At 59.2% G+C, this 55,719-nt stretch carries 57 protein-coding genes, 1 tRNA gene and 2 pseudogenes (2 of these 60 only partly in view); 45 read left to right on the forward strand and 15 right to left on the reverse strand.

The features are described from left to right. Nucleotides 1-108: the final stretch of a transporter substrate-binding domain-containing protein gene (locus tag AC1Q6I_RS10835; RefSeq protein WP_069076234.1), read on the forward strand. Its footprint begins 3,510 nt before the window's first position; 108 of the gene's 3,618 nt are visible here — the last part of the coding sequence; its start codon lies off the left edge, out of view; it ends in the stop codon at nt 106-108. A 137-nt stretch (nt 109-245) separates the two neighbouring features. Next, nucleotides 246-668 carry an ANTAR domain-containing protein gene (locus AC1Q6I_RS10840; RefSeq protein ID WP_024074528.1) on the forward strand — a complete coding sequence of 141 codons (423 nt, stop codon included), beginning with the start codon at nt 246-248 and terminating at the stop codon, nt 666-668. Here the strand turns inward: AC1Q6I_RS10840 and dkgB are convergent. Continuing rightward, nucleotides 665-1,483: a 2,5-didehydrogluconate reductase DkgB gene (dkgB, locus tag AC1Q6I_RS10845; RefSeq protein WP_024074529.1), complete on the reverse strand. Its 819-nt coding sequence runs from the start codon at nt 1,481-1,483 to the stop codon at nt 665-667. The two genes, AC1Q6I_RS10840 and dkgB, sit on opposite strands and share 4 nt — an antisense overlap. A 256-nt stretch (nt 1,484-1,739) precedes the next feature. On the opposite strand from dkgB, the gene AC1Q6I_RS10850 reads away from it, so the two are divergent. The 6 genes from AC1Q6I_RS10850 (at nt 1,740) to AC1Q6I_RS10875 (ending at nt 9,064) form a co-directional block, all read left to right on the forward strand. Then, complete coding sequence (locus tag AC1Q6I_RS10850; RefSeq protein WP_024074530.1) at nt 1,740-2,378, forward strand: TetR family transcriptional regulator C-terminal domain-containing protein; 639 nt, start codon at nt 1,740-1,742, stop codon at nt 2,376-2,378. 146 nt (nt 2,379-2,524) lie between these two features. After that, nucleotides 2,525-3,316 carry an enoyl-CoA hydratase/isomerase family protein gene (locus AC1Q6I_RS10855; RefSeq protein WP_102623955.1) on the forward strand — a complete coding sequence of 264 codons (792 nt, stop codon included), beginning with the start codon at nt 2,525-2,527 and terminating at the stop codon, nt 3,314-3,316. A 26-nt stretch (nt 3,317-3,342) separates the two neighbouring features. Continuing rightward, a complete protein-coding gene (locus AC1Q6I_RS10860; RefSeq protein ID WP_069076231.1) occupies nt 3,343-4,503 on the forward strand; it encodes an acyl-CoA dehydrogenase family protein in 1,161 nt (386 codons plus the stop codon). A gap of 18 nt (nt 4,504-4,521) precedes the next feature. After that, the gene (locus AC1Q6I_RS10865) at nt 4,522-6,630 is read left to right on the forward strand and encodes an acetate--CoA ligase family protein (RefSeq protein ID WP_102623954.1); all 2,109 of its coding nucleotides are present in this window, start codon (nt 4,522-4,524) and stop codon (nt 6,628-6,630) included. Beyond that, a complete protein-coding gene (locus AC1Q6I_RS10870; RefSeq protein ID WP_102623953.1) occupies nt 6,620-8,227 on the forward strand; it encodes a 5-guanidino-2-oxopentanoate decarboxylase in 1,608 nt (535 codons plus the stop codon). Before AC1Q6I_RS10865 ends, AC1Q6I_RS10870 begins: the two co-directional genes overlap by 11 nt. A gap of 135 nt (nt 8,228-8,362) precedes the next feature. Next, nucleotides 8,363-9,064 (forward strand): NAD(P)H-dependent oxidoreductase, encoded by a 702-nt coding sequence (locus AC1Q6I_RS10875; RefSeq protein ID WP_102623952.1) that lies wholly within the window; start codon nt 8,363-8,365, stop codon nt 9,062-9,064. Between the two features lie 51 nt (nt 9,065-9,115). Here the strand turns inward: AC1Q6I_RS10875 and AC1Q6I_RS10880 are convergent, their stop codons facing one another. Next, complete coding sequence (locus AC1Q6I_RS10880) at nt 9,116-10,207, reverse strand: 3-deoxy-7-phosphoheptulonate synthase (RefSeq protein ID WP_102623951.1); 1,092 nt, start codon at nt 10,205-10,207, stop codon at nt 9,116-9,118. Nucleotides 10,208-10,828: 621 nt separating this feature from the next. On the opposite strand from AC1Q6I_RS10880, the gene AC1Q6I_RS10885 reads away from it, so the two are divergent. Next, entirely contained in the window at nt 10,829-11,575 is a 747-nt protein-coding gene (locus tag AC1Q6I_RS10885) for a carbon-nitrogen hydrolase family protein (protein WP_069076226.1), read from the forward strand. 19 nt (nt 11,576-11,594) lie between these two features. Next, nucleotides 11,595-12,035, forward strand: a complete 441-nt coding sequence (locus AC1Q6I_RS10890; protein ID WP_024074539.1) for a GNAT family N-acetyltransferase — start codon at nt 11,595-11,597, stop codon at nt 12,033-12,035. A gap of 35 nt (nt 12,036-12,070) precedes the next feature. On the opposite strand, the gene AC1Q6I_RS10895 is transcribed toward AC1Q6I_RS10890, so the two are convergent. Beyond that, nucleotides 12,071-12,310, reverse strand: coding sequence for a DNA-binding protein (locus AC1Q6I_RS10895; RefSeq protein WP_024074540.1), 240 nt, complete (start codon nt 12,308-12,310; stop codon nt 12,071-12,073). Between the two features lie 83 nt (nt 12,311-12,393). On the opposite strand from AC1Q6I_RS10895, the gene AC1Q6I_RS10900 reads away from it, so the two are divergent. The 6 genes from AC1Q6I_RS10900 to AC1Q6I_RS10925 all read left to right on the forward strand — a co-directional run bounded on the left by AC1Q6I_RS10900 (nt 12,394) and on the right by AC1Q6I_RS10925 (nt 18,139). Further along, nucleotides 12,394-12,750, forward strand: coding sequence for a helix-turn-helix domain-containing protein (locus AC1Q6I_RS10900; RefSeq protein ID WP_024074541.1), 357 nt, complete (start codon nt 12,394-12,396; stop codon nt 12,748-12,750). Nucleotides 12,751-12,909: 159 nt separating this feature from the next. Then, nucleotides 12,910-13,551: a response regulator transcription factor GacA gene (gacA, locus tag AC1Q6I_RS10905; protein WP_003190387.1), complete on the forward strand. Its 642-nt coding sequence runs from the start codon at nt 12,910-12,912 to the stop codon at nt 13,549-13,551. Nucleotide 13,552: 1 nt separating this feature from the next. Then, nucleotides 13,553-15,376, forward strand: a complete 1,824-nt coding sequence (gene uvrC / locus AC1Q6I_RS10910; protein ID WP_024074542.1) for an excinuclease ABC subunit UvrC — start codon at nt 13,553-13,555, stop codon at nt 15,374-15,376. A gap of 32 nt (nt 15,377-15,408) precedes the next feature. After that, nucleotides 15,409-15,969, forward strand: a complete 561-nt coding sequence (gene pgsA / locus AC1Q6I_RS10915) for a CDP-diacylglycerol--glycerol-3-phosphate 3-phosphatidyltransferase (RefSeq protein WP_012723427.1) — start codon at nt 15,409-15,411, stop codon at nt 15,967-15,969. Nucleotides 15,970-16,032: 63 nt separating this feature from the next. Beyond that, nucleotides 16,033-16,108, forward strand: a tRNA-Gly gene (locus tag AC1Q6I_RS10920). Between the two features lie 225 nt (nt 16,109-16,333). Next, a complete protein-coding gene (locus AC1Q6I_RS10925) occupies nt 16,334-18,139 on the forward strand; it encodes a tyrosine-type recombinase/integrase (protein WP_102623950.1) in 1,806 nt (601 codons plus the stop codon). Between the two features lie 136 nt (nt 18,140-18,275). Here AC1Q6I_RS10925 and AC1Q6I_RS10930 read toward each other — a convergent pair. Both AC1Q6I_RS10930 and AC1Q6I_RS10935 read right to left on the reverse strand, forming a co-directional pair. Beyond that, nucleotides 18,276-18,796, reverse strand: a pseudogene (locus AC1Q6I_RS10930) (translesion DNA synthesis-associated protein ImuA). A 186-nt stretch (nt 18,797-18,982) separates the two neighbouring features. Continuing rightward, nucleotides 18,983-19,606, reverse strand: a complete 624-nt coding sequence (locus tag AC1Q6I_RS10935; RefSeq protein WP_102623949.1) for a LysR family substrate-binding domain-containing protein — start codon at nt 19,604-19,606, stop codon at nt 18,983-18,985. Nucleotides 19,607-19,790: 184 nt separating this feature from the next. On the opposite strand from AC1Q6I_RS10935, the gene AC1Q6I_RS10940 reads away from it, so the two are divergent. Further along, nucleotides 19,791-20,039 (forward strand): helix-turn-helix domain-containing protein, encoded by a 249-nt coding sequence (locus AC1Q6I_RS10940; protein ID WP_492618398.1) that lies wholly within the window; start codon nt 19,791-19,793, stop codon nt 20,037-20,039. A gap of 102 nt (nt 20,040-20,141) precedes the next feature. After that, a complete protein-coding gene (locus AC1Q6I_RS10945; protein ID WP_102623947.1) occupies nt 20,142-20,336 on the forward strand; it encodes a DUF7740 domain-containing protein in 195 nt (64 codons plus the stop codon). Nucleotides 20,337-20,521: 185 nt separating this feature from the next. Here AC1Q6I_RS10945 and mobH read toward each other — a convergent pair whose 3' ends face one another. Together mobH and AC1Q6I_RS10955 are read right to left on the reverse strand one after the other, a co-directional pair. Beyond that, a complete protein-coding gene (gene mobH / locus AC1Q6I_RS10950) occupies nt 20,522-22,297 on the reverse strand; it encodes a MobH family relaxase (protein ID WP_102623946.1) in 1,776 nt (591 codons plus the stop codon). 364 nt (nt 22,298-22,661) lie between these two features. Continuing rightward, nucleotides 22,662-23,129: a hypothetical protein gene (locus AC1Q6I_RS10955; protein WP_102623945.1), complete on the reverse strand. Its 468-nt coding sequence runs from the start codon at nt 23,127-23,129 to the stop codon at nt 22,662-22,664. Between the two features lie 473 nt (nt 23,130-23,602). On the opposite strand from AC1Q6I_RS10955, the gene AC1Q6I_RS10960 reads away from it, so the two are divergent. The 3 genes from AC1Q6I_RS10960 (at nt 23,603) to AC1Q6I_RS10970 (ending at nt 24,846) form a co-directional block, all read left to right on the forward strand. Continuing rightward, a complete protein-coding gene (locus AC1Q6I_RS10960; RefSeq protein ID WP_256581242.1) occupies nt 23,603-23,935 on the forward strand; it encodes a type II toxin-antitoxin system Phd/YefM family antitoxin in 333 nt (110 codons plus the stop codon). Further along, nucleotides 23,935-24,348 carry a putative toxin-antitoxin system toxin component, PIN family gene (locus AC1Q6I_RS10965; protein ID WP_102623943.1) on the forward strand — a complete coding sequence of 138 codons (414 nt, stop codon included), beginning with the start codon at nt 23,935-23,937 and terminating at the stop codon, nt 24,346-24,348. The genes AC1Q6I_RS10960 and AC1Q6I_RS10965 overlap by 1 nt, the downstream gene beginning before the upstream one ends. Before the next feature lie 114 nt (nt 24,349-24,462). Beyond that, on the forward strand, nt 24,463-24,846 hold the full coding sequence (locus tag AC1Q6I_RS10970; RefSeq protein ID WP_102623942.1) for a DUF3742 family protein: 384 nt from the start codon (nt 24,463-24,465) through the stop codon (nt 24,844-24,846). A gap of 28 nt (nt 24,847-24,874) precedes the next feature. Here the strand turns inward: AC1Q6I_RS10970 and AC1Q6I_RS10975 are convergent, their stop codons facing one another. From AC1Q6I_RS10975 to AC1Q6I_RS11000, 6 genes are all read right to left on the reverse strand, one after another. After that, the gene (locus AC1Q6I_RS10975) at nt 24,875-26,392 is read right to left on the reverse strand and encodes a conjugal transfer protein TraG N-terminal domain-containing protein (protein WP_102623941.1); all 1,518 of its coding nucleotides are present in this window, start codon (nt 26,390-26,392) and stop codon (nt 24,875-24,877) included. Next, on the reverse strand, nt 26,389-26,736 hold the full coding sequence (locus tag AC1Q6I_RS10980; RefSeq protein ID WP_102623940.1) for a hypothetical protein: 348 nt from the start codon (nt 26,734-26,736) through the stop codon (nt 26,389-26,391). The genes AC1Q6I_RS10975 and AC1Q6I_RS10980 overlap by 4 nt, the downstream gene beginning before the upstream one ends. Further along, on the reverse strand, nt 26,733-28,136 hold the full coding sequence (locus tag AC1Q6I_RS10985) for an integrating conjugative element protein (RefSeq protein ID WP_102623939.1): 1,404 nt from the start codon (nt 28,134-28,136) through the stop codon (nt 26,733-26,735). The genes AC1Q6I_RS10980 and AC1Q6I_RS10985 overlap by 4 nt, the downstream gene beginning before the upstream one ends. Before the next feature lie 8 nt (nt 28,137-28,144). After that, nucleotides 28,145-29,080 (reverse strand): TIGR03756 family integrating conjugative element protein, encoded by a 936-nt coding sequence (locus AC1Q6I_RS10990; protein ID WP_102623938.1) that lies wholly within the window; start codon nt 29,078-29,080, stop codon nt 28,145-28,147. Next, a complete protein-coding gene (locus AC1Q6I_RS10995; RefSeq protein WP_102623937.1) occupies nt 29,077-29,490 on the reverse strand; it encodes a TIGR03757 family integrating conjugative element protein in 414 nt (137 codons plus the stop codon). Before AC1Q6I_RS10995 ends, AC1Q6I_RS10990 begins: the two co-directional genes overlap by 4 nt. Nucleotides 29,491-29,716: 226 nt before the next feature. Next, a complete protein-coding gene (locus AC1Q6I_RS11000; RefSeq protein WP_102623936.1) occupies nt 29,717-30,217 on the reverse strand; it encodes a JAB domain-containing protein in 501 nt (166 codons plus the stop codon). Between the two features lie 514 nt (nt 30,218-30,731). Here AC1Q6I_RS11000 and AC1Q6I_RS11005 point away from each other — a divergent pair. From AC1Q6I_RS11005 to AC1Q6I_RS11055, 11 genes are all read left to right on the forward strand, one after another. Further along, entirely contained in the window at nt 30,732-31,571 is an 840-nt protein-coding gene (locus tag AC1Q6I_RS11005) for an IclR family transcriptional regulator domain-containing protein (protein WP_173903810.1), read from the forward strand. A gap of 115 nt (nt 31,572-31,686) precedes the next feature. After that, a complete protein-coding gene (locus tag AC1Q6I_RS11010) occupies nt 31,687-32,550 on the forward strand; it encodes a CoA transferase subunit A (RefSeq protein WP_102623934.1) in 864 nt (287 codons plus the stop codon). Then, nucleotides 32,550-33,332, forward strand: a complete 783-nt coding sequence (locus tag AC1Q6I_RS11015) for a CoA-transferase subunit beta (RefSeq protein WP_102623933.1) — start codon at nt 32,550-32,552, stop codon at nt 33,330-33,332. Before AC1Q6I_RS11010 ends, AC1Q6I_RS11015 begins: the two co-directional genes overlap by 1 nt. Then, nucleotides 33,329-34,534, forward strand: a complete 1,206-nt coding sequence (gene pcaF, locus AC1Q6I_RS11020) for a 3-oxoadipyl-CoA thiolase (protein ID WP_102623932.1) — start codon at nt 33,329-33,331, stop codon at nt 34,532-34,534. Before AC1Q6I_RS11015 ends, pcaF begins: the two co-directional genes overlap by 4 nt. Before the next feature lie 72 nt (nt 34,535-34,606). Beyond that, nucleotides 34,607-35,401 carry a 3-oxoadipate enol-lactonase gene (gene pcaD / locus AC1Q6I_RS11025; protein WP_102623931.1) on the forward strand — a complete coding sequence of 265 codons (795 nt, stop codon included), beginning with the start codon at nt 34,607-34,609 and terminating at the stop codon, nt 35,399-35,401. 141 nt (nt 35,402-35,542) lie between these two features. Then, entirely contained in the window at nt 35,543-36,475 is a 933-nt protein-coding gene (gene pcaQ / locus AC1Q6I_RS11030) for a pca operon transcription factor PcaQ (RefSeq protein WP_102623930.1), read from the forward strand. Nucleotides 36,476-36,593: 118 nt separating this feature from the next. Beyond that, on the forward strand, nt 36,594-37,313 hold the full coding sequence (gene pcaH, locus AC1Q6I_RS11035; protein ID WP_102623929.1) for a protocatechuate 3,4-dioxygenase subunit beta: 720 nt from the start codon (nt 36,594-36,596) through the stop codon (nt 37,311-37,313). A 12-nt stretch (nt 37,314-37,325) separates the two neighbouring features. Then, nucleotides 37,326-37,931, forward strand: coding sequence for a protocatechuate 3,4-dioxygenase subunit alpha (gene pcaG / locus AC1Q6I_RS11040; protein ID WP_102623928.1), 606 nt, complete (start codon nt 37,326-37,328; stop codon nt 37,929-37,931). Nucleotides 37,932-37,985: 54 nt separating this feature from the next. After that, the gene (locus AC1Q6I_RS11045) at nt 37,986-39,338 is read left to right on the forward strand and encodes a 3-carboxy-cis,cis-muconate cycloisomerase (protein ID WP_102623927.1); all 1,353 of its coding nucleotides are present in this window, start codon (nt 37,986-37,988) and stop codon (nt 39,336-39,338) included. A 69-nt stretch (nt 39,339-39,407) separates the two neighbouring features. Next, entirely contained in the window at nt 39,408-39,806 is a 399-nt protein-coding gene (gene pcaC, locus AC1Q6I_RS11050) for a 4-carboxymuconolactone decarboxylase (protein ID WP_102623966.1), read from the forward strand. Then, entirely contained in the window at nt 39,803-40,357 is a 555-nt protein-coding gene (locus AC1Q6I_RS11055; protein ID WP_207238104.1) for a Dabb family protein, read from the forward strand. The genes pcaC and AC1Q6I_RS11055 overlap by 4 nt, the downstream gene beginning before the upstream one ends. Before the next feature lie 346 nt (nt 40,358-40,703). Here AC1Q6I_RS11055 and AC1Q6I_RS11060 read toward each other — a convergent pair whose 3' ends face one another. Next, nucleotides 40,704-41,324 (reverse strand): TetR/AcrR family transcriptional regulator, encoded by a 621-nt coding sequence (locus AC1Q6I_RS11060; protein WP_158244423.1) that lies wholly within the window; start codon nt 41,322-41,324, stop codon nt 40,704-40,706. Nucleotides 41,325-41,337: 13 nt separating this feature from the next. After that, on the reverse strand, nt 41,338-42,294 hold the full coding sequence (locus tag AC1Q6I_RS11065) for a LysR family transcriptional regulator (protein WP_102623925.1): 957 nt from the start codon (nt 42,292-42,294) through the stop codon (nt 41,338-41,340). Nucleotides 42,295-42,549: 255 nt separating this feature from the next. Between AC1Q6I_RS11065 and purU the strand changes: the two genes are divergently transcribed. From purU to AC1Q6I_RS11130, 13 genes and pseudogenes are all read left to right on the forward strand, one after another. Further along, nucleotides 42,550-43,413 carry a formyltetrahydrofolate deformylase gene (gene purU, locus AC1Q6I_RS11070; RefSeq protein WP_207238108.1) on the forward strand — a complete coding sequence of 288 codons (864 nt, stop codon included), beginning with the start codon at nt 42,550-42,552 and terminating at the stop codon, nt 43,411-43,413. 33 nt (nt 43,414-43,446) lie between these two features. After that, complete coding sequence (locus tag AC1Q6I_RS11075; protein WP_102623924.1) at nt 43,447-44,724, forward strand: aminomethyltransferase family protein; 1,278 nt, start codon at nt 43,447-43,449, stop codon at nt 44,722-44,724. 12 nt (nt 44,725-44,736) lie between these two features. After that, on the forward strand, nt 44,737-45,612 hold the full coding sequence (gene folD / locus AC1Q6I_RS11080; protein ID WP_102623923.1) for a bifunctional methylenetetrahydrofolate dehydrogenase/methenyltetrahydrofolate cyclohydrolase FolD: 876 nt from the start codon (nt 44,737-44,739) through the stop codon (nt 45,610-45,612). 52 nt (nt 45,613-45,664) lie between these two features. Continuing rightward, a pseudogene (locus AC1Q6I_RS11085) lies at nt 45,665-45,784 on the forward strand (SDR family NAD(P)-dependent oxidoreductase); the annotation flags it as partial. Nucleotides 45,785-45,854: 70 nt separating this feature from the next. Next, complete coding sequence (locus tag AC1Q6I_RS11090) at nt 45,855-46,925, forward strand: aminopeptidase (protein ID WP_173903809.1); 1,071 nt, start codon at nt 45,855-45,857, stop codon at nt 46,923-46,925. A gap of 72 nt (nt 46,926-46,997) precedes the next feature. Further along, the gene (locus AC1Q6I_RS11095) at nt 46,998-48,425 is read left to right on the forward strand and encodes an aldehyde dehydrogenase family protein (protein ID WP_102623922.1); all 1,428 of its coding nucleotides are present in this window, start codon (nt 46,998-47,000) and stop codon (nt 48,423-48,425) included. A gap of 44 nt (nt 48,426-48,469) precedes the next feature. Next, nucleotides 48,470-50,110 (forward strand): GMC family oxidoreductase, encoded by a 1,641-nt coding sequence (locus AC1Q6I_RS11100; protein ID WP_102623921.1) that lies wholly within the window; start codon nt 48,470-48,472, stop codon nt 50,108-50,110. A gap of 98 nt (nt 50,111-50,208) precedes the next feature. Further along, nucleotides 50,209-51,387: a cytochrome P450 gene (locus AC1Q6I_RS11105; RefSeq protein ID WP_102623920.1), complete on the forward strand. Its 1,179-nt coding sequence runs from the start codon at nt 50,209-50,211 to the stop codon at nt 51,385-51,387. A 37-nt stretch (nt 51,388-51,424) separates the two neighbouring features. Continuing rightward, nucleotides 51,425-52,252 carry an SDR family NAD(P)-dependent oxidoreductase gene (locus tag AC1Q6I_RS11110; RefSeq protein ID WP_102623919.1) on the forward strand — a complete coding sequence of 276 codons (828 nt, stop codon included), beginning with the start codon at nt 51,425-51,427 and terminating at the stop codon, nt 52,250-52,252. Between the two features lie 92 nt (nt 52,253-52,344). Then, a complete protein-coding gene (locus tag AC1Q6I_RS11115) occupies nt 52,345-53,271 on the forward strand; it encodes an MBL fold metallo-hydrolase (RefSeq protein WP_102623918.1) in 927 nt (308 codons plus the stop codon). A gap of 121 nt (nt 53,272-53,392) precedes the next feature. Next, nucleotides 53,393-54,202: an SDR family NAD(P)-dependent oxidoreductase gene (locus AC1Q6I_RS11120; protein WP_102623917.1), complete on the forward strand. Its 810-nt coding sequence runs from the start codon at nt 53,393-53,395 to the stop codon at nt 54,200-54,202. 44 nt (nt 54,203-54,246) lie between these two features. Next, on the forward strand, nt 54,247-55,413 hold the full coding sequence (locus AC1Q6I_RS11125; protein ID WP_102623916.1) for a serine hydrolase domain-containing protein: 1,167 nt from the start codon (nt 54,247-54,249) through the stop codon (nt 55,411-55,413). A gap of 99 nt (nt 55,414-55,512) precedes the next feature. After that, nucleotides 55,513-55,719, forward strand: partial view of a cytochrome P450 gene (locus AC1Q6I_RS11130; protein ID WP_102623915.1) — the 5' end (the start) only. Its footprint extends 1,029 nt past the window's final position; only the first 207 of its 1,236 coding nucleotides appear in the window; the start codon lies at nt 55,513-55,515; its stop codon lies off the right edge, out of view.

The following is a 55,719-nucleotide window of genomic DNA, read 5'->3' on the forward strand; positions in this document are numbered from 1 at the left end:
GTGTGTGAGCAGCGCGATCACACTGCACTGGAGGCGGCGACGCAAGCGGTCGGGGAAGCGATCGGTGATTTGCATCAGCATCTGAGCCGTTATTGCAATCAGCCTTGACTGGGGTTGAGTGCCACTCGGTGGGTTTGGGAGAAATCCTACGTGAAGAGGGAATATGCCTGATTTTGTCTTCGGGATATGTCTGGAAAATGGGCGGCGCTCACTGACGAGCACTGACTGACTGCCAGGGGTTCGCCATGCCGAATAAAGCACTGACTATCCTTATTGCCGATGAACAGCACCTGCAACGCCTATACATCGAAAAAATGCTCAATCAGCTGGGGTACCACCGGATCGTTCCGGTGCAGACCTTCGAAGAAGTCAAGATTCTCACCGCCATTCCGGCCGAGCCCTTTGATGTGCTGATCATCAATGCGGGGCTGGCGGCCCATGCCAGCGAGCCGCAACCCCAGGTACGCCATGTGCTGGTCTACGACCACCAGGACCTGGGCCAACCGACCGGCGCCACACCGGCGGTGCTGGTTCGCCTGCCCGGCGTGCCGGACCCCATCAACCTTGAACATTTCATGGACATCATTGATCCACCCGAGGCCACTACGGGCCTTCGGGTATTGCCGTGGCTGCGGGAGTTGTCCCGCGTGCCGGTGGCTGGGGTCTAGTCCCACTTCGGTGCGATGCCCTTGGGGCTGGTCAGGCGATGGCCGCGCTCCAGCCCAGCAATCTGTGCCATGTCGGCATCGCTCAAGGTCAGCTCCAGGGCCTTGAGGTTGCTCTCCAGATTGGCGCGCTTGGTCGACGATGGGATCACTGCATAGCCGCTCTGCATGGCCCACGCCAGGGTTACTTGCGCCGGGGTCGCATGGTGGCGTTCGGCGATCTGCTGGATCACCGGGTCTTTCAGCACCTCGCCGTAGGCCAGGGTCATGTAGGAGGTGAGCGGGATACCCTGGGCTGTCGCGAACGCCACCACCTTGCGGTTTTGCAGGTAGGGGTGCAGTTCAATTTGATTGGTGGCGATGTTGTCGGCGCCGACCGCCGCGATGGCCTGCTTCATCAAGTCGATGGTGAAGTTGGAAATCCCGATCTGGCGCGTCAGGCCCAGGCGCTTGGCTTCCAGCAACTGGCCCATGAATTCGGCGACGGGTACCTGGTCTTCCGGCGATGGCCAGTGGATCAATGTCAGGTCCAGATAATCGGTCTTGAGCTTGCGCAGGCTCTCCTGGAGGCTCGGGATCAACTGGCCTTCGGCGAAATTGGCGATCCAGATCTTGCTGGTGAGGAACAGCTCTTCACGGGGGATGCCGCTGTTGGCGATCGCCTGGCCGACGTCGGCTTCGTTTTCGTAGATTTGCGCGGTGTCGATGGCGCGATAGCCCAGTTCAAGGCCGGTGCTGACCGAGTCGATCACCACCTGGCCTTGCAGGCGGAAGGTGCCGAGGCCGAAGGCGGGTACGGTGTGCGTGGGGATAGACATCAGTGACTCCTGAAGGGGGTAAACAATGGCGCCGAGTATCCGCCCGTCGTTCCTTCGGAAAAACCGTTGAATCCGAAAAGGAGTCTTGACTGCAAGTCACGAATGCAGCATTTCCGGTTGATGGGTGGGCAAGGGCGTGAGCCGTGGCCCTGGGCGACAAGCGTGGGCGGCGTTGCTGCGCACGCTGGATCGGCTGTCGCCGGGCTACCGCGACTGATGTAGAGTCGTGCGGCCGACTCAACCGAAGGATACCCCCATGACCCAGGAAACCCGTTTCTCCCGGATGGACCCGGAGTTGCGCAAGGCCCATCTGGTCCAGGCCACGCTCACCTGTCTCAAGCGCGATGGTTTCCAGGGCGCTTCGATCCGCAAGATCAGCGCCGAGGCCGGGGTATCGGTGGGGCTGATCAGCCATCACTACTCCGGCAAGGATGAGTTGGTGGCCGAGGCCTACCGCACCGTCACCGGCCAGGTCATGGACCTGCTGCGCGAGACCATGGCCAAGGCCCCGTCCAGCCCCCGTGAGCGGTTGTCGGCGTTGTTCCGTGGCTCGTTTTCCGCCGAGCTGCTCGACCCGCAATTGCTCGACGCCTGGCTGGTGTTCTGGGGCGCGGTCAAGACTGCGCCGGCCATCAACCTGGCCCACGAACATTCCTATGCCGAGTACCGCACCATCATGCGTTCAGCCCTGGCCGACATGGCCCGGGAGGAGGGGTGGGAGCCGTTCGACGCCGACCTTGCGGCCATCGGCCTGAGTGCCTTGCTTGACGGGCTGTGGCTGGAGTCGGGGCTCAACCCCGGCACCTTCACGCCGGAGCAGGGCATCCAGATCTGTGAAGCCTGGGTCGACGGCCTGCAAGGCGCCGGTCGCCAGCGCTACCTGCTCAAACCCTGAGTTTTCGCGCCGCCTGGATGCAATGTCCGGGTGGGTATTGGCCTTTGGAAAATTTTACAGTCTGCCAATTGCAACCTTGCTGAACACTCGTTTAGTATCGCCCCATGTCGCACCCCTCAAGCCAATTAAAATAATTCGAGGAAGCCATGACTGCCGACGCGCCCGTGCTCACCCAAGTGCAAGCCGGCATTGCCTGGATCACCCTTAATCGGGGTCCCCAGCGCAATGCATTGAATATCCCTACGCTCAAATACCTGCAGGCCTTGCTCGACGGCTTCCACCGCGACCCGGCTGTGCGCGCGGTGGTATTGACCGGCAGCGGTCGCAGCTTCTGCGCCGGCGCCGACCTCGCCGAATGGGCCGAGGCAGATGCTCGTGGTGCCCTGGAAACCTACGGTTGGACCGAAACCGCTCACGCCCTGATGACCCGCCTGCACACCCTCGACAAACCTACGATTGCCGCGATCAACGGCACCGCCGTCGGCGCCGGCATGGACCTGACCCTGTGTTGCGACCTGCGCATCGCCGGCCAAGCGGCGCGCTTCAAGGCCGGTTACACCAGCATGGCCTACTCCCCGGACGCCGGTGCCAGCTGGCACTTGCCGCGCCTGATTGGCAGCGAACAAGCCAAGCGGCTGCTGTTCCTTGACGAGCTGTGGAGCGCCGATCGCGCCCTGGCGGCAGGGCTGGTGGGCGAAGTGGTCGCTGACGATCAACTGCACGCCCGCACCCTCGATCTGGCGACGCGCCTGGCCAACGGCCCGACCCTCGCCTTCGCCCTGACCAAGACGTTGATCCGTGAGGGCGCCCACCGCAGCCTGCCCGAGCAACTCCAGGCAGAACGCGCGGCAGGCCTGTTGTGTGGGCGCAGTGTCGATGGTGCCGAAGCCTTGCGCGCCTCCCTGGAAAAACGCCCGGCGAACTTCTGCGGCCAATAACAACAAGACCCCGAACAGGTAGCGCCATGAATTTCCAACTCAGCCAAGAACAAGACATGTTGGTGGACGCGGTACGCAGTTTTGTTGCCAGGGAGTTATTGCCTCACGAGGAGGCGGTAGACCGTGCCGACGCGGTTCCCCCGGAACTCGCCGCGCAGATTCGCGACACCGCCATCGCCGCGGGTTTCTACGCGTTCAACATGCCGGAAGAGGTGGGGGGCGGTGGCCTGGATTACCTGTCCCAGGCGTTGATCGAGCGGGAGTTGTCCAAGGTCTCGTGGGCGCTGCATGTGTTTGTCGCGCGCCCGTCCAAGATCCTGATGGCTTGCACCGGCGCGCAGATTGGCGACTACCTGTTGCCATGCGTGCAAGGCAAGAAAATCGACTGCTTTGCCCTGACCGAACCGGGTGCCGGCTCGGATGCCAACGCCATCAAGACCCGCGCCGTGCGCAGTGGCGATGACTTCGTGATCAATGGCAGCAAGCACTTCATCAGCCATGCCGGCCATGCCGACTTCGCCATTGTGTTTGCCGTCACCGACACTTATGAACACAACGGTCGCCAGCGCAATGCGGTGACTTCGTTCCTGGTGGACCGGGGTACCCCAGGCATGACCATTCGCCGGGGCCCCAAGTGCGTGAGCAACCGTGGTTACCACACCTATGAAATGTTCTTCGACGACTGCCGGGTCCCGGCCTCCAAGGTGCTTGGCGACGTGGGCAAAGGCTGGGACGTGGCCAACGCCTGGCTCACCGCCGGCCGCGTAATGGTCGCCGCCAATTGCGTCGGCCAGGCCCAGCGCGCGCTGGATGTATCCCTGCAATGGGCGGCGGACCGCAAACAGTTTGGCCAGCCCATCGGCACCTATCAGGGGGTGAGTTTCAAGTTGGCCGACATGGCCACACAGATTCGCGCCGCCGAATTGCTGACCCTGCACACCGCCTGGAAGATGGATCAGGGCAGCATGACCGACGGCGAGGCCGGCATGGCCAAGCTGTTTGCCAGCGAAACCCTGGGTAAGGTCGCTGACGAAGCTGTGCAGATTTTCGGTGGCATGGGCTTGATGGATGAAGGCCCGGTGGAGCGTATCTGGCGCAACGCGCGGATCGAACGGATCTGGGAAGGCACTTCGGAAATCCAGCGCCATATCATCGCCCGCGAACTGTTGCGGCCCCTGTTGCGTTGATCGGCGCGGAGAACGCTCATGTCCCAGGCTATTCGCGACAATCTCAAGCGCCTGCTGGCGCCCCGGCACCTGGCGTTCGTCGGCGGGCGCAGCATGGCGCGTGCCCTCAAGCGTTGTGCCGAGGGTGGCTTTACCGGGCCGATGTGGCTGGTCAATCCGCAGCATGACCACCTCGAGGGTATTCCCTGTGTGCGCCGCGTCGCCGACCTGCCGTGCGGCCCGGACGCGGTATTTATCGCCACCCACCGTGAGCTGACGTTGACCTGCGTCGCCGAGCTGGCGGCTATCGGCACGGGCGGCGCCATCTGCTATGCCTCTGGCTTTGCCGAAACCGGTGCCAGTGGCGCGGCGTTACAGCAGCAGTTGCTGGCGGCGGCGGGGCAGATGGCCTTGCTGGGGCCCAACTGCTACGGCCTGCTCGACTACCTGCACCGCTCGGCGCTGTGGCCGGTGGCCCATGGCGGCAAGGCCGTCGAGAAGGGCGTGGCGGTGCTGACCCAGAGCGGCAACTTCGCCTATAACCTGTCGATGAGCGATCGCTCGTTACCGGTGGCCTATATGGCTTCGGTGGGTAACCAGGCGCAGCTGGGCGTTGCCGAACTGATGGATGTGTTGCTCGATGAACCACGCGTTACTGCCATCGGCCTGCACCTGGAAGGTTTGAAGAATGTGCCGGGGTTTGCCCGCGCCGCGCATAAGGCGCTGGAGAAGGGTATTCCGATTATCGCGTTGAAAACCGGCGTGTCGCAGATCGGTGCCGAGCTGGCGTTGAGCCATACCAGTTCGTTGTCCGGCTCCGATGTGTTGTACGACAGCCTGTTTGCGCGGCTGGGCGTGATCCGGGTCAGTGGCCCGGTGAGTTTTGTCGAGACGTTGAAGGCGGCAGCGTGCGGCAATCTACCGGGCGGCCATCGCCTGATTGCGCTGGCCTGTTCCGGGGGCGATGCCGGGCTGATCGCAGACTATGCCGAGCGCAACCGCCTGGCCTTGCCCAAACTGGATGAAAACCAGCGCGGTGAACTGGCGCAGGTGTTGCCCAGCTACGCCAACCTGGTCAACCCATTGGACTTCACCACTGCCATCTGGGGCGACAGCACGGCACTCAACAGCATGCTCGACACAGTCCTGCGTACCGACGCCGATGCTGCGATGCTGGTACTGGACTACCCGGCTGAATTCACCGGTGAGCGCCAGGAATGCGACCTGTTGCTCGAGCTGTTCTGCAATGCGCTCAGTCGGCACGGCAAGATCGGTTTCGTCACTTCGGCTTTTCCCGAATTGCTGCCGCCCCATGCCCGTGAGCGTTTGCATGCCCAAGGCATTGCTGCGTTGCAAGGTGTGGAGGACGCACTCGCAGCCTGGGGACGGATCGCTGGGTATCAACATCAGCGACGCATCTTGCTGGCGCGGGGCGAATCCCGCCTCGCTCCGCTGTGCCCCCTCCCTTTGCAAGGCCAGGGCCTGGCGCTGGATGAGTGGGCGTCCAAGCAAGCCTTGCGGGTTTTCGGCTTGAACACCCCGGCCGCGGTGTTGAGTACACCGGGGCGGGCACTGGCCGATGCGAGCGTGTTGGGCTACCCGCTGGTGCTCAAAGCGGTCAGCGCTCAGTTACCGCATAAAACCGAAGCCGGGGCCGTGGCGCTTAACCTGCAAAACGGCGGGGCCCTGGCGACTGCGCTTGAGCAGATGCGCGCGCACATTGCCGCGTACGCACCGGGTGTGGTCTTCGATCAATTGTTGCTGGAATCCATGGCGCCGCCGCCGTTGGCCGAGTTGATCGTCGGCATCAAGCGCGAGAATGACTTCGGCCTGGCCCTGGTGATTGGCGCCGGGGGCGTCCTGGTGGAATTGCTCAAAGACAGCCGCAGCCTGCTGCTGCCCACCACGGATGATGCGATCCGCCATGCTGTGCTCAGCTTGCGCAGCGCTGTCTTGCTGCAAGGCTTTCGCGGGCGCGAGGTGGCGGATATGGACGCGTTGGTCGCCGCCATCCGTGCAGTGGCCGACTACGCATGCGCCAACGCCGGGCAATTGCTGGAACTGGATGTAAACCCATTACTGGTCAATGCCCAGGGCGCCACGGCGGTCGATGCGTTGATTCGTTTAGGAGATGAGCATGCACGATAAAACGATGACCGGCGGCCAAGCCCTGGTGCGATTGCTGGCCCACTATGCGGTCGACACGGTGTTCGGCATTCCCGGCGTGCACACCCTGGAGCTGTATCGCGGGTTGCCTGGCAGCGGCATTCGCCACGTGTTGGCTCGCCACGAACAGGGCGCAGGCTTTATGGCCGACGGTTATGCGCGGGTCAGCGGCAAGCCGGGGGTGTGCTTTGTGATCACCGGGCCCGGCGTGACCAATGCGGCAACGGCCATCGGCCAGGCTTACGCGGACTCGATCCCGATGCTGGTGATTTCCAGCGTCAACCACACCGCCAGCCTGGGCAAGGGCTGGGGCAGCTTGCATGAGACCCAGGACCAGCGGGCGATCACCGCGCCGATCACTGCGTTTTCAGCGGTGGCCTTGAGTGCCGAGGACTTGCCCGAATTGATCGCCCGTGCCTATGCGGTGTTCGACAGTGAGCGGCCACGGCCGGTGCATATCTCGGTACCACTGGATGTGTTGGCGGCGCCCATTCAAAGGGACTGGAGCCATGAGGTGGTGTGGCGTCCCGGGCGCGGCCTGCCTGCGGCGCACTGCCTGGATCAGGCGGCGGCGAAACTCTCGGCGGCCAGGCGCCCGATGATCATTGCCGGCGGTGGCGCGCTGGCGGCCGGTGCGGTGTTGCGGCGCTTGAGCACAGTGCTGGCGGCACCGTTTTTCACCAGTGTCGCGGGTAAAGGCCTGTTGCCGATCGATGACCCGTTGAATGCCGGTGCGACCCTTTGCGTGGCGCCGGGCTGGCAACTGATCAGCGAGGCGGATGTGGTGCTGGCAGTCGGCACCGAGATGGCCGACACCGATTATTGGTGCGAGCGTTTGCCGCTCAAGGGCGAGCTGCTGCGGGTGGATATCGACCCGCGCAAATTCAATGATGTCTACCCCTGTGCGGTGGCGCTTAACGGCGACGCCGAGCAGACCTTACGGGCCTTGCTGGAACGCCTGCCGTCTGCACCGCGCGACGCTGACGCGGCGGCAGCACACGTCGCGACGTTGCGGCAGGCAATAGCGCGGGGGCACGGTCCATTGCAGTCGATCCACCAGGCCATTTTCGAGCGTATCCACGCCGAGTTGCCCGTCAACGCCTTCATCAGCAGCGACATGACCCAACTGGCCTATACCGGCAACTATGCCTTCCAAAGCCGCGCGCCGCGCAGCTGGCTGCACCCCACTGGCTACGGCACGCTGGGCTATGGCCTGCCGGCGGGCATCGGTGCCAAGTTCGCCGCGCCGCAACGCCCGGGGTTGGTGCTGGTGGGCGACGGCGGTTTTCTCTACACCGCCCAGGAACTGGCGACCGCCGTCGAGGAACTGGACAGCCCGCTGGTGGTACTGCTGTGGAACAACGACGCCCTTGGCCAGATCCGCGACGACATGCTGAGCCTGGAGATCGAACCTATCGGCGTGCTGCCGCGCAATCCGAATTTCGCGCTGCTCGGCCAGGCATTCGGCTGCACGGTGAACCAGCCACAGAACCTGGATGAACTGCAAACGGACTTGCGCAATGGCTTCAAGCGCAATGGCGTGACCTTGATCGAGCTGAAACATGCCTGTGCCTGTTGACCGTCAGAGGAGCAAGACCATGGGCGAACACCACATGACTCAAGCCATGCACCTACGGGACATCCTTACACCCAGCGTTGTGGCCGAGCGGTTTGACTGGCCCAACGGGCGGCGCCTATTGCTTGAGGAACTGACATGAAAGTTTTGATTGTGCATGCCCATCCGGAGCCGCAGTCGTTTACCGCCGCGCTGCGCGACCAGGCCATCGCCACGCTGCAAGGACTGGGGCATGCGGTGCAGGTCAGCGATTTGTATGCCATGAACTGGAACCCGGTGGCATCGGCGTCGGATTTTTCCACCCGAGAGAATCCCGACTACCTGGTGTACGCCCTGGAGCAGCGCCTGGGGGTGAAAAAGCAGTCGATAGCGGCGGATATCCAGGGTGAGCTGGATAAGTTGCTGTGGGCTGATCTGTTGATCCTTAATTTTCCGATCTTCTGGTTCTCGGCACCGGCGATGCTCAAGGGGTGGATCGACCGGGTGTTGGTGTCGGGGGTGTGTTACGGCGGTAAGCGCTTTTACGATCAGGGTGGGCTGGCGGGCAAGCGGGCGCTGGTCACGGTAACCTTGGGTGGGCGCGAGCATATGTTCGGCGAGGGGGCGATCCATGGTCCGTTGGAGGATATGTTGCGCCCGATTCTGCGCGGGACGCTGGCGTATGTGGGGTTTGAGGTGCTGGCGCCGTTTGTGGCATGGCATGTGCCGTATATCAGCACCCAAGCGCGGCAGGATTTTCTGATGGGGTACGAGCAGCGGCTGCAAGGGCTGGCGGATGAGCAGCCCCTGGTGTTCCCGAAACTTGAGCAGTTCGACGAAGCGCTGCACCCCCTGTCCTGAACCGAACATCCCTTCAATGGGGGAGGGGGCCTGTCCCCTCCCAGATGCCCGTCAGTGGGCTGCGCGGTGTTCCCGCAAACGCTCTGCCGCATTGCGCAGCAACTGCTCGGTGCTATCCCACCCCAGGCAACCATCGGTCACCGACACGCCATAGTTCATCGATGTGCTCAACGGCTGGCAGCCTTCGAACAGATGACTTTCCAGCATCATGCCGATCAGCGCGGTGTCCCCTTGCAGGCGTTGCTCCAGCACATCATTGAACACCGCCGGCTGACGCAGCGGGTCTTTGCCGCTGTTGGCATGGCTGCAATCGACCATGATCCGCGCGGCCACCTTGGCCTTGGCCAGGTCGAGTTTCACCTGGGCCACACTCTGCGCGTCGTAATTCGGCCCACGGTGACCGCCGCGCAGCACCAGATGGGTGTCGGGGTTGCCCGAGGTCTGGATGATCGCCGGGTGGCCCTGGCTGTCGACGCCGAAGTGTCGATGCGGGTGGGAGGCCGAGCGCATCGCGTCACAGGCAATCGCGACGCCGCCGTCGGTACCGTTCTTGAAGCCCACGGGCAGGCCCAGGCCGCTGGCCATTTCGCGGTGGATCTGCGATTCGGTGGTGCGCGCGCCAATGGCGACCCAACTGAGCAGGTCGTCGAAGTAGCCGGCGGCCATGGGTTGCAGCAGCTCGGTGGCAACCGGCAGGCCCAGGCGCAGCATTTCGCGCATCAGCTCGCGGGACAGGGTCAGGCCAGCGGCCATGTCGTCGCTGCCATCCAGGTGGGGATCGTAGGCCAGGCCTTTCCAGCCGATAGTGGTGCGCGGTTTTTCGACGTAGGCGCGGATCACCAGCAGCATCTGGTCGCTGACATCCAGGGCCAGCCTCTTCAGGTTGCGCGCGTATTCCATGGCCGATTTCGGGTCGTGGATCGAGCAGGGGCCGACAATCACCAGCAAGCGAGAGTCGTCGCCATCGAGGATGGCACGCACGGCTTGGCGATGGGCGTGGATCTGCTGGTCGAGGAACGGGCTGAGGGGCAACTGGTGCTTGAGCTCAAGCGCGCTGGGCAAGCGCTGGGTCAGGGCTTCATTGGCGCTGGTCAAGGCGCTGTTCAGGGCAGAGAGGGGCAGAGCGGCGACGGAGGAGTTCATATTCAAGGCTTCCTGGGCAAGCGGCGGGCTGTTCCCGCACGCTTGGCCCTACTGGGGTGTTCGACAATTGGCCGTATTGGCTACGTGAGTTGGCTTGCCACCAATAGGTGACCGATCGGAGGCGGCAGGCTGTCCCGAGCGGAGCTTGCTAAATCGCCATGCAGTGGAAGTGTCGTAGCGGTAATAAGTGGCGTAGTTCATGACGTGATTCCTTTAAGTGTTCTTGATCAATCAAAAAAAGTGGCGGCCTGAAAAAACAAAACCCCCGGTCGGGGAGCCGACCGGGGGTTAGATTTCTCTGGTAGGCGACCCCTTGAGTAGTGGGCGCCGATTTCAGGTATCAGGCGCGCCAGTGGCTAAACCAATACCCAAAATAAAAGCTGACCAGTGCGCTCAAACCGTTAACGCGGGTAGCCACGACCGAGCGCGGGGCGCTGGAAGCAGGGCAAACCTGGGTTTGGGTGAGTTGCAACATGGTATGTCTCCAAATGATGGGGGGAGCTTACTAGAGGCTTGCGGTTGGATTCAATCAGTAATTTCTATTACGTGGAGGTACTTACGACTATGGGGGGAGTGCCGATATGCTGGTCGCACTTCGATAATGATTGCGGGGACGCGACCATGACTGCCTTGACCCTTGCAGCAGCCCAAACAACTTCCATCGCGGGCGATGTGCCGGCCAATCTTCAGCGGCACCTGGCGTTCATGCGGGCGGCAGCCGGCCATGGCGTGCAATTGCTGGTGTTCCCAGAGCTGTCATTGACCGGGTATGAACCGTCCCTGGCGGATGAATTGGCCATAGCGACTGAAGACGCACGGCTGGCGCCCCTGCGGGAAATGGCGCGAGAGCTGCGGTTGACGGCGGTGGTGGGCATGCCGATCCGATTGGCTCCAGGCACGGGCGTGTTGATCGGTGCCCTGGTGCTGGGGGCGGATGGCTCCTTGGGGGTCTACACCAAGCAGCATCTGCATCCCGGCGAAGAGGTGGCATTCATTGCGGGACAGGGCGGTGCAGCGTTGGCGTGGGGAGACGATCGGATTGCGCTGGCGGTGTGCGCAGATTTCTCCCACTCCAGTCATCCGCGCAATGCCGCGCAATCGGGAGCAAACGTGTATGCCGCCGGCGTGTTGATCAGCGAGGCTGGCTATGCTGCCGATACCACTCTGTTGCAGGGGTACGCGGCTGAGCACCGTATGCTGGTAGTGATGGCCAACCATGGGGGCCCAACGGGCGGCTGGACCTCTGCCGGGCAAAGTGCCATCTGGGCTGCCGATGGCCTGGTTGCTGCGGCGTCCGGCACTGGCGAAGCACTGGTCATTGCGCGTCGCGAGGCTGGGCGCTGGACCGGACGGCAGGTGGCGATCTGAAAAGGGAGGGCGTGACGGTATGACATTCCACTTGCGCGAGGCGACGGATCAGGACCGGCTGTTTGCACGTACGCTCACCCGTGAAGCGATGAATCGTTACTACGAGCAATTCGGTTTCATCTGGTCCAATGAAGGCTTCGATACAGCCTGGGCGGGACGAGAAAGCTGGTTGATCTGTCGCGACGATGCCGTGATAGGTTTTATCAGCCTGAGCCGGGACGATGAGGCGCTGTTCATCCGCGAGTTACACCTGGTCGAGGCGTTTCGCGGGCAAGGCGCGGGCAGTTGGGTGTTGGAGCAGATGGTCCTCAAGACTCGCGCGTTGGGTTTGAGGCTGCTGCGTCTGACGGTGTTCAAGACCAATCCTGCCAGGTTGCTTTATCTCCGGCACGGATTGAATGTCGTCCGGGATGAAGAGTGCTTCTGGCAAATGGAGCGTCTTTGTCAGACTCTCGACTAAAACAGGCACTGCACTTGAATTAGCGCATACTGGCTTCAGGAAACTACTTCTCTATCGCTGTGCTGGACTTCAGGTTCATCCAGGATAATCCCTTCTTTCATGCCCAGCAGCACTGCCACCTTGTGGGCCTCTCCACGCCGTCCCTTTTTGCGCCCAGCGAGCACTTGATACGTGGTTGCCGGGTCCACGCCGTGTTCCCGGGCGAATGCTTGAACTGATTTACCTTGGTGTTCAAGCCAAGCCTTGGCTTGTGCAGCGGTGCGGATTCCGGGCATAGTTCAAAACCGTTCAAATTTGTTTAACCAAGGGATGAACGTATCACCTCTTGGGGTGTGCCAATTTAGGATCATACATCCAAATGAGTGGAATCGGTTCGCGTTTAAGGCAAGAAAGAGAGCGGCTTGGCCTGTCGCAAAAAGTTTTTGGTGAGATAGGAGGCGTAGAGGCCAACGCCCAAGGCAAGTATGAAAACGGAGGGCGCGCACCGAAAGCGGATTACTTGTCGCGCGTGGCAGCGAGAGGTGTGGACATCCTGTACGTGTTGACGGGCACTCCTACTCCGACGCAACTGGATAACCTGAGTCATCTCGAAGAAAAAGTCCTGGGCAACTACCGGGCAATGTTCAAGGAGGACCAGGATGCGATCCGGCGCTTGACCTCAACCTTGGCCGAGCTTTCATCGATAGTGAACGATAAACTCAAGCCGCTGCCCTAGGGTTCCTGACCTTTTGCCCAGGAAACAACGCTGTTCCTCACCCGAGGAACAGGCGCAGCGCGTTTAAACTCTATATATATGACACTTGCAACTAGGTCTGTGCCTTGGTTTTTGCTAAGGTGCTCGGCAACCTATAAGACCATATCGCGAGGTGTCTGCTTGATTAGGGTGCTAGTAGTCGATGACCATGATCTCGTTCGTACAGGCATTACACGAATGCTGGCTGACATCGATGGCCTGCAAGTAGTCGGCCAGGCTGAATCGGGGGAGGAGTCCCTGATCAAGGCTCGGGAATTGAAGCCCGATGTGGTGTTGATGGACGTGAAGATGCCTGGGATTGGCGGTCTTGGCGCCACCACCAAGTTGTTGCGCAGTCACCCGGACATCAAGGTTGTAGTGGTGACCGTATGTGAGGAAGACCCGTTTCCGACCCGCCTCTTGCAGGCAGGGGCGGCGGGTTACCTGACCAAGGGTGCGGGCCTGGCAGAGATGGTGCAAGCCATTCGCCTGGTGTTTGCAGGCCAGCGTTATATCAGCCCACAGATTGCCCAGCAGTTGGCCATCAAATCTTTCCAGCCCACCAGCGACTCGCCATTCGATGCGCTGTCGGAGCGGGAAATCCAGATCGCCTTGATGATTGTCGGTTGCCAGAAAGTACAGACAATCTCCGACAAGCTGTGCTTGTCGCCCAAGACCGTCAATACCTACCGCTATCGGATTTTCGAGAAGCTCGCCATCAGCAGTGATGTTGAATTGACCCTGCTCGCGGTCCGCCACGGCATGGTGGACGCCAGCGCCTGACATGACCACACCGTTTGATCCAAGTGCCTTCCTCTCAACCTGCAGTGGTCGCCCCGGCGTGTACCGCATGTTCGACAGCGAGGCACGCCTGCTCTATGTCGGCAAAGCCAAGAACCTGAAAAACCGCCTGGCGAGCTACTTTCGCAAGAGCGGCCTGGCGCCCAAGACGGCCGCCCTGGTGGCGCGCATCGCCCAGGTCGAGACGACCATCACGGCCAATGAAACCGAAGCGCTGCTGCTGGAACAGACGCTGATCAAGGAGTGGCGGCCGCCTTACAACATCCTGCTGCGCGACGATAAATCCTACCCCTACGTGTTTTTATCCGACGGTAACTTCCCACGCTTGAGCATTCATCGTGGCGCGAAGAAGCAGAAGGGCAAGTACTTCGGCCCTTACCCCAGCGCCGGCGCCATCCGCGAAAGCCTGAGCCTGCTGCAGAAGACCTTTTTCGTGCGCCAGTGCGAAGACAGCTTCTACAAGAACCGTACGCGGCCGTGCCTGCAATACCAGATCAAACGCTGCAAGGCGCCCTGTGTGGGTCTGGTGGAGCCGGCGGAGTACGCCGAAGATGTACGTCACTCGGTGATGTTCCTCGAAGGTCGCAGCAATGCCCTGACCGATGAACTGTCCGGTGCCATGGAGCAGGCAGCCAGCACCCTGGATTTCGAGCGCGCTGCCGAGCTGCGTGACCAGATCTCCCTGTTGCGCCGTGTGCAGGACCAGCAAAGCATGGAGGGCGGCACCGGCGACGTCGACGTGGTCGCGGCTTTCGTCAACCCGGGCGGCGCCTGTGTGCACCTGATCAGCGTGCGTGGCGGGCGGGTGCTGGGCAGCAAGAACTTCTTCCCGCAGACCGGTATCGACGAGGAGGTGGCCGAAGTCATGGCCGCCTTCCTTGGCCAGTACTACGTCAGCAGCCCCGAGCGCGACTTGCCGTCCGAATTGATCGTCAACGTGGTGCATGAAGATTTCCCCACATTGATCGAGGCGATCCACGAACTGCGTGGTCGCGAGCTGGACATCAGCCACCGCGTGCGCGGCACCCGTGCCCGCTGGCAGCAACTGGCCGTGACCAATGCCGAGCAGGCCCTGGGGGCACGTCTGGCCAATCGACAGCACGTGGCCGCACGCTTCGAGGCCCTGGCCGAAGTCCTCAACCTGGACGAGCCACCCCAGCGCCTGGAGTGCTATGACATCAGCCACTCCAGCGGCGAGGCGACGGTGGCCTCGTGCGTGGTATTCGGGCCGGAGGGGCCGATCAAGTCCGATTATCGGCGCTATAACATCGAAGGCGTCACCGCTGGCGACGACTACGCCGCGATGCACCAGGCCCTCACGCGCCGCTTCAGCAAGTTGAAGGACGGGGAGGGCAAACTGCCCGATATCCTGCTGGTCGATGGCGGCAAGGGCCAGTTGTCCATGGCCCGTGACGTGCTTAACGAACTGGCGGTGCCTGACCTGATCCTGCTCGGCGTGGCCAAGGGGACCACGCGCAAGGCTGGTTTCGAGACGTTGTACTTGAATGATGCCGCCCATGAGTTCACCTTGAAGGGCGACTCCCCCGCGCTGCACCTGATCCAACAGATCCGCGACGAGGCGCATCGTTTCGCCATTACCGGCCATCGTGCCCGTCGCGGTAAAACCCGGCGAACTTCAACGCTGGAAGGGGTTGCCGGGGTTGGCCCGACACGCCGACGCGATCTGCTTAAACATTTTGGTGGCTTGCAGGAGCTATCCCGTGCCAGCATTGACGAAATTGCCAAAGCTCCCGGTATCAGTAAAAAGCTCGCTGAGTTGATTTATGCCAATCTGCACAGCGAATAGAATGCCTTCTCACCTCGTAGCCAGTTGTGCCGATGAATATCCCTAATCTGATCACCGTTCTACGCGTTCTCCTTATTCCGATTTTCATTCTGTTGTTCTATTTGCCGTACGAGTGGAGCTATATGGCCTCCAGTTCGGTATTTGCTTTTGCTGCCGCAACCGACTGGCTTGATGGCTACCTGGCTCGCCGCCTGGAACAGAGCACGCCGTTCGGCGCATTCCTCGACCCGGTGGCCGACAAATTGATGGTCGCCGTGGCCTTGGTCCTTCTGGTGCAGGAGCACGGTAACCTGTGGTTGACCTTGCCGGCTGCCGTAATCATCGGGCGCGAGATCGTTGTCTCGGCCCTGCGCGAATGGATGGCCGAAATTGGTGCCCGTGCCCATGTGGCTGTTTCGAACATGGGCAAATGGAAAACCGCCGCGCAGATGCTTGCACTGGTGATCCTGCTGGCCAACCCGTCGGATTTCACCTTCTGGGTGCTGCTGGGCTATGCCTTGCTCCTGATCGCCGCTGGCCTGACGTTGTGGTCCATGCTCCAGTATTTACGCGCTGCCTGGCCGCATCTGCGTACCACCGTTGAAAAGAAATAAAACTTTTTTGAATCAAGGGGTTGACGGGTGGTGAGGATTCTATAGAATGCGCATCACCAAGACGCGGGAATAGCTCAGTTGGTAGAGCACGACCTTGCCAAGGTCGGGGTCGCGAGTTCGAGTCTCGTTTCCCGCTCCAAATTATGATCTATAGACGTCCACTGAAGTCTGTAAGTCATTGAAAAGAGGGCCGCAAGGCCCTTTTTTCGTTCCAGTGAAATCCACTGAAAACCACCCCCAGCCAGGACTTTTAAGTCCATTTTTAAGTCCATCTTTACGGGGTATGTGGTTTCCGGATTGTTACTGGAGGAGTGATTCCGGCGAGACAAGCATCTAGCCCTGACTCTAGTTCAGGAACTAGACCATGGCACTTACAGACCTCGCTGTCCGGCAGGCTCGGACAACTGGCAAAGACTATACTCTCGCCGATTTCGATGGCCTTTCCCTGGCGATTTCCGCCACGGGGGGCAAGTCTTGGCACTTCAGGTACTACTGGGTTGCCCAGCAGAAGCGGATGTCCATGGGCACCTATCCGGAGGTCAGTCTCCGGGAGGCGCGAGCGCTGCGCGATGAGGCCCGCGCTCTGTTGGCGAAAGGCATCAATCCGAAGATCGACCGAAAGCAGAAATTCCGGGCGGCGTGCTTGGCGGCGGAGTACAGCTTCAAGGCGGTATATCTGCAGTGGCTTGCTCACCGCAGGCTGGAACTCAAGGAAGGGCGACAGAGCACGCTCTCGCAGATCCAGCGCATCTTCGACAAGAACGTGTTGCCCACCCTGGGTTCCATGTCGATCTACAACGTCCGACGCGCTGATCTGCTGGAGGTGATTGCCCGGATCGAGCGGCGTAAGGCATTTACGACTGCCGAGAAGTTGCGCACTTGGTTCAGGCAGTTGTTCCGCTATGCCCTGGTGAAGGTCGAAGGGTTGGAGGGCAACCCTGCATCAGATCTGGATGTGGTGGCTGTGCCCGTGCCCCCCGTTGTCAACAACCCGTTCCTGCGGCTGGAAGAGTTGCCCGACCTGCTGTGCAAGCTGCGTTGTTATGAGGGAAAGGTCACCACGCAGTTGGGCGTCCGCCTGCTGTTGCTGACCGGGGTGCGCACCGGCGAATTGCGTCAGGCGACTCCGGGTCAGTTCGATCTTGAGCGCGGCCTGTGGATCATTCCGGCCGAGGTGGTCAAGCAACTGCAGGACAGCGCGCGCAAGCGCGGAAAGCGACTGCAGGACATTCCGCCCTACATCGTGCCTTTATCTGTTCAGGCGATCGAGATCGTTCGCTACCTGCTGGGTCAGGTCAAACCCGCACAGCGCTATCTGCTGGCTCACCGCAGTGATCTGAAGAAGCGCATCAGCGAAAACACGCTGAATGCAGCGCTCAAGCGTATGGGCTACGAGGGGCTACTCACCGGTCACGGGATTCGCGCCACGATTTCCACTGCCCTCAACGAAATTGGTTACCTCAAGACTTGGGTGGATGCTCAGCTCTCGCACGCAGACCCTGACAAAGTAAGCGCCACCTATAACCACGCCCTTTACGTGGAGCCTCGTCGGAAGATGGTTCAGGACTGGGCTGATCGGCTCGATTTGCTGGAGCAGGGTGACGTGAGTGCCGCGAGCGCGCATTTGTCCATTCGTATTGACGGTATGCCGGTGCTGGCTGGTGACGGCGCGGCCGTGGATTCGATGGCATCTAATGCGGAGCCTATCGTAGTGTCATCGGTGATCAGTACATCGGCCAAACGCCTGTCGGCGGTGCCGGCTGTTCCTGGGCTAGTGGCGTCTGCGGAGGTTGTGGTTTCGGACTTCCAGCGCGAGCGAATGGAAATGCTCGAACTCTATGAGGCACCCCACAACCTGCCGGTAGTGCAGTTCGCCAGGCTGGCAGGCAAATCCCGTGACCAGATCAATCGGGAGATCAAGGCCGGCAAGCTGCTGACGTTGAATATGGGCAACCGAGGCCAGCGGATTCCCGATTGGCAGCTTGATCCGGTCAAGCAGGCGTTGGTTCGTGCTGTCCTGCCGCAGGTAGAGGATGTAGATTCGTGGCAGCTATATCGGGTGCTGTTGCAGCCACGCGAGAGTCTGGAAGGTCGTTCCGTCATCGAAGCGGTCGTTTCCGGCAATCTCGATGAAATGATCCAATTGGTCAGTGTCGATACTGGCAACTGACAGATCTCCCACTGAAGACGTTGCATAGGTCGCTAGGTACGTAGCGAGAGGCGAGGGCTCGCGCCTCGCCTACCTTGTTTGTTTGCCCGCGGCCGCATGGCAATGCCATTGGGTGCGGGCCCAGAGCATGTCCACCTCAGTGCCATGCCGCTGCCGGGATCGACCGCGCCGGAGCCAGGCCGCCGCAGCACTTGAGCACACGCAGTTGCGTTGGTTGGGCGTCGACCGCCAGGCGCAGAGCCGCCGGTGAGGGGGCAGAGCCTCGCGTAGTGGGCGATAGGCGAAGGCCAGGGTTTGGCCGGTTTCGGCGGCGACCTGCAGGCGGCGGAGGGCCCTGTTATGGCCAGCACAGCACCGCGCCGCAACTGCCCGAGCGCAGGCATTGTTCGGCGGCGTACAGCATGTCGCGACCTTGCGCTTGAACAATGGTCAGGTAGCGCAGGTCGATGCCCGCTGCCAGCCAGGCCTGGGGTTAGGGCGTAAGGGATGGGGCGACCAACATCACGCGTTCGTCGGTGCCGGCCAGCCACCGCCGGGCAGAGCTGTGTCCCGCATGGTGTGCCCAGTCGGCTGGCTGTTGGGCGAAGCGACACCAGCATGTTCACACCACAGTTGGCGCGCGTAGAACAGGCGGTCAAAGGCGACCGCGGATGACATGGGAGTAGAGTTCACAAACACTGTATTCAAATACAGTGTTTAGTTTGGCACAGGACTGCGCTCAAGTTGAGGCAATGAATGTCGTGTTCAGGTGAGCGATACTGGGAAGAAGACTTGCGGGTGACTCCGTTGACGACGCCCCACATGTGGCCACAGCCGGGGAAGGCTTTTCTCTCAGCACTGCACCTAGACTGCGCGGGCACGCTGGATTAGGCGGTCGACGGCGTTTGATCGTGGTCGACAGGACTGAACCAGATAGGTGGTTATGTAATAGGGTTTGCCGGTAAGTGGCCGCGTCACAATGCCCATTCTGTGAAATGCGCTGATACGGGATTTTGTGCAGATGCCGATACCGTAGCCAGCGGCAATCAGGGCCATCATTAGCTCAAAGGAATGTACCTGCTCGGCGATGGTGGGGGGCGTCTTTGCTGCATTCAGCAGCGAGTCGATCAGTAGGCCCGGCGCCTCACCGATTCCTTGACTCAGGAGAATCAGGGGATACCTGACGACTTGTTCTAGGGAAATCTCTGCGAAGGCCAGCAGTGGCGACCTGAGAGGCACTGCGACTGCTAGTTCGTCACGCCAGAGTGGCATAGAGCAAAGAGAGCTCTCCGTGGGAGCGGCGGTGGAGAACCCCAGTGCGTAACGGCTCTCTATCAGCCCCTTTTCCTGATCCTGCTCGGTTGTCTCGATAACACGGATAGGGGTCTCAGGTTCCTCTGCCCGTTGCTTTGCTAGTAGCGTACCAAGGGGGGCGAGTAGCGCATTGGGAGCAACTGAGATGTGCAATGGCACATGGTTATTCAGCACGACTGACTCCCCGGAGCAAGCAAATTCATTTGGAACACGATAATAGCAGTATGAGTTAAATTAAACGTGGTTTAGATTGGTGCGCTACTAGACGCTTCTGCTGATTATGCAGAAGCGAGCAGTTCGGCCTGGCCGACCCAAGGGTGCAAGAACCTACGAAGCTGAGCCAGCAAGGGCATTCGGCATGGCTGTTCGTGCGCTACGTAAGGAAAGAGCGATTGCTCAGGAAACGCTGGCCAACCTGGCAGATATCGAGCGTTCCCACATGGGAAAGATCGAACGTGGTGAACACTTGCCGACCCTGGTAGTTATCTTGCGGATCGCCGAGGCGCTCCACTGCAGTGCTGCCCAACTTGTGGCCGATACTGAGAGCAATCTGAAGCAATTACGGCAGCAGGTTGATTCAGATTCTGCGCCCGGACAATTGACCTAGAAGATCTGAACTCTGTTTGTGGCTCTGCTTCAGGGGCTTCCGTAGTGCCGCGATGGTGATGGTGGCAGTAAACTGCAGGCGTTATTTGCCTTAGATCCTTTCATGACTCTCTCTGATGCCACGCTTGCGCTGTTGTTGTCGGCGCGCATACATGGAACCGATGCCGCAGTCAGGGCGACGGCGAAGCGTTGTGTGAAATTGTTGCCGCGCAGCAAACGCGACCTGCTTTACAAGGTGGTCGAGAGTCGGAGTCCGCTCGAGTTGGTGGCTTTTCTGGCGCGTGAGTTAGAGCTTTGACCTCTCCTCACTGTATGGCTCTGATGCTTCTTCGACGCCGGCCTCTTTCTGGGACCAGGTCGTTGAGAAAGTCGCTGCCAAGACCGGCTGGAAACTGAGGCGGCGAGAGGGAGACATTCCTTCGCTAGGCAGCAGGCAGCAACGCATTACAGTTCGCAGGTAGGGGGCCTACTGCTATTCAGATCTCAGCAGCGAAGCTGTAGATATGGGTTGTTGGGCGGTATTTCCTCAAACAGGTGCCGCGGGTCTGCCAGTAGGTAGCCATGTAACCGCCGCGACTTGCGTGGCCCCGTCACCTCACACGTCCAGATGTTCAGTCCATTGTCCTGTTTGCGGTGCAGTTGCAGTTTCTCCACTCGCTTCTGTATCCACTGCCAATCGGCGACCTGTTCCTGCTTGGCGAGTGCAGCAGTTTGTGGGTGTTCTTGTGCGTAGCGCTGGAACACACCGGGGCTGACCAGAAAGGCTGTGCCAGATACGGTATGCACCAGGGCCTTGGCGTCATTGATGATGAGTTTGCGGCTCTGTACACGTTGCTGCAGCCAAGCCATGAAGTGTTCGCCGGAAGGTGATCCGCCGTTCTCGGTGATCGGAAGTACAGGGGCTGGAGGCAGAGCTGAATCGTTCTCTTGAGAAGGTGCCGGCGGTTCATCGGCTCCGGTTGCTGGTGGCGGTTCAACCTCCTGCCCCTGAGGGGGCGGTTCGGTATCAGAGGTGCCGAGCAGTGTCAGCAGGGCGTCGACGCTATCGGCAGCGGACGCGGCGTTCACTGCCGGTGAGGCGTCACTGCTATCGGTGGATGGTTCTGCAGGTGCGTCCACCTCTATCACGACGGTGCCGGTGAACGGCTCTGGCCGATCGCCTCCTTCCCAGATAATGGCTGGGGCCAGCCGCAGCAGAGTGAGCGTGTGCGACCAACCGGCCTCGCTGGTGATTGTCGCCCTCCAGATCGCCTTGCCGTCAGTGGTGGGCTGGAGCATGCCGTGGTCTTGCAGCACGTTGAACACAGCAGAGTTGTTCGCGGGGATGCCGTCGATGCCTTGTGCTAACAGATGCGCGCGCAGTTTGTCCGAAACTGTCTTGCTAACCAGCCACAGAGAATCCTGCGTCAGCCAGCCGTCCGACGCTTGGGGCTGGTTGAGTTTCAGTTCTTCTTTCAGCAGGTAGCGCAGGCCATCGAGCAGCTTGCGCTGCAGCGCATGTTTCGGGGCCGCCATAGCGCGTGCTGGATCGCCGCCAAGTGCTTGGGCGACCGAGGCACGGTCGGCCTGAATCACCAGCTCGCCGAGGACACCTGCGTGTTCGTACTGGCCTGCCAGGACGTACAGCAGTGCGGACCAGAGCGGAGGAAAGGTGCTGAGCCAGTCGAGAATCTCGCCATCGAGTACCTGTCGATACAGCAAGCCCGTGGCCGCGCTGTGCAGGCGGTACTCGCGATCCTGGCGGTAGCGGAATCGGTAGGAGTGAGCCAGAGGGCCGTGCCAAGGGTGCCAAACGCTGCCGTTGGCATGTTCGATGTGCAGATCGACGGCGATCTTGCCGATGTCGTGCAGTAGCGCGGCGTATGCGGTGGCGGCGGTCCAGGCTTCTGCTTGCACGACTTGGTCTTCGGGTGTGGTGCCGGTGGGCAGCAGGTACGACTGCCGCAGCTTGAGCGCATACGCGACGATTTCAAGGCCGTGATCCAGCATCCCTCCTGGATACGCATGATGATGAGCTTCCGAGGCAGGAAACTGCTGAACCAGCTCGGCATAGCGCTGCAACGGAGCCAGGTAGAGCGAGACGAAATGCTTGCGTGAGAGCGAGGTGCGCTGCCAGATGTGTTCCAGCAGCTTCTGCCGGCGCGGTGTGGACAGCAGAAAGGTGGCCGATTCCGGCCGCATCAGCCCTTTGCCCTTGTCTCCGGTTGAGGGGGGAGAAGCTGTTGGTGGCGGGCGTTTGCGTTGGAACAGCGCGAGCATCGATGGCACCTGGAGTTGCGGCGGGCGATAGCCTTTTCCTTTTTCAGGGTAGGCCCGTTTCCCTTGGTTCCCATTCCCTTGCCCCCTTGCCGGAATCCTTTGATATAGCGGGTACCTGCAATTCGTAGCGAGCTTTAATGCGCAATGGGAGTATTCCATTTTGGTGCCGGTATCCGACGCTAACCTTTGTAGTAGGTCGGTTATAGGGTCGTCTGTATACCGAGGATCGCGGAACCAAAGCACTCTTGGGGCTGAGGTGACTGAAGCCGGTATGGCGATGGTGCCCTGTCGTTCGAGCCCTGCGGCTGGATGTGATCCGTCGAAAGAAAAGAGCCGCGCGATGCGCGGCTCAAGTAGTTACATCTCAATGGATGTTGAATCCTCCGCAATCCCGAAGGAACGCTTCGAACTCGCGTACGTTCTCGGTCGAGAACGGGTAGTGCGTCGCGAAGTGCGGCCGGCGGCCACTGCTTTCGCAGCCGTTGCACGGCAGAGTACCGGCACCGGTGTGCGGCGGTTCGGCGCGCTTGCCTGTGCCTGCGCAGATGGTGCAGGGCTCGTCGGGAAGCGCTGCGAGGAACCCCGCGTAGTCGTTTGCGTACTGCGCCACTTCACCGGTCGCCAGCGCCGCGGCGAGTCGGTTGGCTAGTTCGACTGAGGCCGGTCCGTCGAGACCCCAGCCATCGTTGGAGTGGCCAAGGTTGTCGCTTGGGATGAGATCCGGGGCGAGACGCTCGCAATATTCCCACAAGGGATGCCACCACCAGATATTGTTGCGGAAGTATTCGCCGCGTTCAGAGATAGGGGACTGTCCGAAAACGTCCATACCCATGGTTGATGCTCCTGGTACGGGGAGCAGCCGTCAGGGACGAGCGGACATGGCCGCCCGGAAGGATCGGGTTGATAAAGACGGATGCTCCGGTTTGACGAAACGGGACATCCGGGCCGGAGGGGCACGAATGCCCCACTGGGGAGTACAACGATTCCGGAAACCCGCTTGGGCGGGGCGCAGCTACGCGGGATGGCGCCGGATGAAGCCGCTGCAGGGCACCGCTGGGAAAGCGGCGAAAGGCTCGCGGCGAGCGAACTGAACTGCGGGGCCATCAGAGCATGCCGAGAGGGTGCGGTGATCCATCAATAGGTCACGCAGCTGCGCCGGATTCCAGAAGCGCTCGGATACCGGGCAGCGACTCGGAACTAGGCTGCAACAGTCAATGCGAGGTGGCCCAGTTCGGATTGTCTAGGGAAGGAAGGCTGTTCCATCCCTACCTTGGGAGCCTCCGATGGACGAGCAGGATGGACGCAATGATGAATTCTAACCATAATGACCATGTCGGTCATGTTGACCATTATGGTTTGAGGTGTGTGATGATCACCGAAGTCAGCGCCGTGAGCTTCCGGCAGAACCTGGGCGAGATGCTTAACCAGGTGCAGTACCGCAACGACAGCATCGTCATCAACAAGGACGGTAAACCGGTTGCGGCCCTTGTGGATGCCGAGTTGTTCGCCCGGATCCGACGCATGCAAGAGCGCTTCGATGCGTTGAACTGCCGGATCAGCGAGGCTTACGCCAGCGTACCGGTCGAAGAGGGCCTGGCCGAGATCGAGGCTGCGGTTGCGGCCGAGCGGAAGGGCTGATGGCGGGGCTGCGCGTCGTGCTCGATACCAACGTGCTGGTGTCGGGCCTGGCGTATCCGGGCAGCGTGCCGGGGCGCATTGTAGCGGCCTGGCGTCAAGGCGGCCTGGACGTCGCGCTATCGCACTACATTCTTGACGAGCTGGCCCGAGTGTTGCCGCGCCTGCCCAGGATCGGCATGACACCCGTGGAGATCCGCGATCTGGTCGATAGCCTCATGTTCCTGGCTGATATTGTCGAACCCATGGGCGCACAAGCGGCAGACCTGCGCGATCCGGCTGACCAGCCCGTATTGCTCACGCTGGTGGCGGCAAAGGCCGATTATCTGATTACCGGTGACAAGGACTTGCTGGCGCTGGCAAATCGGTATCCCATCGTAACTCCTGCGGAGTTTTGGGTGCGTCACGGTGTCTGATTAGATCAGGTGCAGAAGTTCAAGTTTTGCTTGAATAACCATGCGAGATTCAATCAAAAGCACGACAGAACCGATATTGAGAGAACACGACAGGATGACCATGAGGTAACAACCATGAAACCTTCTGCACAGACTTCATCTGCGGATCGCCTGGGCCAAATGCTGGGTCGGCTGTGGCGGGGATACCTGCGTCAGGAGCAGAGGGTGAATGCTTGGCTCGTAGAGCACGGTGTACCTGCAGGTGGTGCTACCGCCTTGCTCTGGATCGTCAAACTGATGGTGCTCGGTGTGCTGCTGTACGTCGCGTTCTGGTTGGCGCTGGTGCTTGTGTTTGCAGTGGCTGCGGCATGGATGATCCGCGATTCCGATCATGATGAGTCGGAAGAATGGGCGGTCGGTGAGCAGGCTGAACACAAGAACAATCCTGGCTACCACCCGGCTCTTTACAACGATGCTCCCGATTCGCGTTATGCAGACCCGCAGTATGACGATGACTGACATCATCCTTAGCAGTCGGGTTCGCTGCCTACCTGAGTTTACCTGACACCATTCCCGGTGCTTTGCCTCCCGCTTGACTGGCTGGCCGTGTGCCATCTGAGAGTCCTTGGAGGAGGCCGCCGGTGCGCACACCGACCCAGGATAAGGCTGCAACCCAAAATGCAGGCAGCGCGATGAACATCGTCGCCATCACGAAGCTGATGATCATATCGCCGAAGGTGTTGTTGAGCCCCATCTCCAGATTGAAATTCATGTGTGGGCGACCGTAGCCCATTCCCCAACCGTACAGCGCGTCGAGGATCGTCGAGTCGATCCAGCGTGCGAGCTGGAACCAGAAGTCGACGAAAAACAAGGCGAACTGCACGATGCTGGTCGTGACCAGGGTTTTGAGGTTGTAGGTGCCGATCACCAACACCAGAGGGATGCAGACCACCAATGCCATCTTGAGCAGTGCCAGCACCATCGGCAGAGCCTGTCGCATCGCATCCATCGCGGGAAAGAACGCAATGGAGCCGATGGCCAATCCGACGTCACTGGCGGCGCGGGTGGCGACATTGGGGACGGTCATCTCGATCTGGCCACCGTAGTCGCTGTAGACCGCCCCCAGGTTGATCTTCTGTTGCCGGGGTGACGCAATGGCGCGAATCACCGAGTCGTTGACCTGATCCTGTGACAGAAAGCCGGCCCAGCCGCCGATGCGCGTCAGCAGGCTGGGGTCGACCTGTCCGAGCAGTCGCGCACGCAGCCCGTTCGTGCCGTCGGCCCACCATTGGTTGCAGGTCGGATAACCGGCACCGCTGGGCACCTCTGCCAGCCCGGCGTCCCGTGTGCTGTCGTAGGCCCAGCCCTCGCGTGGCGTCTTGGCGCGGTAGGTGTCGTAGTAGCCCGTCGTGTCGAGGAAGAAGCGCGAGCCGATCCAACTAACATCGTGCATCTGCTCATCACTCAGGTCCGGCCGATTCATGAACAGCTTGGCGCGGGCCGGCCCGTAGCAGTCGTGCGTGAAATCGCTTACTTCCTGGGCCAGGACTGGATCGTCGATGCGGGTGGCGCCGACTTCCATCCGGATTTGCCGCAGGTCGGTGCCGCAGGGAATCGCCGCCACCGCAGCGCCGGTGAGCGCCCGCGAGACGGTGTGCATGAAGGCCCACCACACCGGCAACTTCGCGGACTGGTTGTTGAGGGTGCTGAAGGACCGCGACCAGCCCGTCTCAGCTGGCAGCGGGACGTTCACCTGGCATTGAGCCGAGCGGCTGCGATCGAACTGGAGCGTGTTGAAATCCACGTCGATGAACGGTACGCCGGCGAACAGGATGACCACGATTGCCACGAAGATTCGGTTCTCGATGCGCACGGCCGACAGCGCGCCTTTGTTGCCTTCGTCGGCACCTTCGGCACGGGCCTTGAGCCATTCCTGAAGCACGATGGCGAGGAATGGGATGGCGAATACGCCGCTGGCGACCAGGACGGCCCAGATACCGTTATGGACAACCCAGGAAACGAGCGTCAGGTAATACTCCAAGTAATCGGTCGTGTAGAGGGTCATCGTGTCCAGCCCCCAGTCATCTGGCTGACTTCCAAGGCCGCTATCGCGACGATGGCAGCAATTTCGGCTCGCAGCAGGCGCAGCCGAGCGCCGGGCTCGCGTGCCAGCACACGGCGGCGCATCCAGAGCCAGCCCCAGGCTGTGCCGGCATAGAGCAACAGCCGCCAGGCCAGGAAATGACCGGTATACGCCGTCAGCCATTGCTGCCAGCCCTCGATGCCACCGGTCAGGTGGATGCCCACGACATTGGCGGCGACTGCCGCCACCAGCAGCAGGATGACCCACAGCAGCACCAGGCCTGCGCGCCGCAGCCTGCGCTGTGGTCGCTCCGTGCTCATGCTCATGGGGGGCCTCCACCACTCGGCGGTCGCTGCAACTGATCGAGCCGGTCGGGAATCGGGTCGCCCTCGTAGATGGAGCGAGAGCCGGTAGAGCGTGCGCTGTGTCGCTGGATGATGGCGGTGGGCGAATTGCTTGCCAGCTCGCGACGCAGCTCCAGCTCGGTTTTCAGGTTGTGGATCTCGCGGTCGAGCAGATCGCTTTCGTGTGAAACCGCTTTTTGCGCCAGCTCGTTGGCTGCGACGTTCGGCTCTTTACGCCCAGTCAGCAGGGTGCGCTGCAGCAGCAGTGCTTTTTCGAGCACGCTGGACAGGGCGATTTCCGAAGCGAGGCGTCGCGCCAGGATGTCTTGGTCGGGCTCATCGCGCAGCGCCTCGATCACGCCGCGCGTGATCGGCAGCGAAGCGCTGCCGGCCGCCTGCAGGTTATCGAGGCTCAGGGAGCGGCTGCCGGTGATCAGTTCCTGCAGGGCTTCGAGCTTGGTTTCGTACTCTTCTTGAATCAGCGGGGTCAGGCCGACCCCCGGTGTGGTCACGGTCTTGGTGCAGGTTTCGCAGGTGCGTTGTTCCTGTTCGCCCAGCACTCGTACAGCCCACGCAGAGGCTGCCGCGGGCGAGTTCCAGGTCTCGCAGGTCAGATTGCCGCCGCAGTTGCCGGGAGCGATTGAACTGGTGTCGTCGACATCGCGCCCGTTGACTAGGTTGTAGCCCGCACTGACCACATCGCTGACGACGCGAATCGGGCGCTGCCCGGAACCTCCGGCATTTTCGCCGCCGACCCAGGTCACCCCTTCATTGCCGCGACTCGTTTCGGTCTGTTCGATGGCCGATACGGCATCAGTGCTGGCGACGGCCTGCTTGAGCACCATACCGTCTGCGATCTGGCTCCATCCAACCTGGCCACCGGCCACGTCGGCCATTTTTTCCGCCATTGCACGGCAGGTCAGCTTGGAGCGGTCGAAGTCGAGCCGTGCCTGCAGGATGCCGTTAGTCAGCAGGTTATAGAGTCCGGGGTCCGCCCTCTGAATGATCAGTGCCGGCAGCGATGCTACGGCGGCGGTGGCGTTCTGGATCACGTTCGACATGATCGTCTGGAAGCCATTGGTGATGCCGTTTAGCTGGTTCTGGATGGTGGTGGAGATCGACATATCGCCGCAGATCAGGTTGCTGTTCCAGCCGATGCCAACGCCAATGGCGCGCATGTTGGAGACGGGCGACATCGACACGGCGCGACCGCCGCCGATCGAATACAGCACGTCGTCACCAATCACGGAGCCCTGGTGTTGCACGCCGTACTGGTTGACGCTGGTCTGGGCCGAAGCACTGGCGCAGGTCAGCGCCAGGACGGTGGCCAGCAGGGCGGGGCGCAGCGTTTCGGAGGGCGAGGAGGACCAACGGATCATCATGGCCTGCCTCAGAAGAAATCGACGCTGCCAAGAAACACCTGGCCTTCGCGTTCGCAGCAGCTGTAGGGCCGCCACAGCGCCCAGGCGTAATCGCCTTGCTGCGCCTGTACACGACCTTCGGTGTGGGGGAAGACCGCACAGGTGCGGGAGAGCGTCGGCGTCAGTTCCTGCCACTTGCCCGTCTGCGCATCGCTCTCGACCAGCTCGCCTGCAGGCCAATAGCCGTCCTCGGCGTCAGCGAGCAGGGGTTGGTAGACGTGAATCTGGCCGCTGCGGGTGACGATATCCCCGGCGCGTTGGGCCACCACTGCACCGGCCATGTAGTCGTCGCTCTGGTGCAGGAAACCGCCCCGTGGATAGACGTTGCCCCAGAGGTTGAGGCCAGTGCGACTGCCGATCTCGCGCATGCCGGGGACAAGTGCTTCCGGATAAACCATCTCGGGGATGTTGTAGCGCCACGCGACGGTATCGAGGGTGCTCAACAGGTAAGGCATGAAGGCGGTACCGGCACCCTCGCAGGCGTAGCCGGACGACGACACAAACTGGCCGAACACGTAGCCGCCGGGGTGGCCAATGACGTCAGCGTTCTTGAATTTCGCCAGGTTGTTTTCGTGGTCCTCGTTCGTGGTGCCGTCGCCGCCGGCTTTTGCCGTGGCGTTGGGGCGGCTCATCGACTGCACTTCCACCCAGGGATTCGCGCCAGTGTTCGAGTAGCTGGACACAACCGCGTCGGGTACGTAGTGCCTGACCTTGACCGAGGTTTCCACGGAACAACCGAAGTTCGTACAGAACAGCCAGAAGCAGATTCCGACAACCTTGTATTCCAGGCAGTCCGGCGAAAGCGTCGAGGAGGTGATAGACGACGTGTTGAGCGCGAACGACGGGGTTCCCGTCGCCAGCAGGATGGCGGCGATGCCGGCGCGCAGACGGGGAGAGCGCATCATGGCTGCGTCCTCCAGTGCGCTTCGATGAGCGCAACCGCTTTGGCGACGTCCGGCTCGCCATAAACCACATAATGGCGGTCCACGATCACCGCAGGGATCGTGGTAACGCCCAGGCTCCAGGCATCCACCACGCCTTGGTAAGCCGTGCCAAGGCGCGCCTGTAGAGCGTTGCCGCCGTCTTTCAGTCGCTGCTGCACGAGGGCTGAACCGCGTGCGGGGTCGGCAGGTAGATGGGCACCCAGCTCGGCCTTGATGCGAGCCGGCTGATCCAGCTCGATAAGCCGAACGTCGCTGGTGGCGTGTAACGGGTGCTGGCTATCGGTGACGACGATAATGTCGTCGGCCTGCGCCAGTGGGCCGAGCAGCGCGGCGCAAAGCAGTGGGGGCAGGTAAGGCAGCGGCGCGGGCATGTCGAACTACCGTGAAGTGGGTGGTGCTGGCAGTTGACTTGACGGCAGGGGGCACGACGACAAACAAACGGGAATCGCGGTGCTCCGATTTAATCGCGAGCCGGATAACAGCGCGGGAGCCAGGGGTTACTGAGCCGAGATAAGCAGGCGCGCGGGGCGGCTCGCCCGAGTGGGCGGCCGACCCCGTGCAGGTGGGGAGAGGATTGCACCGCGCGGCGGCGAGGAACTACAGCAGGCCATTCGAGGCGAACGAGTACGGCTCGCCCAGGCCTACGATGAAGTGATCCAGCAACCGCACATCCACGCAGTCCAGCGCACTTTTCAGGCGCTGGGTCAGTCGTTCATCCGCGGATGAGGGGGCGGAGCAGCCTGATGGATGTTGATGAGCCACTATCAGGACCGAGGCGTTATGGATAAGGGCCCGCTGAACAACGACGCGAGGATGAATTTGAGCGGCATCGATGGTGCCCCTGAACAGCGTTTCACAGACGATGAACTGATGCTTTGCGGACAGGAATACGGCGACGAACACTTCGCTGGGTTCCGGCATCAGTTTCAGACGCAGATAGTCGCTGACGGCCTCCGGGTTCAGCAGTTGGGGACCGTTGGTGAATAACCGGCGCTCCAGCAGCTCAATGGCCTGCGCGATGATGCGGTTCTCGTGGTCGAGGACCGATGAAGGACAGGGTTTTGCCAGGGAGTCGATGCGGGCTAGGGATGTGAGCATGGGGTTGACCTCCGTGGAAGAGTTCGGAGGTGTGCCCGTGGAGGGTTTTCCCTCCGTGGACGATGGTGGTGTCGGGATGAACAGGGCATCCGCCATCGCCTTGGCGGTGGCTGTTCGCGTAAGGATGTGGGGCGAACGGGAATGGTCAGCGCGGCAATGCAGCGCCGTAGCCTTGAGGACCGTGGCTACCGACTTGCAACGCCAGTCGAGCGCAGTCGGGCGTGAAGCACGACAAAGAATCGAAAATCGGCGTGTCCGATTTCTCCTGGGCGTCGGCAAAGGTGGTTAGATTCAGAAGCGGTGAGGCCCCATCGGCCGCCGCTGGTGCAGAAACCTGCCTGATGCAGGTACCTGACCAGCAGTACTGAGGTCTGCTTGCGCTAGCAGGAATGGATCTCGTGCCAGCAACGGAGATCTCACTGTCAGGTGGACGGTGAGGGTTCGGTTGCGGCAGTCAAGTTGCTGCCCGACAATCGTGCGATTTTCACCGGAGAAAATGGAATGGAATTTGACTATGAGTAATGAGCTCCCGCTACCGCCGTCCATGGAGTCTCCTACTACGGCTTCGCCAGCAGGGCGTATCAATGCTCTGACTGGTGATCCTGATTTCATGACTTCTCTGGCTCGTGGCTTGGCGGTTATTCATGCCTTTCAGGAGCGCAAGCGTCACTTGACCATCGCTCAGATTAGCCATCGTACAGATATTTCCCGGGCCTCTGTGCGCCGCTGTTTGCATACCTTGATCAAACTTGGATATGTCACCAGCGACGGGCGAACCTACTCGCTGTTGCCCAAGGTGCTCACGCTTGGCCATGCCTATCTATCATCGACGCCGATGGCGATTGCTGCCCAGCCAATTCTCGACCGCATCAGCGAGCAGCTCCACGAGGCCTGTTCCATGGCCACCCTGGATGGCGGTGAGGTTCTCTACATTGCTCGCTCGGCCACTCCGCAGCGACTGATCTCGGTCGATCTCAGCGTCGGTAGCCGGCTGCCGGCCTACTGCACCTCGATGGGACGCATTCTTCTGGCCGGTCTCTGCGACCAAGCCCTAGAGGACTACCTTGCCGGCACCAACCTGCAGGTCAAGACCAGCCGTACCTTGGATACGCCCGAGGGGCTACGGGCGAGCATCGCCGAGATCCGCCAGCAGGGGTGGGTGATAATCGATCAGGAGCTGGAGATGGGGCTGCGTTCGGTAGCCGTGCCGCTCAAGGATTCCGCCGGCCAGGTGTTGGCCGCGCTGAATGTGGGAGTTCATGTTGGAAGGGTCAGTCGCCAGGAGCTGGAGGTACACTTCCTGCCGGTGCTGCTTGAGGCCAGTCAGGAGTTGAGCGCCAAGCTGTTTCATTGAAACTGAAGGGCAATATCTGTTCGATAATCGAACATATGGTCGATTATCGGATTGTTTGCCGGGGAGGGCTACAGTAACTTGGTCATTACGCCTCGTTACTATTAAGAGAACTACCATGGCTGAACTCCTCTCCCTGCGCGAAGCGGTGCAACGCTTCGTCCACGATGGCGACAGCATCGCCCTCGAAGGCTTCACCCACCTGATCCCGACTGCCGCATCCCACGAAATCATCCGTCAAGGCCGCAAGGACCTGACCCTGATCCGCATGACCCCGGATCTGGTCTACGACCTGCTGATCGGTGCCGGTTGCGCCAGGAAATTGGTGTTCTCCTGGGGGGGCAACCCTGGTGTGGGCTCGCTGCACCGCCTGCGCGACGCAGTGGAGAAGGGCTGGCCGCAGCCCCTGGAAATCGAGGAACACAGCCATGCGGATATGGCCAACGCCTATGTCGCCGGTGCCTCCGGCCTGCCGTTCGCGGTGCTGCGCGCCTACGCCGGCTCCGACCTGCCCAAGGTCAATCCGGTGATCAAGTCGGTGACCTGCCCGTTCACCGGCGAAGTGCTGGCTGCGGTGCCCAGCGTGCGCCCGGACGTGACCGTGATCCATGCGCAGAAGGCCGACCGCAAGGGCAACGTACTGATCCAGGGCATCCTCGGCGTGCAGAAGGAGGCAGCCCTGGCGGCCAAGCGCGCCATCGTCACAGTCGAAGAAATCGTCGATGAGCTGAACGCGCCGATGAACGCCTGCGTGCTGCCGGGCTGGGCCTTGAGCGCCGTGTGCCTGGTGCCGGGTGGCGCGCATCCGTCCTACGCCCACGGTTACTACGAGCGCGACAACCGCTTCTACCAGGCCTGGGACGCCATCGCCCGTGATCGCGACAGCTTCCTCGCCTGGATCGATACCTATATCCGTGGCACCGCCGATTTCGCCGCCTATCAAGCCGCGATTGCCCAATCCAAGACTGCGGAGGCCAAATAATGAGCGCCTACAGCACCAATGAAATGATGACCGTGGCCGCCGCGCGCCGCCTCGGCAACAGCGACGTGACCTTCGTCGGCATCGGCCTGCCGTCCAAGGCCGCCAACCTGGCGCGCCTGACCCATGCGCCGGATGTCACCCTGATCTATGAGTCCGGCCCGATCGGGGCCAAGCCCAGCGTGCTGCCGCTGTCCATCGGCGATGGCGAACTGGCCGAGACCGCCGACACCGTGGTGCCCACCGGCGAGATCTTCCGCTACTGGCTGCAGGGCGGGCGCATCGGCGTCGGCTTCCTTGGCGCGGCCCAGGTCGACAAGTTCGGCAATATCAACACCACGGTGATCGGCGACTATCACAATCCGAAAGTGCGCCTACCGGGTGCCGGCGGTGCGCCGGAGATCGCCGGCAGCGCGAAGAAGGTGTTCATCATCCTCAAGCAGGGCTACCGCACCTTCGTCGACAAGCTGGCCTTCATCACCTCGGTCGGCCATGGCGAGGGCGGCGACCACCGCCAGCGTCTGGGCCTGCCGGGGGAGGGGCCGGTGGCGATCATCACCGACCTGTGCATCATGGAGCCGGAAGCCGGCAGCAAGGAGTTCGTGGTCACTTCCATCCATCCTGGGGTGAGCCGCGAGCAGATCATCGAGGCCACCGGCTGGCAGATTCGCTTCGCCGCTCAGGTAGCCGAGACCGAGGCCCCGCAGGCCCATGAACTGGATGCCCTGCGTGCCCTGGAAGCGCGTACCGCCGCGGCCCACGGCCAGGCCGGAGGTGAGGAATGAGCCGCGACGTCTTTATCTGCGACGCCATCCGCACGCCCATTGGTCGCTTTGGCGGCGGCCTGGCAACGGTGCGTGCCGACGATCTGGCCGCCGTGCCGTTAAGGGCGCTGGTCGAGCGTAATCCCGGCCTGGATCTGGCCGCTATCGACGAAGTCTTTATGGGCTGCGCCAACCAGGCCGGCGAGGACAACCGCAACGTCGCGCGCATGGCCCTGCTGTTGGCCGGCCTGCCGGAGACGGTGCCGGGAGTGACCCTCAACCGCCTCTGCGCCTCAGGCATGGACGCGGTGGGCAGCGCCTTCCGTGCCATCGCCAGCGGCGAGATGGAGCTGGCCATCGCCGGCGGCGTCGAGTCGATGTCGCGCGCGCCCTATGTCATGGGCAAGGCCGACACGGCGTTTGGCCGCAACCAGAAGATCGAGGACACTACCATCGGCTGGCGCTTCATCAACCCGCTGATGAAGGCGCAGTACGGCGTGGACGCCATGCCGCAGACCGCCGACAACGTGGCGGACGACTACCGCATCAGTCGCGCCGATCAGGATGCCTTCGCCCTGCGCAGCCAGCAGCGGGCCGGTCGCGCCCAGGCCGAAGGTTTCTTCGCCGAGGAAATCGTCCCGGTGATCATCAAGGGTCGCAAGGGCGACACCATAGTCGACAAGGACGAGCACCTGCGCCCGGATACCACCCCGGATGCCCTGGCCAGGCTCAAACCGGTCAACGGCGAGGGCAAGAGCGTCACCGCCGGCAACGCCTCGGGGGTCAACGACGGCGCGGCCGCGATGATCCTGGCCAGCGCCGAAGCCGTGAAGATCCACGGCCTCACCCCCAGGGCGCGGGTACTGGGCATGGCCAGTGCCGGTGTGGCACCGCGCGTCATGGGTTATGGTCCGGTGCCGGCGGTGCGTAAACTGCTCGACCGCCTGAAAATCAGCATCCACGATTTCGACGTGATCGAACTCAACGAAGCCTTCGCCGCCCAGGGCCTGGCCGTGACCCGCGATCTCGGGCTGGCCGACGACAGTGCCAGGGTCAACCCCAACGGCGGGGCCATCGCCCTGGGCCATCCGCTGGGTGCCAGTGGTACGCGCCTGGTGCAGACGGCCTTGCACCAGTTGGAGAAAAGCGGCGGCCGGCTCGGCCTGGCGACCATGTGTGTGGGCGTCGGCCAGGGTCTGGCGCTGGCCATCGAGCGGGTCTGAACCCCTGCGGCGCGCGCCAATCCGCAGAGTGCGCCGTTCGCACCGCCTGCTAACCTCTGAAGGAGTTTTTCCGTGCCTGTTGTCCACCTCGCCGATGGCGACCTGAACTACCAATTGGATGGCCCGGCTGATGCGCCGGTGCTGCTGCTGTGCAACTCCCTGGGTACCGACCTGCATATGTGGGACGCGCAGCTCCCGGCGTTCGCCGAACGCTTTCGCGTGTTGCGCTACGACACCCGTGGCCACGGTCGCTCGCTGGTCAGCGCGGGTCCCTACAGCATCGAGCAACTGGGCCACGACGTGCTGGCCCTGCTGGATGCGCTGAACATCACCCGGGTGTCTTTCTGTGGGCTGTCGATGGGCGGGCTGATCGGTCAGTGGCTGGCGCTCAACGCGCCCGAGCGTATCCAGCGCCTGGTGCTGTGCAACACCGCGGCGAAGATCGGCAATGCGGATGTGTGGAACCCGCGTATCGACACGGTGCTGGCCGGTGGCGAGCAGGCCATGCGTGACCTGCGCGATGCGTCCGTTTCACGCTGGTTCACCGCCGCATTCGCCAGCGCCGAGCCAGCCAGGGTCGAGCCGGTGGTCGGCATGCTGGCGCTGACCTCGCCCCAGGGCTACGCCGCCAACTGCGCGGCGGTGCGTGATGCCGATTTCAGCGAACAGATCGCCGCCATCGGCGCGCCGACGCTGATCGTCTGCGGCACGGCCGACGCGGTGACCACGCCGGAGCACGGTCGCTTCATGCAGGCGCGCATCGCAGGTGCTGAGCTGGTGGAGTTCGAGGCCGCTCACCTGTCCAACGTGCAGGCCTGCGACGCCTTCAGCCAGAAGGTCTTGGGCTTCCTTCTCGACGGCCTTTGAATTTTCTGTAACGCCAATATGAGGCTATCCAGGCGGGCGTGGTAGATTCCGTGCGATGTTGACAGCGCGATGAGCCAAAGCGTCTCCTGAGCTATGGGGCGCTGAATTGGTACCTGGTTCGAAGAGGTTGCGCGGCACACGATGAACATCGACACCCGAATCAAATTTCGTCATCTGCAGTGCTTCCTCGCGGTGGCGCATCGGGGCAGTCTTGCGCGTGCTTCAGAGACTCTGGCGATCAGCCAGCCGGCGGTATCGAAAACGCTGAAGGAGCTGGAACAATTGCTTGGCGTGGCCCTGTTCGAGCGCAGCAAGAGTGGAGCCGCTCTCACAAGTGCAGGCTTTACCTTCCTTCGCTATGCAGGGCCCAGTGTTCAGGCCCTGCGTGAGGGGGTGCAGAGCCTGAGAAGTGGCGAACTAGAAGGGGGCCTCGTTCGCCTGGGGGTGCTTTCAACGGTTGAGAGTTCTCTGTTGCCTGATGTCGTTCGGGCCCTTCATTCGGAGCATCCAACGCTGGTCGTGAGCGTTGTGACTGGCCCCAGTAGCTACCTGCTGAGCCAACTCCGGATGGGCGATCTCGACCTTGTGGTCGGTCGGATGACGGATAGCCCCCAGATCGAGGGGCTCGCGTTCGAGCATCTCTACAGCGAAGCAATGGTTCTAGTCGTCAGACCACAACATCCTCTGCTGAACGGTTCGGCCGACGCCAGAACGGCGTTGTGTGAATATCCAGCGGTCTTGCCATTGACCGGGACCACGATTCGACGCCACGCGGATAGCTTGTATGTTCAGCTTGGAGTGGGCGCTCCTCGGCAACGCCTGGAGACTCTGTCGGTTGCGCTGAGCCGGCGATATGTCCTTACCAGCAATGCAGTTTGGATTGCTCCGCAGGATGCGGTTCGCCATGACCTTGAGCGGGGAGACCTCGAGGTACTCGATCCGGGCCTTCAGGAACCAGGTGGCTCGGTGGGAATCTGCAGCAATCCGACGGTACCGATGCCCCTGACTGCGCAATGGTGCTGTGAGGCTCTGCGCGCGGCTTCGCAGACCTACCGCGATACGCTCCATCAATAACCTTTTGGTTATGGATGGGGCCTAGCTTTTCATTATTCAATCCGCTTCCTTTCGTCGAGACTTGGCGTCAATCGCCACCAGTGGTGAGGCCCACCCATTCGAACAAGAGGAAACGGGCATGTCCGATACTCCTGACAGCCGCTTTGTGATCCGTGATCGCAACTGGCATCCCAAAGCCTTCACTCCTGACTACAAGACTTCGATCGCTCGTTCACCGCGGCAAGCCTTGGTCAGCATCCCGCAGTCGGTTTCCGAGACCACGGGGCCGGACTTCTCTCATCTGCAGATGGGGCAGTACGACAACGACCTGCTGCTCAACTTCAACTACGGTGGCCTGCCAATCGGTGAGCGAATCATCGTTTCGGGGCGGGTGTTCGATCAGTACGGTAAGCCGATTCCCAATACGTTGGTGGAGATGTGGCAGGCGAATGCCGGTGGTCGCTATCGGCACAAGAATGATCGCTATCTTGCACCACTAGATCCCAATTTCGGTGGGGTAGGAAGAGCCCGCACCAATCAGGATGGGGACTACAGCTTCCGCACCATCAAGCCCGGCCCGTACCCGTGGCGTAATGGTCCGAATGACTGGCGCCCCGCCCACATCCACTTCTCCATCAGCGGCCCATCCATCTCGACCCGCCTGATCACCCAGCTGTACTTCGAGGGCGATCCGCTGATTCCTTTGTGCCCGATCGTGAAGTCGATTGCCAACCCTGAGGCGATTCAAACGCTCATTGCCAAGCTCGACATGAGTGCGGCCAACCCCATGGATTGCTTGGCTTACCGATTCGACATCGTGTTGCGCGGTCAGCGCCGAACCCATTTCGAAAACCGCTGAGGAGACTCCACGATGCCGACTCAATTGCTTCCGGAAACCCCGTCGCAAACCGCAGGACCCTATGTGCACATCGGACTCGCGCTTGCCGCGGCTGGCAATCCCCCACGTCCCCAGGAGATCTGGAACCAACTGGCCAAGCCAGAAGCCCCTGGAGAGCACGTCGTGCTGATAGGTCAAGTGTTCGATGGCAACGGCCACCTGGTTCGCGACTCGTTTCTCGAGTTCTGGCAGGCCGACCACCAAGGGCGTTATGACTCCCACTTCGATCTTGAAAAACCGTTCAACGGATTCGGGCGCACGGCCACGACCTTCGATGCCGGCGAGTGGACGCTGACAACGATCAAACCGGGCGTGGTATTGAACGCAGCAGGGATTCCCATGGCACCCCATATCAACGTTTCCCTGTTCGCTCGAGGTATCAACATTCACCTGCAGACGCGGTTGTATTTCTCCGATGAGCTGGAGGCCAATGCCGCTGACCCGGTGCTGAATCTGATTGAGCAGCCGCAACGGCGTGAGACGCTTGTCGCCCGACGTTGTGAGGTCGAGGGGAAGACGGCCTATCGTTTCGATATTCGGATCCAGGGAGAGGGGGAGACGGTGTTCTTCGATTTCTGAGGAAGTTGTACTGCGCCGATGTCGCTATCACCGCCAAGGAGCTTGCCGATACCAATGAGCACTCAACTCTTCGACGCCTATTTCAGCAGCCCCGCAATGCGGGCCATTTTCAGTGACCAAGGACGCGTGCAGGGAATGCTCGACTTCGAGGCTGCCCTTGCGCGGGCCGAGGCGGAGGTTGGCCTGGTTCCCCCCGAACTGGTGACGGTCATAGAAGGGGCCTGCCGAGCCGAACTCTATGACTACGAGGAGCTGGCAATCGCGATAGGGGTGGCAGGCAACTCTGCAATCCCGCTCATCAAACGACTGGGGCAATACATTGCTGGAACAAACGCTGAGGCAGAGCGCTATGTGCATCTGGGCGCTACAAGCCAGGATGCCATGGATACGGGCTTGGTTCTGCAACTGCGGGATGCGATTGAGCTGCTGGAGGTTGGCCTGCGTTGCCTGGCCAACGACCTGGCCGCCCAGTCCCTGCGCTATGCCTGCACGCCGATGGTTGGTCGTACCTGGCTTCAACATGCCACACCGGTCACCTTGGGAATGAAGATGGCCAGTTTTCTGGGAGCAGTGACACGCCATCGGCAACGGCTGCTCGAGCTGAAACCCAGGCTGCTAGTCCTTCAGTTCGGAGGTGCCTCCGGCAGTCTCGCCGCGCTGGGAGACGATGGGTTTGCTGTCGCGTCGGCGCTTGCGAGAGAGCTTGGGTTGTCGCTTCCTGAGCAGCCCTGGCACACCCAGCGTGATCGTCTGGCCGAACTTGCCTGTTGGCTTGGGCAGCTTGCCGGCAGTCTGGGAAAGCTGGGACGAGATCTGAGTTTGCTGATGCAGACGGAGGTCGGCGAGGTCTTCGAGCCCGCGGCACCTGGCAAGGGTGGCTCGTCTACGATGCCGCACAAGCGGAACCCGGTAGGCGCTGCGGTAATGATAGGCGCGGCGATCCGGACTCCTGGGCTTGTGGCGACCATGCTTTCAGCCATGCCTCACGAGCATGAGCGGAGTCTGGGGCTGTGGCACGCCGAATGGGAGACCCTGCCCGAACTCTGCTGCCTCGTCTCTGGCTCCTTGCACCAGGCTCTGGTGGCCATTGCAGATCTGCAGGTCGATGAGTCTCGAATGGGCGTCAACCTCAATCTCACCCACGGTTTGGTTCTGGCCGAGTCGGTGAGCATCGCATTGGCCCGTCACATCGGGCGGGACGCATCCCACCATCTGGTCGAGCAATGCTGTAAGCGAGCGGTAGAGACAGGGCAAGGCTTACGTGAGGTGTTGGATAGTAGCGAGCAGATCGGCGCGTACCTAGAGCCCGAGGAGCTGAACCGGATACTGGACCCGAGCCAGTATCTTGGCCAGGCCAGCACATGGGTTGAAAGGGCGCTCGCAGAGCATAGGCGTCTCCTGTCCTGACGTGTCACTTCCACTTTGGTTTATGAAGAGCGTGCCTTGGGGCGCTGGCTCACGCATGAGGATTAGATGATGGATGAGAAAGAGCGCTACGCAGCGGGAATGCAAGTGCGTCGAGCGGTTCTTGGCAATGCTCACGTTGATCGCAGCCTGAATAATCTCACTGCTTTCAATGAAGAGTTCCAGGAGATGATCACTCGCCACGCGTGGGGTGATATCTGGACTCGGCCGGGGTTGCCACGCCATACACGCAGCCTGATCACTATTGCGATGCTGATCGGTATGAATCGCGAGGGTGAGTTGCGGCTGCACCTTCGTGCGGCGAAGAACAATGGTGTTACCCGAGATGAAATCAAGGAGCTTTTGATGCAGAGCGCCATTTACTGTGGTATCCCCGCCGCCAACGCGGCGTTCCATCTCGCCGAAGAGTTATGGGAAGAACTGGGGGAGGAGTCCCTCGACCAAGAATGAACCCCTTACTATCTAATAGGCAGGTGCTTCGCCTGTGGAAAGTACCTGGGGGAAGTTCTGCGGAGCGCCCCGAGAGGGCAGGCCGGGTAAAGGCACTGCTCGAAGAGCTACGTGGGCGTATACCGGGAGTACTGCACATCGAGGTTGGCATCGACTATGGCCACTTCGAACAAAGCTGCGACGCGGTACTCGATTCGGAATTCGAGTCGAAGGAGACGTTGAATGCCTATGTGACATATCCCGAGCACTTTCGCGTTCGGGATCTGCTGCTCGGTGTTCGTATCAGCCGCCACCTGCAAGTCCCAGCTGCGTACATCCAGGCCGGTCAGCGGCGAAGTAAAGTCGGTCAGCCGTTCGGCGATTACATGGCGTACGCCCTCTACTGCCTCCAGTGGCCGTCGATGCGCAGCGTCTGCGATTGCACCAAGCCTTCCTGCAGTTCGGTGGCCTTCCGATATGCTCAACGGCAGTATAGACAAGGCGCTGGATCTTTCGCTGCCATGGCCTTGGATGGCGGTAATATGTGCTGCCGCCGCCATATTTCGAGATGACTTTGTACGGCCAACGATAGAGCCGATCCAAGGCGCGATTGAGTTTGAGTGGGTGCCCGATCGGTATCAGCGCTTTCCCGCTATAAGTGACCGGGAGGCGAGGGTGCGCGGCGTGAGCAGCCGCGCAGGCAGAGTGATTTGGTACATTGGCAGTGCTCGGTATTGTCGTTGTGCCTGCGACCGTCGGTAGCGTATTGACAGAGGAGTGGCTTTGGATGCGACTCGTCGAGCACTGGCCTTTGGTTGCTGGTGCTCGACAGATCCGGACTGCAGTTTGTGATTCGGCTATCTGCCAAGAACTGCTTTAGAAGTATTAATAACGAACTCCTTGATTGTGTTAGTTTAACTAGAGGCAAGCCATTTGATAGCCGAACTCCGTAGACCATTGTGTCGCGAGCGATTGGATGATTTGAGTCCGACTAACCGGTGCCGATCCGCCTAGCCACATCATTAATACGTGCTCTGTATAAGTGCCAAGCATAAATAAACGAAGCCTGGCATCTTCAATTTTATGGTTATTGCGCTCCGACCATGAAGGCAGCTGCGAGGAAACTTCCCAGATTCTCTTGAACCACTCTTTCGCGAGTTCAGGCTCAAGGGCAATCGCTTCGTTGGACGCAAGAGCGATAGATCTGCTGTTTTCCCAAAAGCTAACAAGTGATGATACCCAGTTTTCAATATCTGCCATCGATGCCGGAGAAATTCCGTCAAGCTTCAGTAAAAGCGACAGCATTTGCGGCATATAGATTTCTTGCCAGCCTGCCATCAGTGCTTCTGGTTTGCTGCGGAAATGCAGGTAAAACGTAGCGCGCCCGGTTCCAGCATAAGAGGTTATGTTGTCGATAGTTGCACTCTGGTAGCCTTTAGAACTAATTGTCTCCATTGTCGCCTTGACTAGGCGGTCGCGAGTTTCTTGCTGTTGCTCGGCTCTTAGCGTTGCAGGTTTTCTTCGTTCCTTGTTAGTCAAGATGAAAGCTCCTTCAGTTTGTTTTTTTTCGTTCGGCATAAGTCGGTGACATGGCCAAGGAAGGGTCCAGATTTTTCAACTCTTCATGAACAACCTGTCTCAACCAGCTTACCGAAGGCTCCTCTTCCATTCTCTTGTGCCAATGAAGCTTTAGCTCGAACTTTGGAACTTCAACGGGCGGTGGCAGTAATTTGATCTGATTGCTGGCAAACCAAATGCCTAGTGATAACGGTACCGTAGCAATCATGTCTGTACTGGCTATCAGTTGGGGGACGCTCATGAAGTGCGGAACCTCCAAGTGGATGCGTCGATGTAATTTCAGCTCTCTCAAATAGTGTTCAAAAATCTCTTGGCTTCGACCTTCTTGGTTCACCACTAAATGATCTGCACCCAAAAACTGCTCTAGGGTCAGAGAGTCCTTAATCGTTGGATGATCCCTGCGCACAATGCAGGTGAACGAATGGTCGAAGAGATCCTGAGTGCCAATGAAGGTGCCAGAAAGGTCGGGGAAGTAGCCTATGGCAAGGTCAACACCGCCTTGTTCCAGTGCCGTCTCTAGCTGCTGATGTGGTAGGGATACGCATCGAAGATCGGTATGCGGGGCGTCCTCGCCCAGACGCCTTAGGATCGGTGGGACGAAGATAAGCGCTCCGATGTCAGAGGTGCTAATGGTGAAAAGCCTATCGCTATCAGCGGGTCTGAAGGCAGGTTTCGAGAGGATGTCCGTCTTTATCGATTCCAAAACGCCAGAGACGGCTGCCGCAATTGAAAGGGCAAAAGGGGTAGGTCGCATCCCTCGTCCAGTGGACTGAAATAGCGGATCTTCGAAGTAATCACGCAGGCGCCGCAAGCTGGCACTCGCCATAGGCTGGCTCATCCCTAGGCGTCGCGCCGCCGCCGAAAGGTTCTGTTCTCTATTCAGCTCATCCAGCAAAAGCAGCAAATTCAGGTCGAGCCTTCTGATATCCATCTTGCTTATATCTCTTATTGTTTTTTAAGGGATTCTCAACTTCTTGCACATATCGTACGGTATTGCCACATAGGGAATACATGTGCTCGGCAGAGGGAAGGTTGCGAAGCCTTATCGGTCTTGGCTTTTTCTTTCATGTGTTCTGCGCCTCGCATGACGCCGTGAGCGATCAGCTTAAATCATTTCCGAAATTTCGGAAGGTGATTGCTTGAGACATTCAAATGCCAAATATAACTGAGACTGTTGGTGAAATCAATCGTGAATAAAAACAATCAATACGTGCTTTCGCTTGCCTGCCTGGACGCTCCTGGGATTGTTTCTGAGGTTACTACCTACCTCTTCAAGCATGGGGCGAATATAGTTGAAGCAGAACAGTTTAACGATGAGGAAAGTAAAAAGTTCTTCATGCGCGTGGCTGTTGAAATAGATGAGCCCGCAGTGAATGACGTTAAAAACACTTTTTCAGGCGTTGCTGAAAAATACAATGCGGAATGGTGGTTTAGAGCGCGTACTGATCGTAAAAAAGTTGTAATTATGGTGTCTAAGTTTGACCATTGCTTGGGTGACTTGCTTTATCGTCATCGTTTAGGTGAGTTGAATATGGATGTTGTGGGTATTATTTCCAATCACCCCCGCGAGTCGTTAAGTGTAAGTCTGGTTGGCGATATTCCTTTCCATTACTTGCCTGTAACCGCAGAAACCAAGTCTTCGCAAGAGGCGCAGGTCAAGAAGATTGTGACTGAGAGCCAAGCTGATTTAGTGGTGCTGGCTCGGTACATGCAAATTCTTTCTGATGATCTCTCGGTCTTTCTGTCGGGCCGGTGCATCAATATCCACCACAGCTTTTTGCCTGGTTTCAAAGGGGCAAAGCCCTATCACCAAGCTCATACCCGTGGCGTAAAGCTCATCGGGGCAACTGCTCATTTCGTCACTGCCGACCTGGATGAAGGTCCGATCATCGAGCAAGACGTTGAGCGAGTAAGCCATCGAGATTCCGCTGAGGACCTCGTACGCAAAGGGCGAGATATCGAGCGCCGAGTGCTTTCTCGCGCGGTGTTGCTTTTCCTTGAGGATCGACTAATTGCGAACGGTCAGCGAACCGTCGTCTTTGCCGATTGATCACGCCAATAAAAATAAGTCAGGAGTTAATTCATGAGCACTAATGGCATGCGCAAAACGCCAGAAGGGTACTTCACCAGCCGCTGGGGGCAGCCCGAATACACTGACTGGATCGACGAAAGCATGTCCTGGAAACAGACCTGTTCGATTGGTGACTGGTCGTTTCTATGGGAGCGAAAGTTCAAAGGTCCTGATGCGCTCAAGCTCTTCTCTGATACCTCCGTTAATAGCTTTGAGAAATTCGATATCCTGCAATCGAAGCATGTGACCCACACAACTCAAGCCGGGAAGGTGATTGCAGAGGGCATTCTTACTCGTCTTGCTGAGGACGAGTTTCTTCTGTTCGGGCGTGGCACTTTTTGGGTCGACTACGTTCGCCGAAACGGCAACTACAACGTAGTCTCTGAAGCCCAAGATGGATTCAATTTCCAGGTCGCTGGTCCTACCGCTCTTTCGTTGATTGAGCAGGTCTCGGGTCAATCGTTGCGCGACGTGAAATTCATGCACTCCGCTGAGATTGAAATCGCCGGTTGCCGAATGCTGGCTCTGCGTCAGGGCATGTCGGGCGAGATTGGGTTCGAGTTGCAGGGGCCAAAGGCTGATGCCGCCAAGGTCTACGACGCCATTGTTGCGGCTGGGCAGGAATACGGTCTTCGCCGTCTCGGAGGCCGCGCCGTATTTATCAACCACCTTGAAGCCTGTTTCCCGACCATCGTTACGGACTATATGCCAGCGATTTTCGATCCGGAGATGGAGGCCTATCTGAAGGAGTTTCGTTCGGCTATGCCGAGCTTTGCTTCGACCTTCAATGTCGCAGGTAGCTTCGAATCCAACAATATCAGTGACTGGTACCGTAGCCCCGTCGAGCTCGGTTGGGCAAAAACAATCAAGTTTGACCATGAGTTCATTGGCCGAGCTGCGCTGGAAAAGGAAGTCGCCCAGCCGCGTCGTGTCATGCGCACTTTGGTTTGGAATGGTGACGACGTTGCGGCGGTTTACGCGTCGCTGTTCCAGAAGGAGCAAACGCCATTCCAGTACATGGAAATGCCACGAGATCAGCGCGGCTTCATGTACGCAGATCGTGTTCTGCGTAATGGTCGAGATGTTGGCGTTACCACGTCTCGCGGATACAGCTTCTATTTCCGCGAAATGCTCTCGCTCTGCACCATTGATGTGGAGCATGCGGATATCGGCAACGAAGTGAGCGTTATCTGGGGCGACCCAGGCAAACCGCAGAAAGAGATTCGAGCGACAGTAGCGGCCGCTCCCTACAAGCAGGACAACCGGCGCTCAGATCTGAGCAAGGTTTGATAGGGACGAGTCATGACGGCGCAATTGATTGATGGGAAGGCTATTGCCGCCCAGGTCAGACGTGAGGTTGAAGAAGGTGTTGCCGCCTTCGTTGCTGCTGGCCAGCCGGCTCCGGGGCTAGCGGTTGTCCTTGTCGGTGAAGACCCTGCAAGCGAGGTTTACGTAGAGAACAAGGTTCGGCAAACCGAAGCCGTTGGGATGCGCTCGCAGCGTTATGTGCTGCCTGCGAATACCAGTGAAAACGATCTGCTTGCGTTGATTAAGCAGCTCAATAACGACGAATCGGTGAACGGAATCTTGGTGCAGTTCCCGTTACCGCCACAGATCGACGTAGCCAATGTGATCAGTGCGATTGATCCCGGAAAGGATGTCGATGGCTTCAACCCGTTAAACGTCGGTCGTTTGGCCGCTGGGTTAGATGGTGGACTGACGCCCTGTACGCCCTTGGGAGTCATGCGCCTTATACGTTCAGTCCATGAGGATATTGCCGGGTTGGGCGTCTTGGTGGTCGGTGCTTCGAACGTGGTAGGTCGTCCTCTGGCGCGCCTGCTACTTCAAGCGCAGTGCACGGTATCGATCGCTCACATTCGAACGACTGATCTTGAGAAACGCTGCCGTGAAGCGGACATCCTAGTCGTTGCTACAGGTGTTCCTGGACTTATTCGCGGTGACTTCATCAAACCTGGAGCAACGGTCATTGATGTAGGGATCAGCCGTGTGAGGCTCCCTAACGGTAAAGACAAACTTACAGGTGATGTCGCCTTTGAGGAGGCTGTGAAGGTGGCCGGTGCCATTACGCCCGTTCCGGGTGGAGTTGGCCCAATGACCATCGCCTACCTGCTTGCGAATACATTGCAAGCCGCCAAAGCCTCTGCCGGGCTTAGTTAAAACACTTTTAAGTAACACCCCTAGATCTACTAATAAAAACAAAGAGGTCGCTATGAACGTTAAATATGATTTCTCGGGAAAGGTTGCTCTGGTAACTGGTGCTGGCTCAGGTATTGGGCGCGCCACAGCACTCGCTTTTGCTCAGGCAGGTGCTTCGGTGGCGGTAGCGGATACCGCAGTTGGTACGCGTATGGACGACCTGTTCTAACCACTGAGTTGTATGTCTCGGATTTCTGTTTTAGGTGGCGCTGCGCATTGACGTAATGGTGTTGACGCTCTTCTGCCGCCTTTTTTTACGCCATACGCAAACGGAGACTCAAGAGTTGAGCAATCAAGAGTTAGTGCAGGTATTGGAGACGCCGCTGAAGCTGAATGCGAAGCCGGGCGAGAAAATTTACATCATCACTGACACTTCGATGGAGCAAGAGGTTTGGCAGGCGCTTGCCGATGCCGCGCTCAATCTGTCCATGGAGCCCACCGTTGCGATCATGCAACCTCGAGCTTTTCATGCTCAAGACCCAGTTCCTGCCGTGGTAGCGGGCGCTCTCGATCCCAGCAACGACCTGGTTGTTTATCTCACCAGCACGGCCCTTGCGCATGCCCCGATTACGGAACTCCTCATCGAGCACAGGCGTCGCTTTGTGCTGATGGAGGAGCTGACCGCATCCATGCTCGCGAAAGATGGCCCAGCAGGTGCGGACTATCTTGCGCTGAACATTCTAGGCAAGAAAATCGCCGACATCTTCACCAATGGAAAGCTGGTCACTGTTACTTGCCCTAACGGCACCAATTTGACCGCAAGTATTGAGGGGCGAGTTGGGCGTGCCATCACCGGGATTCCGGTAGTTATGCGCCCCGGTGGTGGAAGTGGCTGCGCCTTCCCTGATGGCGAAACACACGTATGCCCAGTTGAAGGTACAGGCGAAGGTACGGTCGTTTTCGACTTGACCGCTCACTCGGTAGGCGCTTTGCGGGAACACATCACTGTCACGGTGAAGAACGGCATGGCGGTCGCCATCGAGGGCGGCGAGCAAGCTGCCGCATGGCGCGAGATTTTTGCGAAGCACGGTGACCCAGAAAGCTTCAATTGCCCAGCCGAAATCGCCATCGGCTTGAACCCCAAGGTTAGCCCGACCGGCTCGATGCGCACCGATAAGAAGATGTATGCGACCTCACACATTGGGCTGGGGGATACCACCGCCTTGGGTGGTACCTGCAAGGCCAAGTTGCGCCTTGAAGGTGTCATCCGCGAACCCTGCATCAGTGTGGACGGTGTCGTGATCACTCGCGGCGGGAAAATTCTGCTCGATTAATTAGCCAGCGCTACGAGCTACGCATTGCCTACGTCGCGCCTGATTGGCGGACGATTTATTTGGGAGAGCACTATGACTACTCAATGGAACCATTACATCAACGGCGACTTCGTTGCTCCTTCGTCGGGTGAATTTATTCACGAGTTCGTCCCTATGACTGGGCTTCAGGGTGATCAAATTGCACGTGGGTCTGCAGCTGACGTAGATCAAGCGGCTAACTCTGCGGCAGTCGCCCAGCCGGCGTGGAATGCTCGTAAACCCATTGAGCGTGGGCGGATTCTTCTCGCAATCGCACGTTTGATTCGAACGAACGCTGCTGCGTTTTGCGCCAAGGAAGCCGAAGAAACCGGTAAGCCGGTGAAGATGGCTGCTTTTGAGATTGAGGCGTGCGCTCAGTACTTCGAGTACTACGGTGGTTTGGCAACGGCGATCCAGGGCGAGACCATCAACCTGGGGCCTAACTATCACGCCTATACAACCCGCGAGCCGTTCGGCGTAGTAGGGGTGATTCTGCCGTGGAACTCTCCGCTGAACCAGGCTGGTCGAGCGATTGCTCCAGCGCTCGTCTCCGGTAATACAGTTGTGGTGAAGCCTTCAGAGTTCACCTCTATCACTATGCTGCAACTGGCTGAAATGGCTGTGAAAGAGGCCGGCTTGCCGGCTGGTGTTCTGAACGTGATTACCGGTACCGGTAAGGAGACCGGTGAGCCGTTGGTTAAGCACCCCCTGATTCGGAAAGTCGCTTTCACAGGTTCGGTTCGTGCGGGTAAAGAGATCGGCAAACTCGCTGCAGATCGCATTATTCCGCTTTCCCTTGAATTAGGCGGGAAGTCGCCAAACATCGTCTTCGAAGATGCAGACCTAGATCGCGCGGTTGCCGGCAGCGTGTTCGCATTTACGGTCAACACAGGCCAGGTTTGCCTGGCAGGCACTCGATGCCTGGTGCACGAGTCGATCTACCAAAAGTTCGCCAAAAAGCTTGCCAGCGCAGTGGAGGCTCTCCAGTTCAGCGATGGTGAGAATTTTGGGTTGGGGCCTTTGACGACCAAGGCTCAGTACGAACAGGTACATGCCTACACCAAGCTGGCGATCCAAGAGGGCGCAGAACAACTGGTGGGCGGTGATGTTCCCAGCGACAAAGCGGGTTGGTATGTCCGCCCGACTGTTTTCACCAATGTGAACAACTCCATGCGTATTGCTCGGGAGGAGATCTTTGGTCCGGTATTGGTCCTGATGCCGTTCAAAGATGAGCAGGAGGCAGTGGCCATTGCAAACGACTCGGAGTACGGCTTGGCTGCCGGGCTCTGGACCTCTGATTTGGCCCGCGCACACCGAGTAGCCGCGCAAATTGAAGCCGGTCAGGTGTATGTCAACGAATACCCTTCCGGTGGTGTTGAAACGCCTTTTGGTGGATTCAAACAGAGTGGTTATGGCCGTGAAAAAGGCCTGGAAGCACTCCACCACTACACCCAAACCAAGACGACCATCATCCGAATTTAATCGCGAAGAGCAGATTCGATTGCGTCTGGAATGAGGAGCCGCGGGTGTACGACTACATAATCATCGGAGCAGGTTCAGCTGGTTGCGTGTTAGCCAATCGGCTGTCTGTAAACCCAAGCCATTCTGTCCTTCTACTAGAGGCTGGAGAGCAGCCAAAAGGGTTGTGGGCTTCTATGCCTGCGGGTGTGTCTCGGATCATTCTGCCTGGGCCTCTGAACTGGGCTTACCAATCGGAGCCGGACCCGAGCTTAGGCGGTCGGACGATTTATGTTCCTCGAGGGAAAGCGCTGGGCGGTTCCAGTGCGATCAACGGAATGGCATTTCTTCGAGGCCATCGTGCTGACTACGACCAATGGGAGGCACTTGGAAATCCGGGCTGGGGTTGGAATGACGTTCTGCCATTTTTCAAAAAAATTGAGCACCGTGCTGAGGGTGATTCACGGTTTCGCGGACGAGATGGTGAGCTTTGGGTTACGGATCCAGTCTTCAAGCATCCGTCTTCAACAGCCTTTGTTGAGTCATGTGTAGCTGCAGGTATTGACCGACTTGAAGACTTGAACGCTCCCGCTCCTGAGGGCACGGGTTTCTTGCAGTTCACCATCAAGGATGGTCGACGCCATTCGGCAGCAGCTGCTTTCCTGACACCGGTGCTGGATCGGTCCAATCTGCATGTCGTTACTGGCGCGACAGTCGAACGGCTTATCGTAGAGAACGGTCGCGCGCGTGGCGTTGAGTACAGACACGAAGGCGAAAGGGTGGTCGCTAACGCTTTCGAGACGATTCTCTCTGCTGGTGCAATTGACTCACCGAAGCTGTTGATGCTCTCGGGCATCGGCCCGTCCGAGGAGCTGGAACGTAACGGGATACCGTTGGTGAGTGATCTGCGCGGAGTCGGCCAGAATTTGCACGATCATGTGTACGTGCACTCAGGTATCGAAACCGACCGGCAGGCGTCGCTGAACAAAGATCTGCGTGGTATCCGCTCCCTGTTTCAAGGGGCGAATTATCTGCTCAGGAGCAAGGGCAGCTTAACGATGGGCGCTTCTCAGGCAGTCGCCTTGACCAGAGTTTTACCAGGTTCTGACCGTCCGGATACTCAGATCAACTATCGCCCCCTGAGTTGGCATTTCAACAAGCAAGGGCTCGTCGAGATCGGTAAGGACAATGCGGTCACCATCTCAACGTGCCAGCTCAATCCACGTTCGCGTGGTCGTCTGGCACTCACTTCCAGCAACCCGTATGACGCCCCTCGAATTTACCCAAATTACTTTGGTGACGAGGGCGATATGGCAGCAGCTATTGCGGCGGTCCGAAAGGTCCGAGAAATCGTTACGAAAGGACCGTTGGCTCAGCACGTGAAGAACGTAACGCCACCAAATTCGCTAAGTGATCAAGAGATCGCAGATTACATCCGGCGCGAGGGGGCTAGCTCGATGATGCACTGGGTCGGCTCTTGCAAAATGGGCTCGGATCCCATGGCTGTAGTAGACGAGCGCCTGCGCGTCCATGGAATTGCGGGCCTGCGAGTGGTTGATGCGTCTGTTATGCCAACCATCACCTCCGGGAACACCAACGCACCAACAATCATGATCGGTGAAAAAGGTGCCTCGATGATCCTCGAGGATCGAGAGCAAGCAGGGGCCGAGGTAGAGGTCCGGCCAATGTCCATAGGCAATTCAGCGTGAGTCTGGATGTACGACGGGCAAATCCCGCCGTAGGCCAGTTTTTCCCATAACAAAAAAGCCAGAACTCACTGGCATAGACGATACACCGGAGAAACAAAATGTCTTCGACAACTCATGTGTCTAACTCATCGTTGGATCCTTTTTCGGAAGAGGCGATTGCAGCGGGACCGCAGTTCTTGATCGACTTGTGTGAGCCCGCACCCATCATCTGGCTTGAGAAGTATCAGGCCTTCTGCACTGGCCGCCACGACCTCACCCAGAAGATCCTCCGCGACTGGCAAACCTTTACCTCAACCATCAAAGCCTTCGGGCCTCGCGAACATATCCCGAACATTCTGGTTGCAGAGGATCCACCTGATCATGCAGCTCATCGTGATCCGATCATGAAGCTGTTCACTCCTGTGGCCTTGGCCAAGTATCAGGACTATTTCGATCAGTGCGCCGACGTCCTGGTTGAGGACTTGATTCGAAGAGAGTACGTGGACGGCTTCTCTGACATTGCGGCCAGCTATGTGTTGAAGGTGTTTCCCGACGTCCTGGGTCTGAAGACGGTAGAGCGTCGGCGTCTGCTGGACTTCGGTGATCTTGCTTTTAACTCCACGATGCCAATGAACAACCTCTATAAAGAGTGCAAAGCTCGCAGTGGAGATGTACTGGAGTGGTTCAATCAACAGTGTGTGCGCGCTGCAATCACCACTGATGGCATCGCTTCGGAAATCTACGCACTCGGAGATAAGGGTGAGGTTTCTGCTGATACGGCCTACCTTCTGGTTCGAGGCGTATTCACTGGTGGCTTCGATACAACCGTGCTGTCGATTGCGTCTGGCCTCAAGGCATTTGCCGATAACCCCGAGCAGTGGGACAAGCTGCGAGCCGATCCAGATCTGATGCGTCCTGCATTTGAGGAAGTCATCCGACTTGATCCCCCTTCCAGGTTTTTAGGTCGCGGCGTAACGACCGACACCGAGCTAGCTGGCGTCGCATTAAAGGCCGGTGATCGTATTGCGTGCTTCCTGGGCGCAGCTGGGCGAGATTCCCGTAAGTGGGAGCGTCACGATGCATTCGACATTGCCCGTAAAGGCGTTATGGGTCACACCTCTTTCGGGTTCGGCCTGCATTCGTGCTTGGGGCAAGCCGTCGCGCGGATGGAGTTCAAGGCAATCATTTCTGCATTGGCGAAGCGAGTTCGACGAATCGAGCTAGTGGGCGAACCTGTTCGGAACATCAACAACCAGGCCAGTGGCTGGAAATCTCTGCCATTGAGACTGGTTGGCTAATCGAGCAGCAATTCGATGAACTCGCGGAAGACTGATCATGACGTTTGAAGAAGCTTTTTCGGTAGCAGGTGCCACTGTCATCGTAACCGGCGCAGCCAGTGGACTAGGACTGGCATTCACCGAGGCAATGGCGGTGGGCGGCGCGAACGTAGTAATGCTCGATCTGAACCCTCGACGACTGAGTACCCAGGCGGATCGCCTAAAAGACCTGGGGTATTCGATCGAGTCTCACGTCCTCAACGTGACTGACCGAAAAGCCGTCGACCATATCTACGATCAGGTCGCGGCAACGTATGGCGGTATTGATGTGGTTTTCTCGAATGCAGGTATTGATCCTGGGCCAGGGTTTGCTGCGCTCAACGAAGATGGTGAACGTGATCCTGCCAACTACCTGGAGCAGTACGCGGATGTCAGGTGGCAGAAGGTCATCTCCGTCAGCCTGGACGCGGTGTTCTACTCAATTCGAGCGGCAGCGCGCCATATGAGACCCCGTAAATCTGGTTCGATCATTGTCACCACGTCGGTTTCGGCATTGCGGCCGGCCGTCACGTTAGGTGCTGCATACGCGGCGGCCAAAGCAGGAGCCGCGCAGTTGGTTCGTGCTACCGCTTTGGAGTTGGCCAGCGACGGGGTACGAGTAAATGCCATCGCCCCAGGCCCCTTCGAGACCGACATCGGCGGCGGCTTCATGCACCAGGATGAGGTCCGGGCAAAGATGGCCGCTGGCGTGCCAATGGGACGCGTAGCTGACGTCGAGGAAATAAAACCCCTGGCGCTTTATCTGGCTTCTCGCGCATCAGGCTTTGTAACCGGGCAACAGTTCGTAATTGACGGTGGCCTTTCCCTGTCTGCTGCCAGGGCCTGATTGCTCCAAATTTTACTCAACATTAACAGACTCCCTGAGTGCGCTCAGGGTTTGTAGCAACCGCTTTGCCACGTGATTAGAGAGGACGAACAATGAACGATAAAATGTCCGCACTTGATACGGGTGCAGTTGTGAATCCGGGCTGGTATCGATTCAAGCTAGGTAGTTTTGAGATCACGGTCGTGTCAGATGGGCCGATGCCCTTGAAGCCTCCGTCTTCCGGTTTTTCCGATGCGCCGTTGGACGAAGTGGATGCTCTCCTGACAGAGAACTTTTTGCCGACCGATCAGCTACTGCTTGGCATGAATGCTCTCGTGATCAATACCGGAAAACATGTGGTTTTGGTCGACACCGGAATGGGCGAAAGCATGGGCGAATTGAGCCATATGTTTGGCCCATCTACCTGCCATCTTCTTTCAAATCTTGCAGCTGCTGGGTTCCGCCCTGAAGACATCGATGTCGTGGCGATCACGCATGCACATCCCGACCACTGCTGGGGGCTGGTCGACGAAGCTGGTAAGCGGGTGTTTCCAAATGCTCAGGTTGCCATTGCGCAGGAAGAGCTCGACTACTGGTTCGATAAGAACAATCGTTCCATCTCGTACTTTGCTGAGGTGAGCGTCGATGGCGCGATCAAAAACCTCACTCCCTACCTCGACTTCCTGATCATTGTGCGTGATGGCGAAGAAGTCGTTCCTGGGATCAAAGCCTTGCTCTGCGCCGGTCATTCCCCTGGCCATAGCGGCTACGTCATCAGTTCCGGCGAGGATGTGTTGGTAACGACTGGCGACCTGGCACATCACTACATCCTCGCCATGAAGCATCCGGAGTGGCGCATCAGTTACGACACCAACTCCGACATGGCGGTGCAATCACGCCGGCGCATCTTCGACATGCTGGCGGATCAGAAACTGCTCACGCACGGTTATCACTTTCCATGGCCAGGCCTCGGGCACGTGGTCAAGGAAGGTGAGGGCTATCGCTGGATTGCTGCCCCTACCTATACCTATCTGATCTAAAAGCCCGTCGGATAACAGAAATAAGCAACTAGACATTTCGATGTACTGTAGTACAGTGAATGTATCTGCAAATACCAAAACGTAGGCTACCTGTGCCTGCAATAACAAGAGAGGTAGGAGTATGTCGTTTCAAGAGAAGGTGGTCGTTCTCACTGGCGCTGCTTCCGGCATCGGGAAAGCAACGGTTCAGTTGTTAGTCGAGCAAGGCGCCAAGATTGCTGCATTGGATCTCAAAGGCGAACAACTGCAGGAGGCGTTCGGGAAGGATCCACGCGTGCTGTGCATTCCAACCGACGTTAGCAATAGCGATGCTGTGCGCGCCGCATTTCAAGCTATCGAATCGAAATTTGGTCGCTTGGATGTGATCGTCAATGCCGCCGGCATCAATGCGCCAAATCGCGAAGCCAATCAGAAAATGGTCGATGCCAACGTTGCTGCACTCGACGCGATGAAAAGTGGCCGCGCCCCAGTCTTTGACTTCCTGGCAGACACCTCGGACCAAGATTTCCGTCGTGTGATGGAAGTGAACTTGTTCAGCCAGTTCTACTGCATCCGCGAAGGTGTACCGCTCATGCGCCGTTCCGGCGGTGGCAGTATCGTGAATATCTCCAGCGTTGCTGCGCTGATGGGCGTTGCGATGCCCCTGTACTACCCAGCATCCAAAGCTGCAGTCCTGGGTTTGACGCGCGCCGCCGCTGCCGAACTGGCACCTTACAACATTCGCGTCAACGCGATTGCACCAGGCTCGGTTGACACCCCTCTTATGCATGAACAACCCCCTGAGGTCGTCCAGTTCCTGGTCAGCATGCAACCGATTAAGCGATTGGCCAAACCTGAGGAACTGGCTCAGAGCATTCTGTTCCTGGCAGGTGAGCACTCGTCCTTCATCACTGGTCAGACGCTTTCGCCTAACGGCGGGATGTACATGTAAAGGCTGCTGCAGCTTCTAAATATAAAAATGTAGGGGTTTTAACCATGTCTTTCAAAGCAGGGTTTGACGCTCAGGCTCTCGAGCGAGTCGAGTCGTCTCTTCGTGAAGATGTTGAGCGAGGTCTTATCGACGGCGCTGTGATCAAAGTGGCTCGGCACGGCGAGGTCGTACTTGACGCGGCAATAGGTTATGCGGATCGCCATGCAGCAGTGCCAATGCGTGAGGATTCTGTTTTCAAGGTGTTGTCGCTGACTAAGGCATTCACGACCACACTGATCCTCGAGGCTATTGATCTTGGATTGCTCTCCCTTACCACTCGCGTGGTGGATGTGATTCCAGAGTTCTGGGGTAGAGATCTGTTCCGCAGCGGTCGAAAAGAGCGTGTGAATGTTGGGCACCTGTTGACTCACCGCGCAGGTCTTTCGCCGACACCGCAGCCGCTTCCGTATGATCGACTTCATGTTTTGAGCGAAACGATTCAGGCGATTTGCGACCTGGATGTTGTCGGTGAGCCTGGAAAAGCCTTCAGCTACTCACCCACGGTCAATCATGCTTTGTTGGGCGAGATGGTGCGACGTGTCCACGGAGCAGACAGCCTTGCTGATCTTCTCGATAAGCGTCTTTTCAGCCGCTTGGGCATGGCGTCCACATCGTTGGGGCCCATCCCTCAAACTGCCCAGCGCCGTGTCCCGCTGACTTCCAACTATCCGGATGGTGGTTGGTTGACCAATGCCGACATCAAGGCTGTTGCTGATGCGATTGAAACACCTGGCTCGCAGATGCCGTGGGTCGGTGCCATGACTTCTGCACCGGATGTTTTTGCATTTGCTGAAATGCTTCGTCAGAACGGAACTGGCAATGGTGAGCGCGTTCTCTCGCCGGCTGTAATCCGCAAAGCAACGACGCTGCAGACCGGAAATGCGATCAACGATTTGTACAAACTGCTCGCAGACATGCGCCACTGGGATGTTCCACCAGGAAACATGGGGCTGGGTTACGCCTTGGGCGGTGATGGGCTGACGGTATCTCAGTTTGGCACCCTCACATCTCCTGGTACCTATGGCAATTTCGGAGCGGGGTCGACCCTGTTTTGGGTTGATCCAGAATCGCAAATTACCTTCGTGTGCCTGACTGCGAAAGTGATGGAAGAGAGCGAGAACATTTTGAGATTCCAACGTTTGTCCGACTTGGTTGCTTCAGCAGCGCTCTAACCCAACTAGCCAACATCCGTGAACAGTAAATGACTCACTGCTAGTTCAGTGAGATGCAGTCGATTGACCTGAATTTAATACGACCGGAGAACAATAAGAATGGAACAACTCAATAGACCAGCTCCGCCCTCGGACTTCAATCCGTTAAGTGAGCAAGGTTTCAAAGACCCCGCTTCGATCTGCCAGCGAGCGCGAGAAGAAACACCAGTGTTCTTTTTCCAGCCGCTGGGAGTGTGGATGGTTACTCGCCGTGAAGACGCCGAGAAGGTGCTTAGTGAGTGGGAGACCTTTTCCTCGCTCGCCAAT

The sequence above is a fragment of the Pseudomonas sp. MPR-R2A5 genome (assembly GCF_058793055.1).

Coding starts and splice junctions, on each gene's coding strand:
- AC1Q6I_RS10840 (WP_024074528.1), top strand. CDS start 246: ATGCCGAATAAAGCACTGACTATCCTTATTGCCGATGAACAGCACCTG.
- dkgB (WP_024074529.1), bottom strand. CDS start 1,483: ATGTCTATCCCCACGCACACCGTACCCGCCTTCGGCCTCGGCACCTTC.
- AC1Q6I_RS10850 (WP_024074530.1), top strand. CDS start 1,740: ATGACCCAGGAAACCCGTTTCTCCCGGATGGACCCGGAGTTGCGCAAG.
- AC1Q6I_RS10855 (WP_102623955.1), top strand. CDS start 2,525: ATGACTGCCGACGCGCCCGTGCTCACCCAAGTGCAAGCCGGCATTGCC.
- AC1Q6I_RS10860 (WP_069076231.1), top strand. CDS start 3,343: ATGAATTTCCAACTCAGCCAAGAACAAGACATGTTGGTGGACGCGGTA.
- AC1Q6I_RS10865 (WP_102623954.1), top strand. CDS start 4,522: ATGTCCCAGGCTATTCGCGACAATCTCAAGCGCCTGCTGGCGCCCCGG.
- AC1Q6I_RS10870 (WP_102623953.1), top strand. CDS start 6,620: ATGCACGATAAAACGATGACCGGCGGCCAAGCCCTGGTGCGATTGCTG.
- AC1Q6I_RS10875 (WP_102623952.1), top strand. CDS start 8,363: ATGAAAGTTTTGATTGTGCATGCCCATCCGGAGCCGCAGTCGTTTACC.
- AC1Q6I_RS10880 (WP_102623951.1), bottom strand. CDS start 10,207: ATGAACTCCTCCGTCGCCGCTCTGCCCCTCTCTGCCCTGAACAGCGCC.
- AC1Q6I_RS10885 (WP_069076226.1), top strand. CDS start 10,829: ATGACTGCCTTGACCCTTGCAGCAGCCCAAACAACTTCCATCGCGGGC.
- AC1Q6I_RS10890 (WP_024074539.1), top strand. CDS start 11,595: ATGACATTCCACTTGCGCGAGGCGACGGATCAGGACCGGCTGTTTGCA.
- AC1Q6I_RS10895 (WP_024074540.1), bottom strand. CDS start 12,310: ATGCCCGGAATCCGCACCGCTGCACAAGCCAAGGCTTGGCTTGAACAC.
- AC1Q6I_RS10900 (WP_024074541.1), top strand. CDS start 12,394: ATGAGTGGAATCGGTTCGCGTTTAAGGCAAGAAAGAGAGCGGCTTGGC.
- uvrC (WP_024074542.1), top strand. CDS start 13,553: ATGACCACACCGTTTGATCCAAGTGCCTTCCTCTCAACCTGCAGTGGT.
- pgsA (WP_012723427.1), top strand. CDS start 15,409: ATGAATATCCCTAATCTGATCACCGTTCTACGCGTTCTCCTTATTCCG.
- AC1Q6I_RS10925 (WP_102623950.1), top strand. CDS start 16,334: ATGGCACTTACAGACCTCGCTGTCCGGCAGGCTCGGACAACTGGCAAA.
- AC1Q6I_RS10940 (WP_492618398.1), top strand. CDS start 19,791: ATGGCTGTTCGTGCGCTACGTAAGGAAAGAGCGATTGCTCAGGAAACG.
- AC1Q6I_RS10945 (WP_102623947.1), top strand. CDS start 20,142: ATGACTCTCTCTGATGCCACGCTTGCGCTGTTGTTGTCGGCGCGCATA.
- mobH (WP_102623946.1), bottom strand. CDS start 22,297: ATGCTCGCGCTGTTCCAACGCAAACGCCCGCCACCAACAGCTTCTCCC.
- AC1Q6I_RS10955 (WP_102623945.1), bottom strand. CDS start 23,129: ATGGGTATGGACGTTTTCGGACAGTCCCCTATCTCTGAACGCGGCGAA.
- AC1Q6I_RS10960 (WP_256581242.1), top strand. CDS start 23,603: ATGATGAATTCTAACCATAATGACCATGTCGGTCATGTTGACCATTAT.
- AC1Q6I_RS10965 (WP_102623943.1), top strand. CDS start 23,935: ATGGCGGGGCTGCGCGTCGTGCTCGATACCAACGTGCTGGTGTCGGGC.
- AC1Q6I_RS10970 (WP_102623942.1), top strand. CDS start 24,463: ATGAAACCTTCTGCACAGACTTCATCTGCGGATCGCCTGGGCCAAATG.
- AC1Q6I_RS10975 (WP_102623941.1), bottom strand. CDS start 26,392: ATGACCCTCTACACGACCGATTACTTGGAGTATTACCTGACGCTCGTT.
- AC1Q6I_RS10980 (WP_102623940.1), bottom strand. CDS start 26,736: ATGAGCATGAGCACGGAGCGACCACAGCGCAGGCTGCGGCGCGCAGGC.
- AC1Q6I_RS10985 (WP_102623939.1), bottom strand. CDS start 28,136: ATGATGATCCGTTGGTCCTCCTCGCCCTCCGAAACGCTGCGCCCCGCC.
- AC1Q6I_RS10990 (WP_102623938.1), bottom strand. CDS start 29,080: ATGATGCGCTCTCCCCGTCTGCGCGCCGGCATCGCCGCCATCCTGCTG.
- AC1Q6I_RS10995 (WP_102623937.1), bottom strand. CDS start 29,490: ATGCCCGCGCCGCTGCCTTACCTGCCCCCACTGCTTTGCGCCGCGCTG.
- AC1Q6I_RS11000 (WP_102623936.1), bottom strand. CDS start 30,217: ATGCTCACATCCCTAGCCCGCATCGACTCCCTGGCAAAACCCTGTCCT.
- AC1Q6I_RS11005 (WP_173903810.1), top strand. CDS start 30,732: ATGAGTAATGAGCTCCCGCTACCGCCGTCCATGGAGTCTCCTACTACG.
- AC1Q6I_RS11010 (WP_102623934.1), top strand. CDS start 31,687: ATGGCTGAACTCCTCTCCCTGCGCGAAGCGGTGCAACGCTTCGTCCAC.
- AC1Q6I_RS11015 (WP_102623933.1), top strand. CDS start 32,550: ATGAGCGCCTACAGCACCAATGAAATGATGACCGTGGCCGCCGCGCGC.
- pcaF (WP_102623932.1), top strand. CDS start 33,329: ATGAGCCGCGACGTCTTTATCTGCGACGCCATCCGCACGCCCATTGGT.
- pcaQ (WP_102623930.1), top strand. CDS start 35,543: ATGAACATCGACACCCGAATCAAATTTCGTCATCTGCAGTGCTTCCTC.
- pcaH (WP_102623929.1), top strand. CDS start 36,594: ATGTCCGATACTCCTGACAGCCGCTTTGTGATCCGTGATCGCAACTGG.
- pcaG (WP_102623928.1), top strand. CDS start 37,326: ATGCCGACTCAATTGCTTCCGGAAACCCCGTCGCAAACCGCAGGACCC.
- AC1Q6I_RS11045 (WP_102623927.1), top strand. CDS start 37,986: ATGAGCACTCAACTCTTCGACGCCTATTTCAGCAGCCCCGCAATGCGG.
- pcaC (WP_102623966.1), top strand. CDS start 39,408: ATGGATGAGAAAGAGCGCTACGCAGCGGGAATGCAAGTGCGTCGAGCG.
- AC1Q6I_RS11055 (WP_207238104.1), top strand. CDS start 39,803: ATGAACCCCTTACTATCTAATAGGCAGGTGCTTCGCCTGTGGAAAGTA.
- AC1Q6I_RS11065 (WP_102623925.1), bottom strand. CDS start 42,294: ATGGATATCAGAAGGCTCGACCTGAATTTGCTGCTTTTGCTGGATGAG.
- AC1Q6I_RS11075 (WP_102623924.1), top strand. CDS start 43,447: ATGAGCACTAATGGCATGCGCAAAACGCCAGAAGGGTACTTCACCAGC.
- folD (WP_102623923.1), top strand. CDS start 44,737: ATGACGGCGCAATTGATTGATGGGAAGGCTATTGCCGCCCAGGTCAGA.
- AC1Q6I_RS11095 (WP_102623922.1), top strand. CDS start 46,998: ATGACTACTCAATGGAACCATTACATCAACGGCGACTTCGTTGCTCCT.
- AC1Q6I_RS11105 (WP_102623920.1), top strand. CDS start 50,209: ATGTCTTCGACAACTCATGTGTCTAACTCATCGTTGGATCCTTTTTCG.
- AC1Q6I_RS11110 (WP_102623919.1), top strand. CDS start 51,425: ATGACGTTTGAAGAAGCTTTTTCGGTAGCAGGTGCCACTGTCATCGTA.
- AC1Q6I_RS11115 (WP_102623918.1), top strand. CDS start 52,345: ATGAACGATAAAATGTCCGCACTTGATACGGGTGCAGTTGTGAATCCG.
- AC1Q6I_RS11120 (WP_102623917.1), top strand. CDS start 53,393: ATGTCGTTTCAAGAGAAGGTGGTCGTTCTCACTGGCGCTGCTTCCGGC.
- AC1Q6I_RS11125 (WP_102623916.1), top strand. CDS start 54,247: ATGTCTTTCAAAGCAGGGTTTGACGCTCAGGCTCTCGAGCGAGTCGAG.